The organism is Aromatoleum diolicum (assembly GCF_012910955.1).
GTDB classification, from domain to species: Bacteria; Pseudomonadota; Gammaproteobacteria; order Burkholderiales; family Rhodocyclaceae; genus Aromatoleum; species Aromatoleum diolicum.
In genome coordinates, this window is the sequence record NZ_WTVQ01000041.1 from 1 (window position 1) to 44,061 (window position 44,061).

At 61.6% G+C, this 44,061-nt stretch carries 38 protein-coding genes; 16 read left to right on the forward strand and 22 right to left on the reverse strand.

Translation table 11 applies throughout. The annotated features are described in order from the left end of the window. From dnaG to rpsU, 3 genes are all read right to left on the reverse strand, one after another. A partial coding sequence (gene dnaG, locus GPA25_RS18770; RefSeq protein WP_169261934.1) for a DNA primase occupies window positions 1-1,364 on the reverse strand: 1,364 nt, incomplete at its 3' end. A 37-nt stretch (window positions 1,365-1,401) separates the two neighbouring features. Further along, window positions 1,402-1,848: a GatB/YqeY domain-containing protein gene (locus tag GPA25_RS18775; protein WP_169261935.1), complete on the reverse strand. Its 447-nt coding sequence runs from the start codon at window positions 1,846-1,848 to the stop codon at window positions 1,402-1,404. 95 nt (window positions 1,849-1,943) lie between these two features. Continuing rightward, complete coding sequence (gene rpsU, locus GPA25_RS18780; protein ID WP_011238288.1) at window positions 1,944-2,156, reverse strand: 30S ribosomal protein S21; 213 nt, start codon at window positions 2,154-2,156, stop codon at window positions 1,944-1,946. Window positions 2,157-2,303: 147 nt separating this feature from the next. Here rpsU and tsaD point away from each other — a divergent pair, with 147 nt between their 5' ends. After that, window positions 2,304-3,344 carry a tRNA (adenosine(37)-N6)-threonylcarbamoyltransferase complex transferase subunit TsaD gene (tsaD, locus tag GPA25_RS18785; RefSeq protein ID WP_169261936.1) on the forward strand — a complete coding sequence of 347 codons (1,041 nt, stop codon included), beginning with the start codon at window positions 2,304-2,306 and terminating at the stop codon, window positions 3,342-3,344. A gap of 101 nt (window positions 3,345-3,445) precedes the next feature. On the opposite strand, the gene plsY is transcribed toward tsaD, so the two are convergent. After that, a complete protein-coding gene (plsY, locus tag GPA25_RS18790) occupies window positions 3,446-4,039 on the reverse strand; it encodes a glycerol-3-phosphate 1-O-acyltransferase PlsY (RefSeq protein ID WP_169261937.1) in 594 nt (197 codons plus the stop codon). 41 nt (window positions 4,040-4,080) lie between these two features. Here plsY and GPA25_RS18795 point away from each other — a divergent pair, with 41 nt between their 5' ends. After that, the gene (locus GPA25_RS18795; protein WP_169261938.1) at window positions 4,081-4,458 is read left to right on the forward strand and encodes a dihydroneopterin aldolase; all 378 of its coding nucleotides are present in this window, start codon (window positions 4,081-4,083) and stop codon (window positions 4,456-4,458) included. 46 nt (window positions 4,459-4,504) lie between these two features. Here GPA25_RS18795 and GPA25_RS18800 read toward each other — a convergent pair whose 3' ends face one another. The 10 genes from GPA25_RS18800 to GPA25_RS18845 form a co-directional block, all read right to left on the reverse strand. Then, window positions 4,505-4,873, reverse strand: a complete 369-nt coding sequence (locus tag GPA25_RS18800) for an H-NS histone family protein (RefSeq protein ID WP_169261939.1) — start codon at window positions 4,871-4,873, stop codon at window positions 4,505-4,507. Between the two features lie 174 nt (window positions 4,874-5,047). Then, window positions 5,048-5,536, reverse strand: a complete 489-nt coding sequence (gene ybaK, locus GPA25_RS18805; RefSeq protein WP_169261940.1) for a Cys-tRNA(Pro) deacylase — start codon at window positions 5,534-5,536, stop codon at window positions 5,048-5,050. A gap of 54 nt (window positions 5,537-5,590) precedes the next feature. Continuing rightward, complete coding sequence (gene xerD, locus GPA25_RS18810; RefSeq protein ID WP_169261941.1) at window positions 5,591-6,508, reverse strand: site-specific tyrosine recombinase XerD; 918 nt, start codon at window positions 6,506-6,508, stop codon at window positions 5,591-5,593. Further along, complete coding sequence (locus GPA25_RS18815) at window positions 6,505-6,999, reverse strand: methylated-DNA--[protein]-cysteine S-methyltransferase (RefSeq protein ID WP_169261942.1); 495 nt, start codon at window positions 6,997-6,999, stop codon at window positions 6,505-6,507. Before GPA25_RS18815 ends, xerD begins: the two co-directional genes overlap by 4 nt. Before the next feature lie 76 nt (window positions 7,000-7,075). Then, window positions 7,076-7,720: a chalcone isomerase family protein gene (locus tag GPA25_RS18820; protein WP_343035005.1), complete on the reverse strand. Its 645-nt coding sequence runs from the start codon at window positions 7,718-7,720 to the stop codon at window positions 7,076-7,078. A gap of 70 nt (window positions 7,721-7,790) precedes the next feature. Further along, a complete protein-coding gene (locus GPA25_RS18825) occupies window positions 7,791-9,068 on the reverse strand; it encodes a glutamate-5-semialdehyde dehydrogenase (RefSeq protein WP_169261943.1) in 1,278 nt (425 codons plus the stop codon). A 117-nt stretch (window positions 9,069-9,185) separates the two neighbouring features. Beyond that, window positions 9,186-10,193 (reverse strand): DNA polymerase III subunit delta, encoded by a 1,008-nt coding sequence (gene holA, locus GPA25_RS18830; RefSeq protein ID WP_169261944.1) that lies wholly within the window; start codon window positions 10,191-10,193, stop codon window positions 9,186-9,188. Next, window positions 10,190-10,699, reverse strand: a complete 510-nt coding sequence (locus tag GPA25_RS18835; protein WP_169261945.1) for an LPS-assembly lipoprotein LptE — start codon at window positions 10,697-10,699, stop codon at window positions 10,190-10,192. The genes holA and GPA25_RS18835 overlap by 4 nt, the downstream gene beginning before the upstream one ends. Window positions 10,700-10,711: 12 nt before the next feature. Then, complete coding sequence (gene leuS, locus GPA25_RS18840) at window positions 10,712-13,333, reverse strand: leucine--tRNA ligase (RefSeq protein WP_169261946.1); 2,622 nt, start codon at window positions 13,331-13,333, stop codon at window positions 10,712-10,714. 202 nt (window positions 13,334-13,535) lie between these two features. Continuing rightward, entirely contained in the window at window positions 13,536-13,862 is a 327-nt protein-coding gene (locus GPA25_RS18845) for a hypothetical protein (protein ID WP_169261947.1), read from the reverse strand. Window positions 13,863-14,200: 338 nt separating this feature from the next. Between GPA25_RS18845 and GPA25_RS18850 the strand changes: the two genes are divergently transcribed. Further along, complete coding sequence (locus GPA25_RS18850; protein WP_169261948.1) at window positions 14,201-16,420, forward strand: UvrD-helicase domain-containing protein; 2,220 nt, start codon at window positions 14,201-14,203, stop codon at window positions 16,418-16,420. A gap of 27 nt (window positions 16,421-16,447) precedes the next feature. Here GPA25_RS18850 and GPA25_RS18855 read toward each other — a convergent pair whose 3' ends face one another. After that, window positions 16,448-17,227: a ParA family protein gene (locus tag GPA25_RS18855; RefSeq protein ID WP_169261949.1), complete on the reverse strand. Its 780-nt coding sequence runs from the start codon at window positions 17,225-17,227 to the stop codon at window positions 16,448-16,450. A 386-nt stretch (window positions 17,228-17,613) separates the two neighbouring features. Here GPA25_RS18855 and GPA25_RS18860 point away from each other — a divergent pair, with 386 nt between their 5' ends. From GPA25_RS18860 to dnaE, 5 genes are all read left to right on the forward strand, one after another. Continuing rightward, the gene (locus GPA25_RS18860) at window positions 17,614-19,917 is read left to right on the forward strand and encodes an NADP-dependent malic enzyme (protein WP_169261950.1); all 2,304 of its coding nucleotides are present in this window, start codon (window positions 17,614-17,616) and stop codon (window positions 19,915-19,917) included. Between the two features lie 8 nt (window positions 19,918-19,925). Then, window positions 19,926-20,057, forward strand: a complete 132-nt coding sequence (locus GPA25_RS24230) for a hypothetical protein (protein WP_281357736.1) — start codon at window positions 19,926-19,928, stop codon at window positions 20,055-20,057. 85 nt (window positions 20,058-20,142) lie between these two features. Then, window positions 20,143-21,117 (forward strand): quinone oxidoreductase family protein, encoded by a 975-nt coding sequence (locus GPA25_RS18865; RefSeq protein WP_169261951.1) that lies wholly within the window; start codon window positions 20,143-20,145, stop codon window positions 21,115-21,117. Between the two features lie 34 nt (window positions 21,118-21,151). Next, window positions 21,152-21,532 (forward strand): hypothetical protein, encoded by a 381-nt coding sequence (locus GPA25_RS18870; protein WP_246265860.1) that lies wholly within the window; start codon window positions 21,152-21,154, stop codon window positions 21,530-21,532. A 54-nt stretch (window positions 21,533-21,586) separates the two neighbouring features. Continuing rightward, complete coding sequence (dnaE, locus tag GPA25_RS18875; protein ID WP_169261952.1) at window positions 21,587-25,081, forward strand: DNA polymerase III subunit alpha; 3,495 nt, start codon at window positions 21,587-21,589, stop codon at window positions 25,079-25,081. A 55-nt stretch (window positions 25,082-25,136) separates the two neighbouring features. Here the strand turns inward: dnaE and GPA25_RS18880 are convergent, their stop codons facing one another. Then, entirely contained in the window at window positions 25,137-25,736 is a 600-nt protein-coding gene (locus GPA25_RS18880) for a peroxiredoxin (protein ID WP_169261953.1), read from the reverse strand. Window positions 25,737-26,000: 264 nt separating this feature from the next. On the opposite strand from GPA25_RS18880, the gene GPA25_RS18885 reads away from it, so the two are divergent. From GPA25_RS18885 to GPA25_RS18900, 4 genes are all read left to right on the forward strand, one after another. Continuing rightward, a complete protein-coding gene (locus tag GPA25_RS18885) occupies window positions 26,001-27,629 on the forward strand; it encodes a methyl-accepting chemotaxis protein (protein WP_169261954.1) in 1,629 nt (542 codons plus the stop codon). 132 nt (window positions 27,630-27,761) lie between these two features. After that, window positions 27,762-28,091 carry a c-type cytochrome gene (locus tag GPA25_RS18890; RefSeq protein WP_169261955.1) on the forward strand — a complete coding sequence of 110 codons (330 nt, stop codon included), beginning with the start codon at window positions 27,762-27,764 and terminating at the stop codon, window positions 28,089-28,091. 198 nt (window positions 28,092-28,289) lie between these two features. Continuing rightward, window positions 28,290-29,255, forward strand: coding sequence for a DmsE family decaheme c-type cytochrome (locus GPA25_RS18895; RefSeq protein ID WP_169261956.1), 966 nt, complete (start codon window positions 28,290-28,292; stop codon window positions 29,253-29,255). Between the two features lie 19 nt (window positions 29,256-29,274). Continuing rightward, the gene (locus GPA25_RS18900; protein WP_169261957.1) at window positions 29,275-31,425 is read left to right on the forward strand and encodes an MtrB/PioB family decaheme-associated outer membrane protein; all 2,151 of its coding nucleotides are present in this window, start codon (window positions 29,275-29,277) and stop codon (window positions 31,423-31,425) included. A gap of 204 nt (window positions 31,426-31,629) precedes the next feature. Here GPA25_RS18900 and GPA25_RS18905 read toward each other — a convergent pair whose 3' ends face one another. The 4 genes from GPA25_RS18905 to GPA25_RS18920 form a co-directional block, all read right to left on the reverse strand. Next, complete coding sequence (locus GPA25_RS18905) at window positions 31,630-31,908, reverse strand: acylphosphatase (protein ID WP_246265862.1); 279 nt, start codon at window positions 31,906-31,908, stop codon at window positions 31,630-31,632. Between the two features lie 4 nt (window positions 31,909-31,912). Continuing rightward, on the reverse strand, window positions 31,913-33,601 hold the full coding sequence (locus GPA25_RS18910) for a SulP family inorganic anion transporter (protein WP_169261959.1): 1,689 nt from the start codon (window positions 33,599-33,601) through the stop codon (window positions 31,913-31,915). 135 nt (window positions 33,602-33,736) lie between these two features. Further along, window positions 33,737-35,878: a methionine--tRNA ligase gene (gene metG / locus GPA25_RS18915; RefSeq protein ID WP_169261960.1), complete on the reverse strand. Its 2,142-nt coding sequence runs from the start codon at window positions 35,876-35,878 to the stop codon at window positions 33,737-33,739. 79 nt (window positions 35,879-35,957) lie between these two features. Then, a complete protein-coding gene (locus GPA25_RS18920; protein ID WP_169261961.1) occupies window positions 35,958-36,527 on the reverse strand; it encodes an OmpA family protein in 570 nt (189 codons plus the stop codon). Between the two features lie 182 nt (window positions 36,528-36,709). Between GPA25_RS18920 and apbC the strand changes: the two genes are divergently transcribed. The 3 genes from apbC to GPA25_RS18935 all read left to right on the forward strand — a co-directional run bounded on the left by apbC (window position 36,710) and on the right by GPA25_RS18935 (window position 40,872). Then, a complete protein-coding gene (gene apbC / locus GPA25_RS18925; protein ID WP_169261962.1) occupies window positions 36,710-37,801 on the forward strand; it encodes an iron-sulfur cluster carrier protein ApbC in 1,092 nt (363 codons plus the stop codon). A gap of 111 nt (window positions 37,802-37,912) precedes the next feature. Beyond that, window positions 37,913-38,479, forward strand: coding sequence for a dCTP deaminase (gene dcd / locus GPA25_RS18930; protein ID WP_169261963.1), 567 nt, complete (start codon window positions 37,913-37,915; stop codon window positions 38,477-38,479). A gap of 146 nt (window positions 38,480-38,625) precedes the next feature. Beyond that, window positions 38,626-40,872 carry an arginine/lysine/ornithine decarboxylase gene (locus GPA25_RS18935; RefSeq protein WP_169261964.1) on the forward strand — a complete coding sequence of 749 codons (2,247 nt, stop codon included), beginning with the start codon at window positions 38,626-38,628 and terminating at the stop codon, window positions 40,870-40,872. An 84-nt stretch (window positions 40,873-40,956) separates the two neighbouring features. Here the strand turns inward: GPA25_RS18935 and GPA25_RS18940 are convergent, their stop codons facing one another. Together GPA25_RS18940 and GPA25_RS18945 are read right to left on the reverse strand one after the other, a co-directional pair. Continuing rightward, window positions 40,957-41,460: a dihydrofolate reductase gene (locus GPA25_RS18940; protein ID WP_169261965.1), complete on the reverse strand. Its 504-nt coding sequence runs from the start codon at window positions 41,458-41,460 to the stop codon at window positions 40,957-40,959. Beyond that, window positions 41,457-42,251, reverse strand: a complete 795-nt coding sequence (locus GPA25_RS18945; protein WP_169261966.1) for a thymidylate synthase — start codon at window positions 42,249-42,251, stop codon at window positions 41,457-41,459. The genes GPA25_RS18940 and GPA25_RS18945 overlap by 4 nt, the downstream gene beginning before the upstream one ends. Window positions 42,252-42,419: 168 nt before the next feature. On the opposite strand from GPA25_RS18945, the gene GPA25_RS18950 reads away from it, so the two are divergent. Then, window positions 42,420-43,859: a hypothetical protein gene (locus tag GPA25_RS18950; RefSeq protein ID WP_169261967.1), complete on the forward strand. Its 1,440-nt coding sequence runs from the start codon at window positions 42,420-42,422 to the stop codon at window positions 43,857-43,859. Window positions 43,860-44,061: the final 202 nt, after the last annotated feature.

The window sequence follows — 44,061 nt, forward strand, 5'->3', positions numbered from 1 at the left end:
GTGTTGCTGCGGGGGGCGTTGGGGGAACTCGAGGCTGACCGGAAGTTCGCCTCGGTGTCGCGTTGTGGCCAGGTGCGCGCCGCAGGTTTCAGTCCGAAGGCGGATTCGACCTCGGATTGACTGAATTCGGCTGCTTCGGCGATGGCCTTGACGATTTGCAGTCGCAGCATCGGCGCGGCGATGCGCGTCACCAGTGGTTTGGCTTCATGTACTAGGCGGGCTCGTCCTTCCGCAGTGTCCGGCGGGCAGCTTGCGCGCAGTTCGTTGAGCAGAAAACTTGCAAGTGGCGTCGCCGTCGCGGCAGCTTGGCTGAATGCGGCGGCGCCGTGGGCGCGGACGAAGGAGTCCGGATCGTGTTGTTCGGGCAGGAACAGGAAGGCTAGGGTGACGTCGTCACGCAGAGCTTCCAGTGCCGATTCGAGAGCCCGACGGGCGGCCTTGCGCCCGGCGTTGTCTCCGTCGAAACAGAATACGATGCGTTGTGATTGGCGTAGTAGCGTATTGATGTGGTGCGGCGTGGTGGCGGTGCCGAGCGTGGCTACCGCGTTGCCGACGCCGAACTGGGCGAGCGCGACGACGTCCATGTAGCCTTCCACCACGATCGCGTAGCCGGCGTCGCGGATGGCCTTCTGTGCCTGGGGTAGGCCGTAAAGCTCGCGTCCTTTCTCGAAGAGGGGCGTTTCCGGTGAGTTCAGGTACTTGGGTTCGCCGCCATCGAGCACGCGTCCGCCAAATGCGATGATGCGCCCGCGCCGGTCCTGGATCGGAAACATGATGCGGTTGCGGAAGCGGTCATAGCGTCGTCCGGTGTCGTTCTCGATGACCAGTCCGGCTTCGAGCAGGGCTTTCGCGTCGTAACTCGGAAAAGTGTTGCGCAGCGCCTGCCAGTCTTCCGGCGCGTAACCTATGCCGAAGCGAGCGGCGATTTCGCCGCTTAATCCGCGCCGCTTTAGGTAGTCAATCGCGTCCGGGGAGCCCTTGAGCTGTTCGCGGTAGAAGCGCGCGGCCGTGGTCATGGCGTCGACGAGTGCGTCGTTTGCCGGGGCGGTGTCGCTGCGGAAGCTGGGGTTTGATTCCTGTGGTACCTGCAGGCCGGCGTGCCCGGCCAGTTCTTTGACTGCCTCGACAAACGGCAGTCCGCTGTATTCCATCAGGAAACTGATGGCGCTGCCATGGGCGCCGCAGCCGAAGCAATGGTAGAACTGTTTGGTCGGGCTGACCGAGAACGACGCGGACTTCTCTCCGTGGAAGGGACAGCAGGCGAAATAATTCGCTCCGCCCTTTTTCAGGGGCAGGTGGCGCTCAATGACGTCGACGATGTCGACTCGGGCGAGAAGGTCCTGGATGAACGACTGCGGAATCATGACCCGGTCGCTGCCTGCCCCTGAGGGCGACAGGCCATCAGCTGGAAAGCTTTGTGCGCACTCGGCGCGAGGCTTCGGCCATATCGGCGCGCCCGGCCAACCGGGCTTTCAGCAGAGTCATCACGCGGCCCATGTCGGCAGCGCCGGTTGCCCCGCACTCGCCGATCGCCGCGTTAATTTCAGCATTCAGTTCGTCGTCGGACAGTTGCGCAGGAAGATAGGCAGACAGTACTTCGATCTCGAAGCGCTCACCGGCGGCAAGTTCCGGGCGGTTGGCTGCGTCGTACTGGGTCGCAGCGTCGCGACGCTGCTTGACCAGTTTTTCGACGGTAGCCATGACCCCCGCGTCATCCAGCTCAATTCGATCATCGATCTCACGCTGCTTAATTGCCGCGACAAGCAGGCGCACGGCAGACAGTCGTGCGCTGTCCCTGGCACGCAGCGCGGCCTTCATGTCGTCCTGGATGCGTTGCTTGAGGGACATGGCTGACTCCGAATCGAAAATGCAAAAGCCACGCCGGGCGCGAATCGTTTGATTCGCGCCCGGCGTGGTGGCCGACTGGCTGAATCCCCGAGGGGTCAGTACAGCTTTGGCGGCAGGGTCTGGCTGCGCAGGCGCTTGTGGTTGCGCTTGACGGCCGCAGCCGACTTGCGCTTACGTTCCGCGGTAGGCTTTTCGTAGAATTCGCGGGCGCGAAGCTCGGTCAGCAAACCGGTTTTTTCGATGGTGCGCTTGAAGCGGCGGATGGCAACTTCAAACGGCTCGTTTTCCTTGACGCGAATACCCGGCATTGCGAACTTCCTTGTGTGTCTTGTGGGCGGAAAAACGCGAATTATAACGACTCAATTCCGACAAGCCAAGTACAAACTTAGCTTCCTGCGATGCGGGTCGTTAGAATGTGGGCTTGTTCGATGGGTCGAGGCCATGGATTACGAATCATGAAAGTGCTGGGAATCGAGACGTCCTGCGACGAAACGGGTGTGGCGGTGTTCGACACCGATGCGGGGCTGCTCGGCCATTGCGTGCATTCGCAGATCGACCTGCATGCCGCGTATGGCGGCGTGGTGCCGGAGTTGGCGTCGCGCGATCACATCCGGCGCCTGCCGGTTCTGGTGAAACAGACGCTTGCCGCGGCATCCTGTGAGCTGTCGCAAGTCGATGCGGTCGCCTATACGGCCGGGCCTGGTCTTGCCGGTGCCCTGCTTGTCGGCGCGAGCTACGCGGAGTCTCTCGGCTTGGCGCTTGGCGTGCCGGTGTTGCCCATCCATCATCTGGAGGGGCATCTGTTATCGCCGCTGCTGGCGGCGGATCCTCCCGCGTTTCCGTTTGTCGCGCTGCTCGTTTCGGGTGGGCATACGCAGCTTATGCAGGTGACGGGCGTTGGCGAATATGCCTTGCTTGGCGAGTCGCTCGACGATGCGGCCGGTGAAGCTTTCGACAAGACGGCAAAGTTGATCGGGCTGGGTTATCCGGGCGGCCCGCAACTCGCGAAACTCGCCGAGGCGGGGCGTGGCGGGCGCTTCCGTTTGCCGCGCCCGATGTTGCGTTCGGGTGATCTTGATTTCAGCTTTAGCGGGCTCAAGACAGCGGTGCTGAATGTCGTCTCTGGGCCGGACTGGCGTCCCGAGGATACAGCCGATCTGGCGGCGGATTTTCAGGATGCGGTGGTGGACGTGTTGTGCGCGAAGGCGTTGAAGGCGCTTGAGCAGACCGGGCTGTCACGGCTGGTTGTGGCCGGCGGGGTGGGGGCTAACCACCACCTACGCGAACGCCTAAACTCGGCTGCGCGGCACAAGGGTTGGCGAGTGTACTACCCGGAGCCCGAGCTATGCACGGATAACGGAGCGATGATCGCCTTCGCGGGGGCTCGGCGTCTGGCGGCGGGGCAGATTGCCACCGAAGGGCATGCGGTGCGGGTGTACCCCCGCTGGCCGCTGGCGGGTTTGAGAGCACCCGGTGATGCAATCAATGAGGCGTAGCGAGATTCGGGGTAGGGGGCGACGGAGTGCCTCGTGCCCTTCGTTTCGCAGCGCCTCATTGCAGCGTCATTCGAACTGCGAGACCGGCGCCATCGTGGCGATCAGGCCTTGCTTCCGCCGATCTTGCCTTCCGTGCCATTCAGCAGCTTGCGAATATTCGAGGCGTGACGCCAGATTAGGAGCGCTGCAATTAGCGCAAGGACCGCAACGGCGGGTTGTGCCCCGAGCAGAAGAAATCCGGCGGCCGGTGTGACGATTGCAGCACTGAGTGCGGCAGCGGAGGAGTAGCGGGTCGTGAAGGCGACGGCGAGCCACACGAGCAATGCGCTGAGCGCGACCCAGCCATTGATGCCGGCAAGCACGCCAAGGGCGGTGGCAACACCTTTGCCGCCATTGAAGCGCAGAAAGATGCTGAAGACGTGGCCGAGGAATGCCGCCAATCCGGCAAGCGCCGCGTCGGTCGCGTCGAAGCCGAGTCGCGCAGAGGCCCACACCGCGAGCCAGCCTTTGGCGCAATCGCCGATCAGAGTCAGCAGGGCGGCGGCCTTATTGCCGCTGCGCAGGACATTGGTTGCACCAGGGTTGCCGGAGCCGTACTTGCGCGGGTCGGCGAGGCCGAACAGGCGGCTGGAGACAATTGCGAAGGGGATCGAACCAAGCAGGTAGGCGGCAAGCAATAAAGGCAGAAGAGTCATGTTTTCACCTAGAATTGCCGCGATTCTAATCGGGAACCGCCATGGATTTCATTTTCATCGAGGAATTGCGGGTGCAGGCTTGGATCGGCATCTATCCGCGCGAAAAAGCCGCGCCTCAGACGGTTGAGCTGAACCTGACCTTTGGCGTGCCGGATTCCGCCGCGGAGCATGACGACATCGCGGACACCATCAACTACGCGGAAGTGATCGAACGGATTCGCAAGGAATTGGCGGAACGCCATTTCAATCTGATCGAGACGCTCGGCGAATTCGTGGTGCATCTGTTGTTCGACGAATTCGGCGCTCCGTGGGTGAAGATCCGAATTGCCAAGATCGGCGTAATGAAAGGCGTGCGCCGGGTAGGGGTGTACATCCAGCGCGGCAGGGAGGGGGTTTCCCTTCCCCCGACCTCGATCTGATTTTCCGATGCATTCCGGGCGCATCGCGCCCGGAACCGGATTCAGATCATTTGCCGGCGCTGACTTCGAGTTCCACGAGAGGCTTGTTCTGTGCAAGCCAGTCGACCACCCACTGGGGTTTTCTGCCGCGTCCGCTCCAGCCGATGGCCGGATTTTCCGGGTGACGATATTTCACCGGAACCGGACCGGTTTTCTTGCCGGCGGCTTTGCTCTTCCGTTTGGCCGGGGCGCTTTTCTCTTCGGCGACAGCGGCGCTCGGCAACAGGTCGCTCAGCGACATGCCTTGGTCGGCGGCCATTTTCTGCATTTTCTTCAACAGGTCGCGACGGGTGGTGTCGCTTCGGCGGCGGATTTCTGTTTCAACTTTGGATTGCAGGCGGCGCAATTCGGTCAGCGATAGCTTGGCCAGTTCCATTTTATTCTCCAGTTATCGATTGTCTTATTGTGTGGTGCGGGTCAATCACGGATGGCGTCGCGATTCAAACGCTTGAGATCAAAAGTGATTGGCTGCGGGCATTCTGCCAGCAAATTCCGATAATTAGAATCCCGTGGAGAATTAAAATGGAAATTCAGAAACTGTTTCGAAACGCTAGAGCGCCGCGTTGACGAGCTGCGGCTGCAATATCCGGATAATGTCGTGAGGATGCAATCCGAGTAGGAATCCGCGGCGTCCGCCATTGATATAGACGAGCGGCAGGTCAAGAATTGTCTTTTCCATGTATACCGGGAGCTGTTTGCGCAGGCCGAATGGCGAAGTGCCGCCAACCAGGTAGCCGGAATGGCGGTTTGCCACTTCCGGCGTGCAGGCCTCGATGCGTTTTCGCCCGATCTGGCGCGCGAGTTCCTTTGTGGATACCTTGCGATCTCCGTGCATGAGCACGATCAATGGATCGGCATTCTCGTCTTCCATGACCAGTGTTTTGACCACCGCGTGTTCCGCGACATTCAATTCGCGCGACGATACCTTGGTGCCACCATGCGGTTCATATTCATATAGATGGGTCGAATAGGCGACATGGTGCTGCTTTAGGAAACGCGTTGCTGGCGTTTCAGGCGCGTGGTGCTCTGGCTTGCTCATGCTTATGCTCCGGAATAGCTGTGTTGCGTGGACCGATCATGTCGCAGCGCCTGCTCAACCGCGCGGGTGGTGTTTTGCGTGCAGGGTCTTGAGTCGTTCGCGGGCGACGTGAGTATAGATTTGGGTGGTGGATATATCCGCATGACCCAGCAGCATTTGCACAACGCGCAGGTCGGCGCCATGGTTGAGCAGGTGCGTGGCAAATGCGTGGCGCAGGGTATGGGGCGAAATGCGTTCGCGGGGAATGCCTGCGGTCGTGGCATATTGTTTGACGATGCGCCAGAACATCTGGCGCGTCATGCCTGCGCCACGTTGGCTGACAAATATGTCGTCGCAGGTTTTCCCGGCCAGCAGCTGCGCGCGCGATTCGCGAAGATAACGCTGCAGCCAATGAATGGCTTCCTCGCCGAGCGGGACGAGTCTCTCTTTGCTGCCCTTGCCCATGACGCGTACCAGACCGTCGATCAGGCTGGTGGAAAAAACCTTCAATCCTACAAGCTCCGATACGCGCAGTCCGGTGGCGTACAGCACTTCGAGCATGCTGCGATCGCGCAGCCCGAGGGGCGTATCGGCATCGGGCGCCACAAGCAGGGCTTCGACCTGAGTCTCGGAGAGGGTCTTGGGGAAGCGTTCAGCACGCATGGGCGGGTCGAGCAGGGCAGTCGGGTCCTCTGCGATGCCGCCGCGCGCCAGCAGGTGACGGTAATAACGGCGCCACGCCGACAGCAGGCGGCGTTGGCTGGCTGGCTTCGCGTTCCGGCTGAATTCCGCGAGATAGGCTGCGAGGTCGGCGCCGCTAGCCTGACTCAGGTGTCCGCCGCGTTTGCACGCCCAGTGCGCAAACAGCGCGAGATCGCTGCGGTACGCGGCAAGGGTATTGCGCGACAGTCCATGTTCGAGCCACATCGCATCGTTGAAAGCGTCGAGTTCCGCAAGCGTATCGGCGCTGAGTTGTGCTGCGATTGCGCTCACCGGCGGGCCTCGAAGTCGAGCAGCCAGCGTTTCGCGTCGAGCAGATAGCCGCCGGTCGCGCCGGCGAAGCCGCCGAGACCGCTTTTGGCAACGACTCGATGGCAAGGAACGATGAGCGGAAACGGATTGGCGCCGCAGGCTTGCCCGACGGCGCGCGCAGCACTGTTCAGTTCGTCAGCAAGACTGCCGTAGCGTCGCCACTCGCCGCGCGGGATATTGGTGATGGCGGCCCAGACGCGGCGCTGGTAGGGCGTGCCGCGTTCGGCGAGGGGCAGGTCGAAGGGGCGATCGGGGTCGTCGAGCCAGCTCGTGATCTGGGCGACTGCGTGCTCTGCGAGCTTACTGTCCGGGGGGCGAGTGGGCATGCCGGGAGGCAGAAAGACCAGCTCACGGATCTGGGTGTCATCGGCGCGGATGCCAAAGCCGCCAAACGGAGCCGCCAGGATCGCGGAAAATGCGCCGGGGGATTTTGCGATGTCGCGGGCGGGCATGGAGTCGGTCAGCACAAGGTGCAGGGCCGAATGGCGAGCCTGCGGCGAGTCGGGGGGAGGGGACTGTGCTGCGGTGTCACGTGGCACTTCCCAGAAGGCGTTTTTTGAGATCGTTGTCGGCGGGCTGCTCGCCCAACCAGATGCGCAGCAGGGCCGCATAGAAGCGTTCATCGGGGATGTCGTCGCCGCGGCGTGTTCCACCGACCGTCAGGCGGGTGCCGCCGCCGGGGATCCAGTCGATCAGGACTTCGGTGCCCTTCGGAGCCTCCTTGAGTGTGAGCATGGCGTTGCGGAAGGCATCGATCGACGGCTGGATGGACGCCAAGGCCTCCGGTGGATGATTTTTCTTCAGGCCTTCGATCAGGGCGTCAATGAACTGGTCGGTGCCGAGGTCGCGCAGTGTGACGATGCGAATGCGTTTGCTTCCGGGCAGGTTCTGGATCGCAGTAGGCGTGTCCGTCCGCTGCGGTAGGTACAGACCCATCGCATACACTTTGAACATGATCCTGGTGCGTACCCCCGCGCCGTTAAGAGTGAGCGACTGCGCAGCAACGTTGCTGCTGTCCTCAAAGGAGACACCGGCAACGTCAACGGCGGCAGTGGCAATGCTTGCGGTCGCGGCGAGGGTCAGCATGGCGCCGGCAAGCAGCGATCGACGGGGCATGAAAGTTGTCTCCTCTTTGATTTCCAGTTTGACAAAGGCGAACGCCCGTGATGGCACGGGCGTTTTCAGTGTTTCATGCGCGCTGGTGGCAAACCATCGGTCGGAACGCGCGATGTGTCGTCGGTGCCTAGCGGCGGGTTTCGCCGTTGCCGAACACGATCCATTTCTGGCTGGTGAGGCCTTCGAGCCCGACGGGGCCGCGGGCGTGGATCTTGTCCGTAGAGATGCCGATCTCGGCTCCCAGACCGTACTCAAAACCGTCCGCAAAGCGCGTCGAGGCATTGACCATGACCGACGCGGAATCCACCTCGCGCAGGAAACGCATTGCACGCGTGTAGTTCTCTGTAACGATTGCTTCGGTATGCCCCGAGCTGTACATGTTGATGTGCGCAATCGCTTCGTCAAGGTCTGCGATCACCTTCACTGCAATGATTGGGGCCAGGTACTCTTCGTGCCAGTCCTGCTCGGTTGCGGCCGCGAGTTGGGCATCGGCGATGGCGGCCTCGCGCAGGATTGCCAGCGATTCGGTACAGCCTCGCATCTCCACACCCTTTCCGGCGAGCATGCGTCCGATCTCGGGCAGGAAGCGGGCAGCGACTGCACGGTCGATGAGCAGGGATTCGGCGGTATTGCAGGTGCCGTAACGCTGCGTTTTCGAGTTTTCGACGATCGGCACGACCTTGGCCGGGTCCGCGTCGGTATCGATATAGACGTGGCAATTGCCGTCGAGGTGCTTGATGACCGGTACCCGTGCTTCGCGCGAGATGCGTTCGATCAGGCCCTTCCCGCCACGCGGAACGATCACGTCGACGAACTCCGGCATCGTGATGAGCTCACCGACGGCGGCGCGGTCGGTCGTTTCCACTACCTGGACTGCCGCTTCAGGCAGGCCAGCAACTGTCAGCCCCGCGCGCACGCACGCGGCGATCGCCTGGTTGCAGTGCAGGGCTTCCCTGCCGCCCCGCAGGATCGCCGCATTGCCGGATTTCAGGCACAGCGCAGCGGCATCTGCGGTGACGTTCGGACGGGCTTCGTAGATGATCCCGATGACGCCCAGCGGTACCCGCATCTTGCCGACCTGGATGCCCGAGGGGCGGCGCTTGACGTCGGTGATCTCGCCGACCGGGTCGGGCAGGGCCGCAACCTGCTCCAGTCCTTCGGCCATCGCTTCGATGCCCTTTGCGTTGAGCGTCAGCCGGTCGATCATCGCCGCGTCCAGCCCGGCGGCACGGGCTTCCTCAAGGTCGCGTCCATTTGCAGCGAGAAGCTCCTCGCGGCGATCGCGGACTGCGGCGGCCATCGCCAGAAGTGCTGCGTTCTTGTCGGCGGTCGAGGCCGCGGCAAGCTGACGAGAGGCGGCACGTGCCTGGCGGCCCAGAGTCTGCATATATTCGTGAATGTCCATCGGGATCTCGGTGTTGCCGTGCAAAAAACAATTAAAACACCGATTGGCCCCGTGCGGCCAGTATCGTGCCTGCCGGCGACGAATCGTCGGCCGCCCAGAGGGGCAGCCCGGCTGTGTTCAGCGACGGACGAGGCGCAATACGAGTTGCAGGAACTCGTCCCAGACGTCCCCAGGTGCGAGGCCCTTGATGATGCGATCGATTTTCGCCGCATGCAGCAGTGCTGCACGGAGAGCAGCAGCCTGCAGGCGTGGCAGCGCGCGCTGGATCGCTTGACGGCGACGTTCGTCGAATACTCGCTCAGCCTTCAGCAGGCCGGCGAGTTGCTGGCCCGAGGCGAGACCCGTGCTCAGTGCCGCCAGGGTACGGATTTCGTTCGCGAGAGCCCAGAGGACCAGCGGTGCGGCGGCACCTTCGTCCTGCAGGCCTTCGAGCAGGCGCGTGCAGCGCACAGGGTCGCCTTCGAGCAGCGCCTGACGCAACTTGTCGATGTCGTAGCGGGCGACATTGAGGACGGCGTCCTGGACGTTTTCGAGACTCAGCCTGCCCTCGCCGTGGAGCAGGCCGAGCTTGAGGATTTCCTGATGGGCGGCGAGGAGGTTGCCCTCTACGTGATCTGCGATGAAGCTCAGGGCTTCCGGTACGGCCGATTGCTGCTGTCGTGCCAGGCGGCCGGCGATCCAGTCCGGCAGGCGCTCGCGTTCGGGGGCGTTCAGTTCGACGGCGATGCCGGCCTCGCTCAGGGCGGTGAGCCATGCCGTCTTGCGCGTAGCCCAGTCGAGTTCAGGCAGGGTGATCAGCGTAACGATGCCATTACCGATATTGCGCGCATGCCGTTGCAGTGCATCGCCGCCCTCGCGTCCGGGCTTGCCATTGGGGATGCGCAGATCGATCAGCTTCGAGCCGCCGAACAGCGAAAAATTGCCCGCCGCGGCGTTCAGGCTGTCCCAGCGGAAGCCTTGTCCGACGACCAGCGTTTCCCGTTCCTCAAAACCTTGGCGGCGCGCGGCGGCGCGCACCAGATCGGCCGCTTCGAGCACCAGCAGGGGTTCGTTGCCGTGCAGGAGGTAGAGCGGGGCGAGCGGTTTTTCGAGGAGGGCGGGTAGCTGGTCGGGTCGCAGATTCACGGTTTGACGGCGGCCAGGCGGCGCATCAGCTGTTCCACCAGATCGCCCTGCATGTCGCGATACAGCAGGGCTTCTTCCTGTTCTTTCGCCAACACCAGGGAGTCGTCGTAGGTGTATTCGCGTTTCGCAGAGATGCTGGTGGGTCGAATGCGCTCAGTGCCTGCGCGGTCGATCAGCCGGAAAGTAATGACGTGCCGCAACTCGTACTCGCGCACCTTGCCGGCGCCGGTCAGGGTGAGAATTTCGCGCTCCGGCTGGTTGCGCAGGATTTCGAGTCGTACCTCGGCCTTGGCTGCGTCATCGACGATCTCGGTGGTGCCGCTGGTACGCACGCGGCGGCGCAATGCAGCGCCGAGTTCGGTCTGCGCGCCGATGCCGATGAAGATGCTTGAAAACGCAAGCGGACGCGGACCTCGCAGCTTGAACCCGCAACCGGCCAGCGGCCCGGCCGCTGCCAAGGCACCGAGGGCGAGAACCAGGCTGCGGCGGGATCGTGAAGGAGTCATCCGCTTGTGTCCTCAGACCACGATATTGACGAGTCGGCCCGGCACCACGACAACCTTGCGCGGCGGTTTGCCTTCCATGAACCTCTGAGCGGCTTCGGATGCCAGCGCGAGGGCTTCGATGTTCGACGTACTTGCCCCCGCAGCGACCTTCACGCTGCCGCGCAGCTTGCCGTTGACCTGCAGCACGAGATCGATTTCGTCCTGTTTGAGCGCAGCCTCGGACGGCTCCGGCCAACTCGCCTGGAGTAGATCTCCGGCAAAGCCGCAGTCCTGCCAAAGGGCCTGGGCGATGTGCGGTGTGATCGGTGCGAGCAGACGCAGCAGGATCGAAAAGCCTTCCTCGGCGAGTTCGGCGTGCGCGGCGGCATTGTCGCGCGGCGCCTTTTCGAGTGCATTCAGCGTCTTCATCGCGGCCGAGACAACCGTGTTGAACTGGTGCTTGCCGAAATCGTAATTCGCCTGCTTGAGGCAGTTATGAATCTCGCGCCGCACGGCGGCGAGTGCTTCCGGCAATTGACCGGACGCCAGCTGACGCTTGGCCGGCAGCTGCGGACGAAATTCGGTCGCAAAGTTGTGGCCGAAGCCCCACACCCGGCGCAGGAAACGGTACGCCCCTTCGACGCCGGAATCCGACCATTCGAGTTGCTGGTCGGGCGGCGCGGCGAAGATGATGAACAGGCGTGCCGTGTCGGCGCCGTACTGGTCGACCAGCGCCTGCGGGTCGACGCCGTTGTTCTTCGACTTGGCCATCTTCTCGATGCCGCCGATCACCACTGGCGCGCCGTCGGCGGTGAGTTTCGCCGACACGATACGGCCTTTCTCGTCGCGCTCGACCTGAACCTCGGCCGGGTTGATCCACTGCTTCTTGCCGCCTGCGATCTCCCGGTAATACGTCTCGGCGACGACCATGCCTTGCGTCAGCAGGTTCGTAAATGGCTCGGACACGTTCACCAGCCCCTCGTCGCGCATGGCGCGGGTGAAGAAGCGTGAATACAGCAGGTGCAGGATCGCGTGTTCGATGCCGCCAATGTACTGGTCGACCGGCGCCCAATAGTTGACGCGCGCATCCACCATTGCCTGGTTGTTGTCGGTGGAGGCGTAGCGCAGGAAGTACCACGACGACTCGACGAAGGTGTCCATTGTGTCGGTTTCGCGCCGGGCCGGTTTGCCGCAATTGGGGCAGCTGCACTGGTAGAAATCCGGCATCTTCGCCAAGGGCGAGCCGCGACCGGTGACTTCGACGTTCTCAGGCAGGACCACGGGCAACTGCTCGTCCGGCACCGGCACGTCGCCACAGTCGTCGCAGTGGATCATCGGGATCGGGCAGCCCCAGTAGCGTTGGCGCGAGATGCCCCAGTCGCGCAGACGGTACTGCGTGCGCTTGGCGCCCAGACCCTTCGCGACGAGGTCGCTGGCGATTGCATCGACGGCATCCTGGAAATGCAGCCCGTCGTATCTTCCGGAATTGACCAGTCGGCCCTGCTCGGCATAGGCGTCCTGCCACGGCGCAACGGTGTCGACGTAAGCGTCGCGCGTCGAGCGCACCACCATCTGGATCGGCAGGTGATATTTCGTTGCAAAGGCAAAGTCGCGCTCGTCGTGGGCCGGTACCGCCATCACGGCACCTTCCCCGTAGCCCATCAGCACGTAGTTGGCGACCCACACGGCGAGGTATTCACCTGTGATCGGATGGACGACACGCAGGCCGGTCGGCATGCCCTTCTTTTCCATCGTCGCCAGATCGGCTTCGGCAACGCCGCCGTGGCGGCACTCCTCGACGAATGCAGCGAGTTCAGGGTTGTTTGCGGCCGCCTGGAGCGCCAGCGGGTGTTCGGCGGCGACGGCTACGTAGGTTGCACCCATCAGCGTGTCGGCGCGGGTCGTAAACACTTTCAGCACACCGGAACTGCCGATCGTCGACAGGTCGTAGGGGAAGTGCACCTCGACACCTTCGGAGCGGCCGATCCAGTTCTTCTGCATCAGCTTGACCTGTTCGGGCCAGCCCGGCAGCTTGTCGAGCGCTTCGAGAAGCTCATCCGCGTAGGCGGTGATCTTCATGTAGTACATCGGGATTTCACGCTTTTCCACCAGCGCGCCACTGCGCCAGCCGCGGCCGTCGATGACCTGCTCGTTGGCGAGCACCGTCTCATCGATCGGATCCCAGTTCACCGTGCCGAGTTTCTTGTAGATCAGCCCCTTCTGATACAGCCGGGTAAATAGCCATTGCTCCCAACGGTAGTAGTCGGGCTTGCAGGTGGCCAGTTCGCGCGACCAGTCGATGGCGAAACCCAGCCGCTTCAGCTGGCCCTTCATGTATTCGATGTTGGCGTAGGTCCACTTCGCCGGCGGCACGTTGTTCTGGATCGCGGCATTTTCCGCCGGCATGCCGAAGGCATCCCACCCCATCGGCTGCAGGACGTTGAAGCCGCGCATGCGGTGGTAGCGTGCGAGCACGTCGCCGATGGTGTAGTTGCGCACGTGACCCATGTGCAGCTTGCCCGAGGGGTACGGGAACATGCTCAGGCAGTAGTACTTGGGCTTGCTGGCGTCTTCGGTGACATGAAACGCCTGGGTGCTCTCCCAGTGCTGCTGGGCGGCGGCTTCAACCGTGGCGGGGGTGTATTTGTCCTGCATGGGCGGGGGCTGGAATCAAGGCGTGGAAAACACGCAAGTATATCGCGAAGCCCGGTGACCTCGTGCGGAGGCATAGTTTGCGCGGAGCAATGATGCTTTGTGAGCAAAAAAAAAGCACCCGGACGGCGCCGGATGCTGAATCTCCATGAAGGAGAGGGAGGAAGAGGGTGTCGCGATCGCTGCCGCGTGGAATTCAGTGCGCTCAGGCGACCCGGCGTGGCGTTCCAGAATGGCGTTGCCAGTTGGCGGAAAAGGCGGAGAACACGTCTTCCATCGCCGTCAGCGGGAGGCGCCAGATGCGGTTCTGCGTACGCACAAACGGCGTGACGCGCGGCGAGCAGAAGCTGTCGCGCTCATCACCGAGCAGGCGCAGGAAACTGTTCATGGCTTCGCCCCAGTATTCGGCATTGCCCACCCAGCCGGTTTGAGCGGTCGCCTCGCGAACAGCCTTGTGCCACAGCACGGTGGCGCGTTCAATGGATACGCCGGCCTTGCGGGCATACCAGGGCAGCAGCTTGGGGGTCTTCATGATCTGGTTCTCCTGTTGGCCACGGTTGGCCTTTGCTTGCGCCGCGGTGGCCTCATGAGCCCGCCGTGCTTAAGGCGCGATTAATGCAGTGCAGCAAGTCATAAAACGCTAAGTTTCATGGATTTCAAGGAGAGTTTCCTTGATTTTCCTCAAACGAATGCTGCTTTGCACAATTCCAAAATAGTCTACTCGTCAGACAACTTCAAGCGTCATGTTGCGGCGCCGCAACATCTGTTGCGCAGGGTGGCATTGCGAGTCGTTACGCATGGCGCTGGTGTTCGCAATGCGGGAGTTCCGGTCCCGCCCGGTTAAAATTGCCCCCTAACCAGGAAAAACGCATGTCCGATTTGCTTGCCAATCTCAACCCGGAACAACTCCAGGCCGTCACCCTGCCGCCGCAGCACGCACTGATTCTGGCCGGCGCCGGCTCGGGCAAGACCCGTGTCCTGACTACCCGCATCGCCTGGCTGGTGCAGACCGGCCAAGTCGATCCGCAGGGCGTGCTTGCCGTCACTTTCACCAACAAGGCTGCGAAGGAGCTGCTCGCGCGCCTTTCGGGGATGTTGCCGTTAAGCTTCAATCAATCGTCGCGCGGCATGTGGATCGGTACTTTCCACGGCCTGTGCAACCGGCTGCTGCGTGCCCACCATCGCGATGCCGGGCTGCCGCAGCTGTTCCAGATCCTCGATTCCGCGGATCAACTCGCCGCCATCAAACGTCTGCTGAAGGCGCTCAACGTCGATGATGAAAAGTTTCCTCCGCGCGAGCTGCAGCACTTCATCAATGCACAGAAGGAAGCCGGTCTGCGCCCGCACGCGGTCGAGGCCTGGGACGATTACACCCGTCGCAGGGTCGAACTTTTCACGGAGTATGAGACACAGTGCCAGCGCGAGTCTGTTGTGGATTTTGCGGAGTTGCTTTTACGCACCTATGAGTTGCTTGAGCGCAACGAGCCGATCCGGCGCCATTACCAGCGGCGCTTCCGGCACATCCTGGTGGACGAATTCCAGGATACCAACCGCCTGCAATACCGCTGGCTGAAGCTGCTTGCCGACGGTGGGCAGGAAGGGGGCGCGTGCCTGTTCTGCGTCGGTGACGACGATCAGTCGATCTACCGTTTCCGCGGTGCCGAGGTCGGCAATATGCGCGACTTCGAACGTGAGTTCCGCGTCGCGAATGTGATCCGGCTTGAACAGAACTACCGTTCGCACGGCAACATCCTCGACGCCGCCAATGCGATCATCCGCCACAACACCGGCCGTCTCGGCAAGAATTTGTGGACCGAACGTGGTGCCGGCGAACCGATCCGGGTGTTCGAGGCCTTTGCGGACATTGATGAGGCCCGCTGGATTGTCGAGGAGATCCAGTCGCTGGTGCGCGACGGCATGAGTCGTTCGGATGTCGCGCTGCTGTACCGTTCCAACGCGCAGTCGCGCGTGCTCGAACACCAGCTTTTTTCGGCCGGTATCGCATATCGCGTGTATGGCGGTCTGCGCTTTTTCGAGCGTCAGGAGATCAAGCACGCGCTCGCGTATTTGCGCCTGATCGCCAATGCCGACGACGATACCGCGTTCAGTCGTGTGGTGAATTTCCCGACGCGCGGCATCGGTGCGCGGTCTCTGGAGGCTCTGCAGGACGCTGCACGTACCTGGAATACCAGCCTGTACGCGACGGTGCCGCACTTGGCCGGCAAGCCCGGCACGGTCCTGGCGCAGTTCGTGCGCCTGGTCGAGGATCTGCGACGCGATACCACGCGCTTGCCGCTGCCCGAGTTGGTCGACCACGTGCTCGACGCCAGTGGTCTGCGCGATTTCTATCGCAGCGAGAAGGAAGGTCAGGAGCGGCTCGAGAACCTCGACGAGATTATCAACGCCGCGGCGAATTTTCTCGGTGAAGCGGGAGCGGATGCCGAAGCGCTCGCGCAGCCGCACTCGCTGCTTGCGGACTTCCTTGCCCATGCCTCGCTGGAAGCGGGCGAGCATCAGGCCGATGCCGGCAGCGACGCGGTGCAGCTAATGACCGTGCACGCGTCGAAAGGGCTTGAGTTCGATGTGGTGTTCCTGTCCGGGCTGGAGGAGGGGCTATTTCCGCACGAAAACAGCGCGCTTGAAACCGAGGGGCTGGAGGAGGAGCGGCGCCTGATGTATGTCGCGGTCACGCGTGCGCGTCAGCGGCTTTATCTGAGCTTTGCCCAGAGCCGGATGCTGCACGGTCAGACCCGCTACAACTTGCGATCGCGCTTTCTCGAGGAAATCCCGCAGGGGCTTACGAAATGGCTGTCGCCGCCCAGCCCCCGCGGGATGGGCGCACGCAGCGGTTTTGGGCAGCGGATGGAGCCGCCGCGTAGCGGTTTTGCCGCGAAAGCGCCGCAGCCCTCATCGCGCAGCCAGGATTTCGGCGGTTTGCGGGTGGGGCAGTTGGTAAAGCATGCGAAGTTCGGGCAGGGGGTGATCGTATCGGCTGAGGGGAATGGGGCCGATGCGCGCGTCCAGATCAATTTCGGCGTGGCCGGGGTGAAGTGGTTGATGCTGGCAATCGCCAAGCTTGATCCGGCTTGAATTCAGGGGCACCTTGCCCGGGCGTGCTCAGGCGCCGTAGGCGCGCGCGAGCGTGTCGTGCAGTGCGACGAATTCCAGCGCGAGCTTGTGCTTCGGGTCCAGGTGGATCATCGGTTTCGATTGTTCGTGCGATTCCTTGATCTTGATCGAGGCTGACAGGTAGGGCGCGAGCACCGGCAGGCCTTCGTTGATGAGCTCCTGTACCACTTTTTGCGGCAGGCCCGCGCGGGCCTGGAACTGGTTGACGACGATGCCTTCCACCCTCAGTTCGCGGTTGTGATCCGCCTGGATTTCCTGCACGTTTTCCATCAACGAATACAGCGCGCGACGCGAGAATTCGTCGCAGTCGAACGGAATCAGGCAGCTGTCTGCGGCGATCAGCGCGGAGCGGGTATAGAAGTTGAGTGCCGGGGGAGTGTCGATATAAACCACATCGTAGTCGTCGGCCAGTTCATTGAGCGCGTCGCGCAGCTTGTAGATCTTGTAACGGGATTCGAGCTTGCTTTGCAGGTCTTCCAGCGCCGGGTGCGAGGGCATCACGTCCAGCCCGTCAAACGGGCTGGCGACGACAAATTCGCCGGTTTTCTTCGGATTGAGCTTGAAATTGAGCGTCTGGTCGAAAAAGTCCGCCAGCGTGGTGTCGAACGCTTCGCCCGCCTGTCCCAGCAGGTATTGCGTCGAATTGCCTTGCGGGTCGAGGTCCACCACCAGCGTTCGTTTGCCCTGGTGAGCGCTGATCGCCGCCAGGTTGCACGTAATCGTTGACTTGCCGACACCGCCCTTCTGATTGAACACCACGCGTCGCATCTTTGCTTTCCTCTATAGAGTGCGGTGAGATTGTGCCAAAAATTGTCGACAAGCACGCATCAGCGAGACGCTGTGCTAGCAATTTGGTCCTCCGTCTGCTTGCACTGGGGTTTACCCTGATTTGCCTCTGCCCAACGCTGGTCGCCTGCGCTAAACTTGCCCCTCGTCAAAGGTGACGCAAGCGGCTCATCTCCCGAAGCCGCAGTCATTCGGGTCCTGCGACCCGAGATCCGCAGCGCAGCGCCCGTTGTGTCGGGTTCCGGCAGGGATATGCCGAGCGGCTGCGGTTGTTCGCAATTGGCGAGACGCTGGTGCGGGCGTAGAGTCCTTCTTCGCACAACTCAGACAACCTCGGACAACAATCACCCACCCGGAGAGGGAGAACAATGGATCAGGATTTCATCAAGGCGGCGCTTGACTATCACCGTTCGCCGACGCGCGGCAAAATTTCGGTCGTTCCGACCAAGAGTCTGACGAATCAACGCGATCTTGCCCTGGCGTATTCGCCCGGTGTTGCCGCCGCCTGCGACGCGATCGTCGCAGACCCTGCTACCGCGCGGGAATACACGTCGCGCGGCAATCTCGTCGCGGTCGTCACGAACGGAACGGCGGTGCTAGGCCTGGGTAACATCGGCCCGCTCGCATCCAAGCCGGTCATGGAAGGCAAGGGTTGCCTGTTCAAGAAATTCGCCAATATCGACGTGTTCGACATCGAACTGGCGGAGAACGACCCCGACAAGCTGATCGACATCATCGCCGCGATGGAGCCCACGCTCGGTGGTATCAATCTCGAGGACATCAAGGCGCCCGAATGCTTCTACATCGAGAAGAAGCTGCGCGAGCGCATGAAGATCCCGGTCTTCCATGACGACCAGCATGGCACTGCGATCATTTCGTCCGCTGGTCTGATCAACGGCCTCAAGGTGGTCGGCAAGGACATCGGCAAGGTGAAGCTGGTGTGTTCCGGCGCCGGTGCGGCGGCGATCGCCTGCCTCGACCTGATGGTCGGCCTCGGCCTGAATCGCGAGAACGTGTTCGTCTGCGATTCCAAGGGTGTGATCTACGTTGGCCGCGAGGACAACATGGAGGCCAACAAGGCGCGCTACGCGCAGAAGACGGATGCGCGCACGTTGGCCGAAGTGATGGAAGGTGCCGATGTGTTCCTTGGCCTGTCGACCGCGGGTGTGCTCAAGCCCGAGATGGTCGCGAAGATGGCCGACAAGCCGCTGATCTTTGCGCTGGCCAATCCGAATCCGGAAATCCTGCCGGAGGACGCCAAGCGGGTGCGTCCGGACTGCATCATCGCCACCGGCCGTTCGGATTACGCCAACCAGGTGAATAACGTCCTGTGCTTCCCGTTCATTTTCCGTGGCGCACTCGATGCCGGCGCGACGACGATCAACGAGGAGATGAAGCTCGCCTGCGTGAAGGCGATTGCGGAACTGGCCCAGGCCGAACAGAGCGACGTCGTTGCGTCGGCCTACGGCGGCGCAGACCTGCGCTTTGGCCCCGAATACATCATCCCCAAGCCTTTCGATCCGCGCCTGATTGTCCGGATCGCCCCGGCAGTCGCGAAAGCTGCGATGGAGTCCGGTGTGGCGACCACCCCGATCGCGGATCTGGTCGCATACGCCGCAAGTCTGTCGGATTTCGTGTACCAGTCCGGTATCGTCATGAAGCCGGTGTTCTCGGCCGCCAAGCGCGTGCCGGCTGAAGCCAAGCGCGTGCTGTATGCCGAAGGTGAGGACGAGCGCGTGCTGCACGCGGCACGAGTGGTCATCGACGAGAATCTGGCACGCCCGATCCTCATCGGTCGTCCCAGCGTGATCGAGATGCGCATCCAGAAGATCGGCCTGAATCTGGTGCCGGGCCGCGACTTCGATATCGTGAACCCCGAGTCTGATCCGCGTTATCGCGAGCTGTGGCAGGAATACCATCGCATGATGTGTCGCGACGGCGTGACCCCGGACATCGCCAAGGCCAAGATGCGTCGCGACACCACGCTCATCGGCTGCATGCTGTTGCGCCGTGGCGATGCCGATGCGCTGGTGTGCGGCACCTTCGGCACCTACGATTACCATTTCGATCAGGTCGAGAAGGTCATCGGGCTGAAGAAGGGCGCCAAGCTGTTTGCCGCGATGAGCTTGTTGTTGCTACCCAAGCGCACCTTGGCGATCACCGATCCGTACGTGAATGAAAACCCCAACGCCGAGGAAGTGGCGGAAATCGCCCGCATGGCCTCCGAGGAGCTGCGTCGTTTCGGTATCGAACCGCGCGTCGCGTTGCTGTCGCATTCGAACTTCGGCAGCTCGCGCTCCGCCTCTGCGCGCAAGATGCGCGAAGCGGCCGGGATCCTGCGCAGCATCGCGCCGGGGCTCGAGTGCGATGGTGAAATGCATGGTGACTCGGCGTTGTCGCCGGAAATCCGTGCCAAGGTCAATCCCGAATCGACCTTGATCGGGGAGGCCAATCTGATGGTGATGCCGAACCTCGATGCGGCAAACATCTCGTTCAACATGATGAAGATGGCAAACAGCGACGGGGTCTCGATCGGACCAATGCTGCTTGGCGCAAGCTTGCCGGTGCATATCCTGACACCGTCGGCGACCGTGCGCCGTCTGGTGAATATTACCGCGGTATCGGTGGTGGATGCCTACGAGCAGCGTATGCAGACGGCGGCGGGCGCCTGAGTCGCCTGATGCGGGCCGCCGATTCCATTGCGCGGGTCGGCGGCTCGTGCGTTCTCCGGATCGTCGTTGATGGTGTAATCATGCCGCGCGTGCTGATCGTGCTCGGTGTCGCACTTCTTGCCGTCGGCCTGCCGCTATAGGGGTTGATGAGTCTGCCGATCTGGCTCTTCCGGCGTTAACAAGGATTACAATCGGTCGGAAAAGGTCTTCCATCAGGAGCTAAACATGCCCCAGGCGATTCGCTTTCATCAGACCGGCAGCCCCGACGTACTGCAATGGGAATCGGTTGAGCTTGCCGCGCCGGGAGTTGGAGACGCTCAGGTTCGTCATCACGCGGTCGGCCTTAATTACATCGATACATACCACCGCAGTGGCCTTTACCCGGTGCCGCTGCCGTCGGGTCTCGGTCTTGAGGGCGCCGGGGTGGTGGTCGCGGTGGGTGAGGGCGTTACGAATGTGGCACCCGGCGATCGCGTAGCGTACGCCGGTGGGCCGCTCGGCGCGTACGCCGAGGTGCGCAACATCCCGGCGCATCGCCTGGTGACGCTGCCCGAGGCGATCTCGTTCGAGCAGGGGGCGGCGATGATGCTGCAGGGTCTGACCGCACAGTACCTGCTGCGGCGGACCTATCGTGTGCAGGCAGGCGACACCATCCTGATTCATGCTGCCGCCGGCGGAGTTGGTCTGATTGCTTGCCAGTGGGCCAAGGCGCTTGGTGCGACGGTGATCGGAACGGTCGGCTCGGATGAAAAGGCCGCACTCGCGCGCGTTCACGGTTGCGATCATCCGATCGTGTATACGCGGGAAAATTTTGTCGAAAGGGTCAAGCAGATTACCGCCGGCGAGGGTGTCCCGGTGGTGTACGATTCCATCGGCAAGGACACCTTCATGAATTCGCTGGACTGCCTGCGACCGCTCGGCATGATGGTGTTGTTCGGCGCGGCGTCCGGGCCGGTGCCGCCTTTCGATCTCGGGCTGCTTGCGGCGAAGGGGTCGCTGTACGTAACCCGTCCGGGGATCGCGACCTACATCGCGAAACGCGAGGATCTCGTGGCGATGGCAGCTGAACTCTTCGATATCGTCGGATCGGGCAAGGTAAAGATCGAGATCAATCAGCGTTACGCGCTCAAGGATGCGGCACAGGCGCATCGTGATCTGGAAGCGCGCCGCACGACCGGGTCGACGATTCTGTTGCCCTGACGAGCAAGGATTGGGGCGAAAAATGGGGCAAAGGATGACTGTGTTGCGACGTGCGCTGATCCTGCTGGTGTGGTTGTTGGCGATTCCGCCGGCACCCCCGGTTATTGCGCAGACGGCTGCTCAGCCCTCGATGAACCCCGCCCAGGCCGCTTTTGTCGCGGCGGCAAGTCGGCGCATCGAGGATCATTTCGTGTCGGAGGTGGCGCGCATCACCGGTACGAGCCCCGCCCGCGTGCGCAAGGCGATGCCGGACGAACGCCGCATCACTTCCGCCGCGTCCCGTCTTATTTCCGCGCTGGAGGTCGATCTCGGCGCACCGTTGTCGGCAGAGCAGCAGGCTGCGATTCTCGATGCCGATCAGGCGCGCAAGCTGTCGCTGGCGAAGGCGCGCGAGGCCGCCGCAGCGCAACACTGACGAGAATCCGAAAACGCGGTTTGGCAGGGCGGGCCATCGGGTAAAATTCGGCCCATGACTGCTCCACACGAACCCCGCTTCATCCACCTCCGCCTGCATTCCGAATACTCGATCTCCGACGGCATCGTCCAGGTCGATCAGGCGATCGCCCGTGCAGCCGCCGACGGCATGCCGGCGCTTGGCATTTCCGACCTGGCCAACCTGTTCGGGATGGTCAAGTTCTACAAGGGCGCGCGCGGCAAGGGCATCAAACCCGTTGTTGGCGTGGATGCGTGGATCACCAACGACACCGACCGCGACAAGCCGTTTCGTGTCCTTTTGATCTGCAAGAATCGTAAGGGCTACGGCCAGCTGTGCGAACTGCTGACCCGTGCGTATCTGGAAAACAAGTTTCGCAGCCGTGCAGAAATGCGTCAGCAGTGGTTCTCCGACGGCGCCGCGTCGGATCTGTTGTGCCTGTCCGGGGCGATGCGCGGAGATGTCGGCCAGGCATTGATCAATGGCAATTCCGACCAGGCCGAGCGTCTGGCGACGGAATGGGCGACATTGTTCCCCGGGAGCTTTTACATCGAGTTGCAGCGCGCTGGTCACGCGGGCACCGAGGCCTACATCCGCCAGGCGGTGCTGCTTGCCGGCAAACTGGGTCTGCCTGTTGTCGCCACCCATCCGGTGCAGTTCCTCAAGCCGGAGGATTTCAAGGCCCATGAGGCGCGCGTGTGCATCGCCCAAGGCTATGTGCTGGCGGACAAGCGTCGTCCCCAGGATTTCACCGCGGAGCAGTATCTCAAGAGCCAGGACGAGATGTGCGCGCTGTTCGCCGACATTCCGGAAGCGCTAGAGAACTCGGTCGAAATTGCGCGCCGCTGTTCTCTGACGGTGCAACTGGGCAAGAACTTCCTGCCGCAGTTTCCGACGCCGGAAGGCATGACGCTCGATGATTTCCTGGTTGCCGAAGCAAAGTCCGGACTCGAGCTGCGCCTGAAGGAGCTCTATCCCGACGAAGCCGAGCGGGAGCGCCAACGTCCGACCTACGAGACGCGGCTGAAGTTCGAGACCGACACCATCATCCAGATGGGTTTCCCCGGCTATTTCCTGATCGTGGCCGACTTCATCAACTGGGCCAAGCACAATGGTGTGCCGGTCGGCCCCGGGCGCGGCTCTGGTGCGGGTTCGCTGGTGGCCTACAGCCTGCGCATCACCGACCTCGATCCGCTCGCCTATGCGCTGCTATTCGAGCGCTTCCTGAACCCCGAGCGGGTGTCGATGCCCGACTTCGATATCGACTTCTGCCAGGACAACCGTTATCGCGTTATCGAATACGTGCGCGAGCGTTACGGCAAGGAGGCCGTCTCGCAGATCGCCACTTTCGGCACGATGGCGTCGAAGGCCGTCGTGCGCGACGTCGGTCGCGTGCTCGATCTGCCCTACGGTCTGTGCGATCGTCTCTCCAAGCTGATCCCGATCGAGGGCGCGAAGCCGGTGTCGCTCGCCAAAGCCTACGAGATGGAGGCACAGATCGGCGAGATGATGAAGGACGGCAATGACGGTGAGTCCATCCAGGAGCTCTGGGGGCTGGCCGAACCGCTCGAAGGCCTCTCGCGCAACGTCGGCATGCACGCAGGGGGCGTGCTGATCGCGCCGGGCAAGCTCACGGATTTTTGCCCGTTGTACATCGCCGACGGCGAGGATGCGACGCCGGTTTCGCAGTTCGACAAAGACGACGTCGAGGCGGTCGGCCTGGTGAAGTTCGACTTCCTCGGTCTGCGCAACCTGACGATCATCGAGCTCGCGGTCGAGTACGTTGAACGCCTTACCGGCGTAAAGCCCGATCTCGCCGCGCTGCCCTTCACCGATCCCGCCGCCTACCAGATACTCAAGGATGCGAACACCACCGCGATCTTCCAGGTCGAATCGGAGGGGATGAAGAAGCTGCTGAAAAAGCTCGCCCCCGACCGCTTCGAGGACATCATCGCGGTGCTCGCGCTGTATCGCCCCGGTCCGCTCGGCTCGGGGATGGTGGACGACTTCATCCTGCGCAAGAAGGGACAGCAGGAAATCGACTATTTCCATCCGGACCTGAAGCCCTGCCTCGAGCCGACCTATGGCGTGATCGTGTATCAGGAGCAGGTGATGCAGATCTCGCAGATCATCGGCGGCTATACGCTCGGTGGCGCCGACATGCTGCGTCGTGCGATGGGCAAGAAGAAAGCCGAGGAAATGGCGCTGCACCGCGAGACGATCGCCGCCGGTGCCAAACAGAAGGGTTACGACCCCGCGCTCGCCGAACAGCTCTTCGACCTGATGACGAAGTTTGCGGAGTACGGCTTCAACAAGTCGCACACCGCGGCCTATGCAGTCGTCACGTACCACACCGCGTGGCTGAAGGCTCACCACTGCGCGGCCTTCATGGCCGCGACGATGTCGGCGGATCTGGACAACACCGATACGATCAAGATTTTCTTCGAGGACACGCTCGCCAACGGGCTGACAGTTCTGCCGCCGGACGTCAATGCGTCCGACTTCCGCTTCGTGCCGACGGATCGCAAGACGATCCGTTACGGCCTCGGTGCGGTGAAGGGCGCTGGCGAGCCCGCGGTACGTGCAATTCTCGCCGCGCGCGAGTCGGGTGGACCGTTCAAGGACTTATTCGACTTCTGCGCGCGCGTCGACCGCCGCATGGTCAATCGCCGTGTTATCGAGGCGCTGATCCGCGCAGGCGCCTTTGATCTGATCGAGCCAAGTGGGACGGCGGATCGTGCGCGCCTGCTTGCCACGGTGAGCCTCGCGATAGAAGCTGCCGAGCAGGCGGCGGCGAATGCAATGCAGGGTGGGCTCTTCGATCTCGTGCCGGAAGCTGCCGGCGCTGCGCCCGAGTACGTCGCTGCTCGGCCGTGGACCGAGCGTGAGCGTCTCAAGGAGGAAAAGCTTGCAATCGGTTTCTTCCTCTCCGGCCATCCGTTCAACAGTTTCCGTAGGGAGGTGCGGCGCTTTGTCCGACGCCCCCTTGCGGAACTTGAACCGTCGCGCGATCTGCTGATGTTGGCCGGCGTCGTGATGGACGTGCGCACCAAGATGACCGGGCGCGGCAAGATGGCTTTTGTCGTGCTCGATGACGGCAGCCAGGTGCGCGAAGTTTCGGTGTTCTCGGAGCTTTTCGATTCGCAACGCGGCAAGATCGTCACCGACGAGGTGCTGGTGGTCGAAGGCAAAGTCAGCAACGACGACTTCACCGGTGGCCTGCGCATCGTCGCCGACAAGCTGATGACCCTCGGCGAGGCGCGTTCGCGCTTTGCCCGCGCGCTGCAACTTACCGTCAATGGTGAGGTAAAGCGGGCCGGCGGTGCAGTAGCTGCCGCCGACAAGCTCCAGACGCTGCTTGCTCCCTTCCGTGATGGCGTGTGTCCGATCCGGATGCGTTACCGCAATGAACGGGCCGAGGCCGATCTGCCCTTCGGCGAAGGTTGGCGCGTCCGTCTCGACGATGCGCTGCTCGATAGTCTGCGCGAGTGGCTGCCGCCCGAGGCGGTCGAAGTACTTTATCCGAACTGACGAAAAAAAGGCCGCGCCCGGGAGGATGCGGCCTTCCTACTGCGATGGATGCTGATCAGAGCGCTTCTGCGTGCTCGGCCAGGTATTCGGCGACGCCGTTGGTGCTGGCCTTCATGCCGGCCTTGCCCTTGTTCCAGCCAGCCGGGCAAACCTCGCCGTGCTCTTCGGTGAATTGCAGCGCGTCGACCATGCGGATCATCTCGTCGATGTTGCGGCCCAGCGGCAGGTCGTTCACCACCTGGTGACGCACCACGCCGTTCTTGTCGATCAGGAAGGAGCCGCGGAAAGCCACCCCGCCTTCGGCTTCAACGTCGTACGCACGGCAGATTTCGTGCTTGATGTCGGCGACCAGTGTGTACTGAACTTGACCGATGCCGCCCTTGTTGACCGGGGTGTTTTTCCATGCCAGATGGCTGAACTGGCTGTCGATCGAAACACCTAGCACCTCGACGTTGCGCTTCTTGAACTCTTCCAGACGATGATCGAAGGCGATCAGTTCGGACGGGCAGACAAAGGTGAAATCCAGCGGATAGAAGAACACCACGGCGTACTTGCCCTTGGTGGCGTCCGAGAAAGTGATGTCCTTGATTTCGTTGTTGCCGAGGACTGCGGTCGCGGTGAAATCGGGGGCCTTCTTGCCGACGAGAACTGCCATGTTCGAAATCTCCTGAGTGGGTTGAATGACACGATGATTATGTTGCCGCCCACCATAAACCGCAAATTGCCTTTTCAATATTGCGAGATAGTAATTTGCTATCGTTCCGGGATCCGGAATTGACGCCCTTTTCTACGCGATTTCCCCGCTTGCTAAACTTTCCGCCTCGGTTACCGTTATCTACATACAAAGTCATATAAGGCCGCATTGTGAGCCGGCCCCGTGGCCGACCGGCGGCAGAAGAAACAACAGGATCTCGTAGCCATGATGCAACGACTGAAAAACTCCCCGATCTGGGTTCGCCTGATTCTCGCCATCGGCAGCGTGTTGATTGGCGTGGGGAGCAGCCTGGTGGTGTGGGTATCCGCCGAACAGGAAAAGATGGCGATCAGCCAGTCGCATGATTTTGCCGAGACCATCAACCAGATGACGATGGCGACGCTGGTGTTCATGAAGAGCACCAAGACCATCAAGAAGCGGGCGATCTATCTGGATCAGGTGAAAAAATCTTCCGGCCTCACCGACATGCGTGTGGTGCGTGCCGAACCGGTCATTCACCAGTTTGGCGATGGTGACGAAGATGAAATGAACGTCGGGCCGGACGAGAAGTTTGCGATCGACAGCGGCAAGCCGTTCTTCGAACTCCGCACCGATCCCGCTAAGGGCAAGATCCTCAAGGCGGTGTTCCCCGCCATCAACCAGACGAACTACCTCGGCAAGGACTGCACGGAATGTCACGACGAATCCCCCGTCGGGACGGTGCTCGGGGCCGTGACGATGGAGGTGTCGCTCAACCGCATGGATGCTGCCGTCAACGCCTCGCGCACCAAGCTGATCGGCGGCGCTCTCGCCGCGCTGGGCTTGCTGATGGTGCTGATCTTCGTGTTTCTGCAGGCCGTGGTGGCCAGGCCGTTGGCCGAACTGTCGACTCGCCTGCGTGATATTGCTGACGGCGAAGGTGACTTGACGCAACGGCTTCCGGTGCGGGCTCAGGACGAGGTTGGCCAGGCGGCGACCTACTTCAATCGCATGATGGAAAAGTTGCAAGGAGTGATCCGAAATATCTCGGTCTCTGCCGAACAGGTTTCCGGCGCGGCCTCCGACTTGCAGCGCGGGGCTGTGCAAATTCGCGCCGGCGCCGGCGAGCAGTCTGAAAAATCCGCGTCGGCCGCCTCTGCGGTTGAGCAGATGGCCGCGAGCATCATGTCGGTCGCGCAGGCGAGTGGTGAAGTGCTTGACCTGGCGCGCAGTAGTCTGTCGCGTGCGGAGGCCGGAAATGCGGACGTCAGCGAACTCACCGGACGCCTGTCGGACGTCGAGACCGCCGTCACCAAGATGACGCAGACCGTCAATGACTTCATCCAGAATACCGACGCGATCTCCAGCCTGACCGCGCGGGTCAAGGAAATTGCCGATCAGACCAACCTGCTTGCACTCAATGCCGCTATCGAGGCTGCCCGGGCCGGTGAGCACGGACGGGGTTTTGCCGTTGTCGCCGACGAGGTGCGCAAGCTCGCCGAAAAATCGACGCGCTCGGCCAGTGACATCGACAATGTCACCCACAGTCTCAACACGGGCTCCGAGGGGGTTCGCGCGGCCATTACCCAGGGTTCCGAAGCCCTGGTGCTGATCCGCGAGTCGATGCAGCGGGTTTCCGATGCGCTGCGCAGCAACATGGATTCCGCCAGCGGCGTGGCCGACGGCATGAACAACATTGCCACCGCCACCGAAGAGCAGATGCAGGCCAGTGGCCTGGCGGCAAGCAGTGTCGAGATGATTGCCGGACTCGCCCAGCAGACGAGCGCCTCGCTCGACGGCGTTGCAAACTCAACGCAAAGCCTCGAACACCTTGCGTCCGAATTGCGCGACGAGATTCGGCGCTTCCGTGTCTAGACTGGTCCGGTGTGTGTCAAATGTCGTTTCGGCGCCACAGGCGCGACTTGCTGGCGACTAGGCCAAAAGGTATAAGAAACATTCTGCTACAAATGGGGGTTTCGCGGTCTGATCCCTCGCCAAGGAGTTGAAATGAAGCGCTTTTGTCTTATTGCGGCAACGCTCGTTGCCAGCGCCGTCAGCCTTCCGGCGGCGGCAGTCGACGCCGCCGCGGCTGACGCATTGGTTCGCAAGAGCAAGTGCCTGACCTGCCATGCGGTCGAAAAGAAAAAAGATGGTCCCCCCTTCAAGGAAACAGCCGGCAAATACAAGGGCAAGCCGGACGCAATCGAAAAACTGACCAAGCACGTCACCGTGCCCAGCAAGGTCAAGGTCGAGGGCAAGGAAGAAGATCACGAGACTCTCAAGACCGAAGATCCGGCGGCGGTCAAGAACGTGGTTGAGTGGATTTTGTCGCTCTGATCAAGACCACGAAGTCAGACGCCAGCAAAAAAACACAAGGGAGGCGAGAACATGGGTCCGACCTGCGAACGACGCAGGGACAGGACGTAGTTCCGCGGGCTGGCGTCTGCCTGGCACGCATCGGCAATGAGATTTTGTGAGCGCGGCGGCGAGAATCTTGCCGCTCGCCCACACGCGGTAATAAAAGGGGAGAAGTAAATGAGGAAAAAACCAAGCGGCATCCGGAAGTGGATGTTGGCCGCGCTCGCCGGGGCAGCATTGCTCGGCGGCGCACAAGCATGGGCAGCGACTGAAAGTGGGGAGGCGTCCAAGCGCAAGGACGTCGTTCAGGTGGGCGACGCGGTATGTACCCGCTGCCATGACGAGGGCGAAGCCAAACCGATCCTGTCGATCGGCAAGACGCCGCACGGCACGATGGCGGACAAGAAGGCCGGCACCTGTACCAGCTGTCACGGGGCGAGCCCGACGCACATCAACAAGCCGTCCGACGTGACGGAGCGCCCGGAGCCCGGCATCAATTTCGGCAAGAGTTCCTCCACGCCGATTGCCGAGCGCAATCAGGCCTGTCTGAACTGCCACCAGGGTGGCGCACGCATGCACTGGCAGTCCGGGCCGCACGCCGCGGCGGACATGGAATGTGCGTCCTGTCACCGGATCCATTCCCAAGAGGATCCCGTGCGCGATCGCGCGACGCAGCCGGAAGTCTGCTTCAGCTGCCACAAGGAGCAGCGGGCCCTCGTCAATCGCCAGTCGCACCACCCCATCAAGGAAGGGACCGTCATCTGCGCCGACTGCCACAATCCGCACGGCTCGGCAGGTCCGAAGCTGATGGCGCGCGATAGCGTGGTGCAGACCTGCTACACCTGCCACATGGAGAAGCGTGGCCCGTTCATCCGCACCCACCAACCTGTTACCGAAGACTGCACGATCTGTCACAACCCGCACGGCTCGAACATCGACAACTTGCTCAAGTCGCGTCCGCCCTTCCTGTGCCAGCAGTGTCACGAACCGAGTACACATCAGGGCAATATCGCGTCCACGACGTTCCCGGCTAATACGACGAACAACAATACCTTGGCGCGCGGCTGTCTGAACTGTCATACGCAGATTCACGGCACGAACAATCCGCTCAATGTGGGCAACGAACGCACGTTCCGCCGTTGATCAGGGATAGGGGAAAATCATGAAGATGCGTGCAGATAAGACGGCATTCCGGATTGCCGCCCTCGCAGCGGCAGTTTCCGCGGCGTTTTCGTCAAACGTGATGGCGGAAGAAGCCGACGAGATGACCCGGCTGATCAAGCCCGAAAGCAGCGTCCGCTTGGGTATCGGCTCGGTGGACAAGGGCAATGCCCGGTTCGGTCAGTACCTCGGGCTGCAGGACAGCGGTGTGTACGGCCTGGCAGATATTGACGTGGTGCGGCGTGACGACGCGACAGGCACCTGGTTCAAGCTGCGCGGCCGCAATCTGGGGCTGGACAGGCGCGAACTGGGCTTGGTCTACGGTCCTCAGGGTGACTGGAAGCTGTCGCTCGATTACCGCGAGATTCCGCGTTACAGCCAGTACACGATCAACACGGGATTGCAGGGGATTGGTTCGGAGAACCTGCGTGTTCAGTCGGCGAACAAGCGCGACAAGGTTCTCGAAACCAAGCGCGAGAAGGTCTCGCTCGGCTTTCAGAAATCCATCGGTGACAACTGGAGCGCGCGCTTCCGTTTCACGAACGAGGAAAAGGATGGCACGCGCCTGTTCGCAAGGGGAACGAGCAGCGGCGTGGGTAATGCCAACCGCTGGTTCAATTTCCTTGCCGAACCGATCGACAGCACGATCACACAGTGGGAGGCGCTCATTTCCTACGCTGATCCGCGCTTCCAGTTGCAGGGTGGGTACTATGGCTCGCACTACTCGAATCACAACACCAGCCTGAACATCACGGGCGGCGGTGTCGGATTCAACGGTGCGGGTGCAAACACGCTCTCGCCGATCGCGCTCGCGCCGAGCAACGAGGCTCACCAGTTCTTCGTCGATGGCGGTTACAACTTCACGCCAACGACCCGCGCGTCGTTCAAGGTTGCCTACACCAATGCGACGCAGACCGATGCGTTCGTCGCCAATCCTCCCGGGGTCCTGAACACTGCGACGACCGGAAACATCTCGGGTCGGACGAACCTCGGCGGGCGCGTGGAGACCACACTGGCCTACCTTGGGCTCAGTTCCCGACCGCTGCCGAAGTTGTCCCTGCTGGGGAGCCTGCGCTATGAGGACCGCGACGACAAGACGCCGGTTGTGAGGTACATCAGCACGACGCCTACAGGTAACCATGACGGCACGAACGAAACCCGTTCCTTCCGTACGTCACAGGGCAAGTTCGAAGCGAACTACCTGGTTGCGAATGGCTATCGGCTGGTTGCCGGTCTGGATCACGACGTCAAGGACCGCGACACCTCCGACGTGCGTGTCGTCAGTCATCGCGACACGACCGAGGAGACAGCGTGGAAGATCGAACTGCGCCGCGCGATGTCCGAAACGGCCAATGGCTCGATTGCTTATGTCAGCAGTGAGCGCACGGGGTCCGATTTCAAGGTCAATTACCGCTTCAACGGCACGCCGGGGCGAAATGTCATTGCACCGATCCATCTTGCCGACCGCGATCGCGAGAAAATCCGCCTGAGCGCCGACTGGACGCCGATCGAGTCGCTGAGCCTGCAGGCCAACATCGAGGATTCGCGCGACAGCTATTCGTCCCGTGCCGACCTCGGTCTGGGCGCCCGCCGCGGCTCCTCGAAGCTGTACTCGCTGGACGCGACCTACAATGCGTCGAGCGCGCTGAGCTTCAATGCCTGGGCAACGCACTCCGACACGCAGTCCAAGCAGGCGACAGCATTCAATGCGCCCGAGGTGGTGACGCTGACGGCCGCGCAGATTTCCGCGCTCAACATCTGGTCCGCAGGGTTGATCAACAAGACCGACGCGGTGGGCCTGGGGGCCGACCTGAAACTGAGCGAGAAACTCGACGTCGGGGCGGATTTCGAGTTTTCGGAGGATCGCGCCGAGTACCGTCTGCGGCCCGAACGTGGCGTGACGGGGGCAGCGAGCCTGCCGGACATCAAGTACCGCACCGCAACCTTCCGCCTCTTCGGACGCTATGCGCTGCGCAAGAACGCCGGGATTCAACTTGACCTCGTGCATGATCGCCGCGTGATCGATGACTGGACTTGGAGCACCTGGGTGTATAACTCGCCGACCGCCGCCGGCGATGGTACGACCGTCGGCCAGGATCGTACGCAGACGACGACCTTCGTAGGACTCTCGGGCTACTACAAGTGGTGGTAAGCGCCCGGCGGGCTTGATCCCCGTCCGTCTGGCATGTAAGGCCGTCCAGTTTCGACTGGGCGGCCTTTTTGTTGCTGGCTTTCGGGTAGCCTCGTCGCGGCAACTGACCGGCTCGGATGATCCGGGACTTGTGCAATCGACAAGATCCGTGCAGTCGATAGCGCGTCGAGCGAATTGGGGCGGATGAGGGGTGGATCGTAGGGTCTATAGCGTTGCTTGCACGGTGAACGTTGGTGACTCCGGCACATCCGTGACGGTGATTTCAATTGCCGCGACCTGAGCATGGGTCGGGCCGCGATGCGCCCAGGCGACGAATTGCTCGACGGCCGTCTCCGGCCCGGCGATCAAGGCTTCGACGGAACCATCGCCGCGATTGCGCACCCAACCGCTCAGCCCCAGCCGTTCCGCTTCGAACTGCGCACTCGCCCGGTAACCCACGCCCTGCACCCGGCCGCGGATCATCAGGCGCCGCGCGATGATCATTCGCCTATACATACGAAACCTCCGGTTCGTGCCCCCGCGTCCGCTGGGCGCGAAAAAGCGCGTCGGTGATGTTGCCCGCAATATTCCGTCCCCCCAGTCTTTCCTGAAAGCCCGAACGCTCGACGATCGATGCCGGCTGGGCATTGAGGTCGCACAGCATCAGGTCCGCTCCGCGCTTTTGCAGAGTCCGGTGCAAGGTCTGCAACATGTCGAGGCCGGTGGTATCGATGTTGATAACCTTTTCCATGTCCAGGATCACGACGTCCGGGTGGCCGTCCTGCATCATCACCAGGTTTTCGAGTTTGTTGGCTGCGCCGAAGAACAGACTGCCGAACACGCGGTAGGCGAGGACTCGAGGCGTGCCGTCGGGGCGCGACAATGCTTCGACACCATAGTGTTCCTCGAGTGCGATCCGTTCGATGCGCGTCAGGTCGGACATGCGATAGATGAAGAACAGGCTCGCCAGCACCATCCCGAGTTCGACGGCCAGGGTCAGATCGAATACCACGGTGACGAAGAAGGTCCCCAGCAGGATCGCGCGGTACTGGTTCGAATAACGGGTCAGCTCCTTCCACGCAAAGGCATGCCATTCGCCCATGTTGATCGAGACGACAACGACGATGGCAGAGAGTGTCGCAAGCGGGATGTGTGCGGCCAGCGGGGCGAGCACCAACACGACCGCGAGCAGCACGACCGCGTGAATCATGCCCGCCACCGGGGATTGCCCACCGGCGCGGATATTGGTAGCGGTGCGGGCGATCGCGCCGGTGGCTGCGAACCCACCGAACAGCGGTGCCGCGATGTTGGCGATTCCCTGGGCCATCAATTCCTGGTTGGGGTCGTGGCGGTCGTCGATCTGGTTGTCGGCGACACGTGCGGACAGCAGCGATTCGATCGCGCCCAGCAAGGCGATCGTGAGCGCAGGCGCGATCAGCTTGCCCAGCGTGCCGAGCGACAGAGCGGGAAGACCAAAGCCGGGTAGTTCCTGCGGAATGCCGCCGAAGCGGCTGCCGATCGTGTCGATGGGCAAACCGATCACGGCATTGACGGCCGTGGCCATCAGCAATACGGCAAGCGGTCCCGGTACGCGGCGCATCCATGCCGCACGGTTTGCGATCCGGTTCCACGACAGCAGCACCACGAGTGAGGCTGCGGCGACAACAATGGTAGGGAGGTGGACCGTGTGCAAGGCGCCGAGCAGCGCCTCCATCTTTCCGAAGAACTCGCCTGGCATTTTTTCGATTGCCAGCCCGAGGAAATCCTTGATCTGCGAGATGAAGATCACCACGGCGATGCCATTGGTAAAACCGATCACCACCGACACCGGAATGAAGCGGATCATGTTGCCGAGCCGGAACGCGCCCATGGCAAACAGCATCACGCCCGACATCATTGTCGCGATCAGCAGGTTCTGGATACCGTAGTCGACGACGATGGCATAAACGATCGGAATGAAAGCGCCAGTGGGGCCACCGATCTGGACTTTCGAGCCGCCGAGCGCGGAGATCAGGAAACCCGCGACGATCGCGGTCCAGATGCCCGCGGTCGGGCTCATCCCTGACGCAATGGCAAAGGCCATCGCCAGCGGCAAGGCGAGAACGCCCACCGTGATGCCGGCGGATATGTCATGGGTCAATGCAGTCCTGCCGTAGCCGGGCAGGGTGTCAAACAGCTTGGGGCGAAAATTTATCACTGAGCCTCCTCATTTCCTCGTTGTGTTGGTGCGTGCCCGGGGTGATGGCGTAAAACCAGCATCCCGGTGCGATGCGTTGCCGCACGATCCAGCGTTTCGAGGGTGTGAGGGGCATCGCCGCTCGGGGCTTCCGGATTATTTGACGCGCATCCCGGCGGTCGCCCCCGCGTCGGGCGAGAGGATATACAGCCCGCTGGACGTGCCGTCCGGGTCGGATGCAGCGAGCACCATGCCTTCGCTCATGCCGAATTTCATCTTGCGCGGGGCAAGATTGGCCACCATTACGGTGAAGCGTCCGACCAGCGCTCCCGGGTCGTAGGCGGACTTGATTCCGGCAAACACTTGTCGTGGCTTGTCCTCGCCGATATCGAGTTGCAGGCGGATCAGTTTGTCGGCGCCCTCGACGTGCTCGGCGCTGACGATTTTCGCGATGCGCAGATCGACCTTGGCAAAATCGTCGATCGAAATATGCGGCGATGCCGTTTCGGCGGTCTGCGCGGCGTGTTGCTGCTTCTCGGCATGGCGCTGCTGCGACGAGGCGGCTTTGGCTTCGGTCATGGCGGGCGCGAGCGACTCTCGATTGGCGTCGAGCAATGCGTCGATCTGCTTGCGTTCGACACGCGTCATCAGATGAGCGTAGACGCTGATGGCGTGGCCTGTGGGCAGCACCTGCCACTCACCTTTCCATGCCAGCGGCGTGATCGCGAGGAAGGCCTCGACCTTTTCCGCGAGCGACGGTAGCACTGGCTTCAAGTACAGCGTGAGATCACGGAACAGCGTCAGCGCGGTGCTGCACACGGCATGGAGCTGCACTTCCTTGTCTTCCTGCTTTGCCAACTCCCACGGTTTGTGGTCGTTGACGTACTGGTTGGCGAGATCCGCCAGATGCATGATTTCGCGTAGCGCGCGGCCGTAGTCGCGCTCCTCGTACGCCTGGGCGATCACGCCGGATTCGAAGGCCGCCTTGAATGCCGCGGTCGCCTGCGAGTCGCTGGCGCCGAGCTTGCCGTCGAAACGTTTCGCGATGAAGCCGGCACAACGGCTCGCAATATTCACGTACTTTCCGACCAGATCGGAATTGACCTTGGCGATCATGTCGTCGAGATTGAGGTCGACGTCTTCCATCGTGCCGTTGGACTTGGTCGCAAAGTAGTAGCGCAGCCATTCCGGGTTCAGGTTCTGGGCGGTGTACGAGCGGGCCGTGATGAACGTGCCGCGGCTCTTGCTCATCTTCGCGCCGTCAACGGTCAGGAAGCCATTGACGCACAATTGCGAGGGTGTGCGCAGGCCGGCAAATTGCAGCATCGCGGGCCAGAACAGGGCATGGAAGTAGAGGATGTCCTTGCCGATGAAGTGCACCATCTCGGTGCCGGCCGCCTCGGCTCCGGCGGCATCGACGAAATCGTCGACGACGATGTCGCCGCGCTTGTCGGCAAGATTGCGAAAGCTTGCCAGATAGCCGATTGGCGCATCGAGCCAGACGTAAAAATACTTGCCCGGTGCGCCGGGGATCTCGAAGCCGAAGTAGGGCGCATCGCGGGAGATGTCCCAGTCGGACAGCGTGTTCTCGCCGTCACTCGTGCTGTCGTCGCCGAGCCATTCCTTCATCTTGTTGGCCGCTTCGGCCTGCAGCCGGCGCGTACCTGCGGCGTTCGTGCCGCGCGTCCAGTCGCGCAGGAATGCGACCGCGCGCGGATCGGAGAGGCGGAAGAAGTAGTGCTCCGACGTCTTCAACACCGGTTTCGCGCCCGATACGGCCGAGTACGGGTTTTTGAGCTCGGTCGGCGCATAGGCCGCACCGCACACTTCGCAGTTGTCCCCGTACTGGTCGGCTGCCCCACACTTCGGGCACTCGCCCTTGATGAAGCGGTCTGGCAGGAACATCTCCTTGACCGGGTCGTAGAACTGCTCGATTGCGCGCGTGTCGATCAGTTTGGCTGCCTGCAGTCGCGCGTAAACGTCTTCCGCGTAGGCACGGTTTTCCGGGCTGTGAGTGCTGTGATAGTTATCGAACGCGACACCGAAGTCGGTGAAGTCTCGCAGGTGTTCGCCATGCACGCGGCCGATCAGCGCCTCGGGAGTGATGCCTTCCTTCTCCGCGCGCAGCATGACCGGCGTACCGTGCGTGTCGTCGGCACACACGTAATGCACCGTGTTTCCCCGCATACGCTGATAGCGTACCCAGATGTCGCCCTGGATGTAGCCGACCAGATGGCCGAGGTGGATGTCGCCGTTGGCGTAGGGCAGGGCGTTGGTAACGAGGATCTTGCGAGACATGGTCGGCCAGTTGAATCGAAAACGGAAGTTTAACAAACGCGTCGCTGCTTATCCTGCGACGCGGGGTGGACGCATCGGCTTACCGGATGAATGGGCGGACAATGACCTCCACGCGGCGGTTCTTCGCGCGTCCGGCCTCGGTGCCATTGTCGGCGACCGGCTCGGCCTCGCCGCGCCCATCCGCGTGCAGCCGGGTCAGCGCAAGGCCGCGTCCGCGCAGATATTCAGTAACGGCCTCGGCACGACGAATCGAGAGTTGTAGATTATGCAGCTCGCTGCCCATGCCATCGGTATGGCCAAGAACCAAAATCTCGGTTTCCGCTTTTTCCGCCAGTGCCGCAGCGACTTTGTCGAGCGTCGTACGCAGTCCCGGTTTCAGATCGGTACCGTCGCGCGCGAAGGCCTCCGCGCCGGGTATCACCAGTTGCAGCGTGCCATCCTGCCGGGTGACGACAGCAATGTCGCTTGATCCGCCCAGCGCGCGGGCAATACGGGCACGCTCTGCTGGCCAGTCAATCTTGGGGGGGGGCACGTTACTGCTGCGACTGGGGGGCGGCGCCTCGGGCGCTCGCGTGCTTTCCGTGGGGGTCGCGCAGGCGGACAGCAGCACGAGGAGCGCGGGTAACGCCAATGCCGGGAGTCGGGTCATGCCGGACAGTATCCTGAAATGATGGGTAAAATCGTCAAGGGCCGGGATTTTACCGCGAGGAGTCGCAGCAATGGGACTAATGACCCTGTTGGTTCCGAGGATGAGCACAGGCGCCGGCTTAGGTATGATGCGATTTCTTGTCGCCCCGTCCGCGGGCCTATGATTGTCGAGGATCGTTCGTCATGAGTCTGACCCCAGAGTCTGTTACCGAAGCCCTGAAAACCGTTATCGACCCGAATACCGGGAAGGATCTGGTGTCGACACGCTGTGTCAGGAATGTGAGCGTGAGCGGCGGCGACATCAGCTTCGACGTCGAACTCGGCTATCCCGCCAAGAGTCAGCATGGCGTCATTCGCGAACTGCTGACGGCCGCGTTGAGTGGGTTGCCGGGCGTCGGGCGGGTGACTATCCAGGTCGCCAGCAAGATCGTCGCGCATGCAGTGCAGCAGGGCGTCAAACTGCTGCCCGGGGTAAAGAACATCATTGCGGTTGCTTCCGGCAAAGGCGGCGTCGGCAAGAGCACGACCGCCGCCAACCTGGCCTTGGCGCTGGTGGCCGAAGGCGCCCGCGTGGGCGTGCTCGATGCGGACATCTATGGCCCGTCTCAGCCGCAGATGCTCGGCATCGGCGAACACAAGCCGCATTCGCTCGACGGCAAGACCATGGAGCCGCTCGAAGCGCACGGCCTGCAGGCGATGTCGATTGGCTTCCTCGTGGATATCGAGACTCCGATGGTGTGGCGTGGTCCCATGGCCACCCAGGCGCTTAATCAACTGCTCAAGGAAACCAACTGGAAGGATCTCGACTACCTGATCATCGACATGCCTCCGGGCACTGGCGACATTCAGCTCACCCTGTCGCAAAGTGTGCCGCTGACCGGGGCGGTCATCGTCACGACGCCGCAGGACATTGCGCTCCTCGATGCACGCAAAGGGCTCAAGATGTTCGAAAAGGTCGGCGTGCCGATCATCGGGGTGGTCGAAAACATGAGCATTCACATCTGCTCGAACTGCGGTCACGAAGAACCGATCTTCGGCACCGGGGGCGGTGCCAAGCTTTGCTCCGATTACAACATTCCGTTTCTCGGGGCGCTGCCGCTCGACCTTCAGATCCGCCTGGAGGCCGATTCGGGCGCACCAACGGTGGTTGCCGATCCCGATGGACGGATCGCCGGCATTTACAAGGAAATCGCCCGCAAGGTTGCGGTGCACGTGGCTGAGAAGGCCAAGGACATGACTCACAAATTCCCCAACATCGTCATCAAGAACACCTGAACCGAGTGTGCCGCCTGATTTGTGCTTTAGATCCGGCGGCGCTTGCCCTACACTACGCGGATTTTTCGCGTCTGGCCGGTGCCGGACAGGCCGTAGAGGAAACCGCGCCCCATGTCCATCAAGTCTGACAAGTGGATCCGCCGCATGGCGGAGCAGCAAGGGATGATCGAGCCGTTCGCGCCCGAGCTGGTGCGCCATAACGAAAGCGGCAAGATCGTTTCGTATGGCACGTCCAGCTACGGCTACGACGTGCGTTGTGCCAACGAATTCAAGATCTTCACCAACATCAACTCGACAATCGTCGACCCGAAGGATTTCGATGCACGCAACTTTGTCGACTTCGTCGGCGACGTTTGCATCATTCCGCCGAATTCTTTCGCGCTGGCGCGTACCGTCGAATACTTCCGCATCCCGCGTAGCGTCCTGACGGTGTGCCTGGGCAAGTCGACCTACGCGCGCTGCGGCATCATCGTGAACGTGACGCCGCTCGAGCCGGAGTGGGAAGGTCATGTGACCCTTGAATTTTCCAACACCACACCCTTGCCCGCCAAGATCTATGCGAACGAAGGCATCGCCCAGATGCTGTTCTTCGAGTCGGATGAAGTATGCGAGACCTCGTACCGGGATCGTGGTGGCAAGTACCTCGGTCAAACGGGTGTGACGCTGCCGAAAATCTGATTTACTGCTTCGAGCCGCAAGGCACCGAACGAACTATCGACAGGGGCCGGCTGACGGCCCTTTGTGCTTTCCGGTAACACGGGAAGCAACCTTCACACGGGTATGATTCCCGTTTGCCGCAGGGCGAGCAGCTGGAGAACACTGGGATGCGCTTTCATTTTCCGATCATCATCATCGACGAGGATTTCCGCTCCGAGAATACGAGCGGCCTCGGCATCCGCGCGCTGGCCAAGGCCATTGAAGACGAGGGCATGGAAGTGCTGGGCGTCACCAGTTACGGCGATCTGACCTCGTTCGCGCAGCAGCAGAGCCGCGGTTCGGCCTTCATCCTATCGATCGACGACGAGGAGTTCTCGTCGCCCGAGGCCTCCGACAAGGCTATTGCCGACCTGCGCGCCTTCGTCGAGGAGATCCGCTTCCGCAATGCCGATATTCCGATCTTCCTGCACGGTGAAACGCGCACCAGTCGCCACATTCCCAACGACGTGTTGCGCGAGATGCACGGCTTCATCCACATGTTCGAGGATACCCCGGAGTTCGTCGCCCGCTACATCATGCGCGAGGCCAAGAACTACCTCGAAAGCCTGCCTCCGCCTTTTTTCCGCGCGCTCACGCACTACGCGGCCGACGGATCGTACTCATGGCATTGCCCCGGCCACTCCGGCGGCGTCGCTTTCCTGAAAAGCCCGGTTGGCCAAATGTTCCATCAATTCTTCGGTGAGAACATGCTGCGCGCGGACGTCTGCAATGCGGTCGAGGAACTCGGTCAGTTGCTCGATCACACCGGCCCGGTGGCGGCCTCCGAACGCAACGCGGCGCGCATCTTCAACTGCGATCACCTGTATTTCGTTACCAACGGCACATCGACGTCGAACAAGATGGTGTGGCATACGACCGTTGCGCCGGGCGACATCGTCGTCGTCGACCGTAACTGCCACAAGTCGATTCTTCATTCGATCATCATGACCGGGGCGGTGCCGGTGTTCCTCACGCCGACGCGGAACCACTACGGCATCATCGGTCCGATTCCGCTGGAAGAGTTCACGATGGAGACCATCCAGCGCAAGATCGAAGCCAATCCGTTTGCGCGCGAAGCCGCGTGCAAGAAACCGCGGATCCTGACGATCACGCAGTCGACCTATGATGGCGTGGTGTACAACGTCGAGACCATCAAAGACATGCTCGACGGCGAGATCGACACCCTGCATTTTGACGAAGCATGGTTGCCGCACGCGGCGTTCCACGATTTCTACGGCGACTATCACGCGATTGGCGCTGATCGTCCACGTTGCGAACAATCGATGATCTTCTCGACCCAGTCCACGCACAAACTGTTGGCTGGTCTGTCGCAAGCGTCGCAGATCCTCGTGCAGGACTCGCAGACGCGCAAGCTTGATCGCGACATCTTCAATGAAGCCTACCTGATGCACACGTCGACCTCGCCGCAGTACGCGATCATTGCCTCGTGCGACGTCGCGGCGGCGATGATGGAGCCGCCGGGTGGGCCGGCGTTGGTCGAGGAGTCACTATCCGAAGCGGTGGAATTCCGTCGCGCCATGCGCAAGGTCGAAGCCGAATTCGGCAGTGCCGACTGGTGGTTCAAGGTGTGGGGCCCCGAGTATCTCCCCGAGGAGGGCATCGGCGAGCGCGAAGACTGGATGCTCAAGACTGGTGAGCGCTGGCATGGCTTCGGCAATCTCGCACCCGGCTTCAACATGCTCGACCCGATCAAGGCGACCGTGATCACTCCGGGCCTCGACGTCGATGGTGATTTCGCCGATTCGGGTATCCCCGCCGGTATCCTGACGCGCTATCTCGCCGAGCACGGCATCATTGTTGAGAAGACCGGGCTGTACTCCTTCTTCATCATGTTTACCATCGGCATCACCAAGGGCCGCTGGAACACGCTGGTGACCGAGTTGCAGCAGTTCAAGGACGACTACGACCGCAATCAACCCCTGTGGCGCGTGATGCCGGACTTCATCGCCAAACACCCGCGCTACGAAAAGGTCGGCTTGAAGGATCTCTGTACCCAGATTCACTATTTCTACAAGGCTCATGATATCGCCCGCCTCACCACCGAGATGTATCTCTCGGACATGATTCCGGCGATGAAACCCGCTGATGCTTTCGCCAAGATGGCGCACCGCGAGATCGAGCGCGTCGCCATCGATGAACTGGAAGGGCGCGTCACCGCGATGCTCGTTACCCCTTATCCGCCGGGTATCCCGCTGCTGATTCCGGGCGAACGCTTCAACTCGACCATCGTTCGTTACCTGAAGTTCGCGCGTGATTTCAACGCCGCGTTCCCTGGCTTTGAAACCGACATTCACGGACTGGTGCGCGCGCAGGCGAATGGCACGAACGAGTACTACGTCGACTGTGTGAAGTAGGGTCGAAGAAACGAGCGGGAGCGATGTGACGCGCTCCCGCCGGTCTGCATCTGATCTGCCGACAGTCAGATAGGGAGAAAGCGCTTAGCCGACGCGGCGCCGGTACTCGACGAAATCGAACGGAAACTCGTTATATGCATCTGCACAATGCGCTTCACGCCGAATTTCCACGAAGCGCGTACGGCTGAAATCCGGAAAGGCGGCGTCGCCCGCAACGTCCGCGTGGACCTCGGTCAGGATCAAGGCGTCTGCACGGTCGAGTAGCTGCCGATAAATTTCAGCGCCACCGATCACGAATACCTTGCCGGACCCTGCAGCCTGCAGCGCAGCCTCCGGGCTGTTAAACACTTCCGCTCCGGGCGCCGCGTAACCCGGATCACGGGTGACAATCAGGTTGCGTCGTCCTGGCAGAGGGCGCCCGAGCGATTCCCAGGTTTTACGACCCATCAGCACTGGATGGCCGCTCGTTGTTGCCTTGAAATGCGCCAGATCAGCCTTCAATCGCCAGGGCAGTGTGTTTTCCCGCCCAATCACGCCGTTGGTCGCTACCGCGGCAATCAGGATGACCTCCGCTCCGCGGCTAGTCATACGGCGACGTCCGCCTTGATGTGCGGATGCGGGTCGTAGCCCGACAACATGAAGTCCTCGAATCGGAAGCTGAAAATATCCGAGACAGTGGGGTTCAGTGTCATCGTCGGCAACGCGCGCAGTTCACGCGTCAATTGCAGTCTTGCCTGATCAAGGTGATTCACATACAAGTGGCAATCACCTCCGGTCCACACGAAATCCCCCGGCCGCAGGCCGCAGACCTGCGCCACCATCATCGTCAGCAACGCATACGACGCAATATTGAACGGCACGCCGAGGAAAATGTCCGCGCTACGTTGATACAGCTGGCAAGACAAGCGGTCGCCCGCGACATAGAACTGGAACAGCGCATGACAAGGCGGCAGTGCCATGCCATCCACTTCTCCGGGATTCCATGCCGAGACTAGATGACGCCGTGAATCCGGATTGCGTTTCAATCCTTCGATAAGTTGGGTGAGCTGATCGACCGTCCGGCCATCCGCCGTCTCCCAACGCCGCCACTGTTTGCCATATACCGGCCCGAGGTCGCCAGTCTCGTCGGCCCAATCGTCCCAGATCGATACACCGTTTTCCTTCAGATAGCGGATGTTGGTATCGCCCCGCAAAAACCACAGCAACTCGTGGATGATCGAACGTGTATGCAGCTTCTTGGTGGTCAGGAGCGGAAAGCCTTCGTCGAGATTGAAACGCATCTGCCAACCGAACACCGAAAGCGTGCCGGTGCCGGTGCGGTCAGACTTGCGATGACCGTGCTCCAGGACATGCCGCATCAGATCAAGATACTGTTTCATGTAGATATCCGTTGCTCAGGAGATCGCGATTCTACATCCTTGACTCCGTGTCTCAGGGCACACGACCTGATACATCATCGTGTGCTAATCTTTTTGCGACAAGGGCTCATAACGGGTGGCACATTCCGGCGGTCGACCGCAATTACCCTGCGCCAGGTGGGAGCATGCATGTCGGTAGATGACGAGGTGGTTTCGGCAGCGCGTCAATGTTCGGAGACCGCGCAAGCAGGAGGCGGCGATCTCCTGCATGAACTCGAGGCGTGCACTGCGAGAGTGCATCACCTCATGCGTGCGGACGGATTGTCGGTCGATACCCGCTTTGAAGCGCTTGCACGACTCGACGATGAAGCTCGTGCCGGTATTAGCCGACTCCGCGGTTCACATGCCGCCCAAATCCTCTCTACCGTATCCGCGGTTGCTGCAGGGCGTGACATGTTCGGTGCCATCCTGGATGCCTATCAAGGCTGTATTTACGCGTACGAAGATGAGGCCAGCCACCCCGCGCGCCGCGGGCTCCTCGAGGACTGCCGAGTCCGGCTTGTCCGTGCGGGTGCAGAGCGCGTCCTCTGGGAGCGCTTTAGCGGTGGTCCTGCACATGAGCACCTGTGGCGTTGGCTCGGCGCAGCATTCCGGGAAGTCACGTCCCCCGACGGCGGCCATTACTCAGCCGGCCCCGGGGTGCCGGAAGACTGCACGGTCTCCGTCAAACGCGAATACCTCAGGGCAGTCGCCGCACAAAGTGCCTCGTTCGACCTGCTGCAACCGCAGTTGATCCATGTCGTCGATCGTCTGCTTGATTTCGCACTGCCAATGTTCCAATTTCAGGCGGCACCCTTCGCTGGCGCAACTTACTATGTTGATCCGGACTGGTCCGTCGGACCGCGCAGAATGGTAAGACTCCCCGAGTCGATAAACGGAACGTGGTTCTTCGCGCCACGCATGGCAGCCGAGGCCCTGCAGGAAGTTGCCGAGCAACTTGCGGTGGGTAATTTGCCAAAGGGTCTCACGTTGGGACAGGAGAGCGACGATTCGCTCAAGGCCGGGCTCGAGCACGTGCTGCGACACTGGTCAGATATGCCGCCGGTCAGACGCTATCGGCGCCACCTTCTCGGCGGGACCCTGTCCGCCGTGCGTGGCATCAAGGATCTTCAGCGCCTGTTTTCGGGGCAAAACGTCACCGAGCAGGCGGAATGGTCGCTTCGCGATGTGAGTCGCGGCGGACTCGGCGTCTACGCCCCAATGCTTACGGATGGATCTGTTCGCGTCGGTGAGCTCGTGGGTATTTGCCCTATTGAAGGGGCCACCTGGCAACTTGCCATAGTGCGACGCACTTGGGCCAATCCCGGCGGTTGCCCCTTTGTAGGGCTCGAAACCTTGACGCAACGCCCTGTGCTGACAAGTGTCGATGACGGTCGAGCCAGCGCCGATGTCGTTATGTGTGATCCCCTTATGCGTGGAGAAGCGGTTCGCATCGCTGCGCCGGCGAATGTTCTTAATGCGGGGGTGCCGCTATTTGTAACGAGTAATGGAAGCATTCAAAAGCTCAAACCGCTCGAATCATCCATGACCGGTGACGGATTTGAGTTGCGCGTTTATCAAGTGCTTTAAGGGTGGCTCATTAGGCCGCATAGCGCATCCGCGGCGCGCGAAGCTAGTTTTTTCACCATTACTAGAATTTTTTTGTTTTGGGAGCTTGACAGTATATTTTGGGTGTCTATAATTCGCCCCTCTTCGCGGCACTGGCGGTGGTTAGGCGGGTGAAGCGGGGGGTCGGGAAGAGGGGAAAAGGTTTTGCCGGTATTTGAAACGA

Excerpts from the sequence above, each read along its gene's own strand:
- dcd (WP_169261963.1), top strand. The coding sequence starts at position 37,913 with ATGTCCATCAAGTCTGACAAGTGGATCCGCCGCATGGCGGAGCAGCAA.
- GPA25_RS18870 (WP_246265860.1), top strand. The coding sequence starts at position 21,152 with ATGACTGTGTTGCGACGTGCGCTGATCCTGCTGGTGTGGTTGTTGGCG.
- GPA25_RS18860 (WP_169261950.1), top strand. The coding sequence starts at position 17,614 with ATGGATCAGGATTTCATCAAGGCGGCGCTTGACTATCACCGTTCGCCG.
- GPA25_RS18795 (WP_169261938.1), top strand. The coding sequence starts at position 4,081 with ATGGATTTCATTTTCATCGAGGAATTGCGGGTGCAGGCTTGGATCGGC.
- tsaD (WP_169261936.1), top strand. The coding sequence starts at position 2,304 with ATGAAAGTGCTGGGAATCGAGACGTCCTGCGACGAAACGGGTGTGGCG.
- GPA25_RS18850 (WP_169261948.1), top strand. The coding sequence starts at position 14,201 with ATGTCCGATTTGCTTGCCAATCTCAACCCGGAACAACTCCAGGCCGTC.
- GPA25_RS24230 (WP_281357736.1), top strand. The coding sequence starts at position 19,926 with ATGCGGGCCGCCGATTCCATTGCGCGGGTCGGCGGCTCGTGCGTTCTC.
- GPA25_RS18945 (WP_169261966.1), bottom strand. The coding sequence starts at position 42,251 with ATGAAACAGTATCTTGATCTGATGCGGCATGTCCTGGAGCACGGTCAT.
- GPA25_RS18900 (WP_169261957.1), top strand. The coding sequence starts at position 29,275 with ATGAAGATGCGTGCAGATAAGACGGCATTCCGGATTGCCGCCCTCGCA.
- ybaK (WP_169261940.1), bottom strand. The coding sequence starts at position 5,536 with ATGAGCAAGCCAGAGCACCACGCGCCTGAAACGCCAGCAACGCGTTTC.
- GPA25_RS18935 (WP_169261964.1), top strand. The coding sequence starts at position 38,626 with ATGCGCTTTCATTTTCCGATCATCATCATCGACGAGGATTTCCGCTCC.
- GPA25_RS18835 (WP_169261945.1), bottom strand. The coding sequence starts at position 10,699 with ATGACTCCTTCACGATCCCGCCGCAGCCTGGTTCTCGCCCTCGGTGCC.
- GPA25_RS18940 (WP_169261965.1), bottom strand. The coding sequence starts at position 41,460 with ATGACTAGCCGCGGAGCGGAGGTCATCCTGATTGCCGCGGTAGCGACC.
- GPA25_RS18890 (WP_169261955.1), top strand. The coding sequence starts at position 27,762 with ATGAAGCGCTTTTGTCTTATTGCGGCAACGCTCGTTGCCAGCGCCGTC.
- dnaE (WP_169261952.1), top strand. The coding sequence starts at position 21,587 with ATGACTGCTCCACACGAACCCCGCTTCATCCACCTCCGCCTGCATTCC.
- GPA25_RS18845 (WP_169261947.1), bottom strand. The coding sequence starts at position 13,862 with ATGAAGACCCCCAAGCTGCTGCCCTGGTATGCCCGCAAGGCCGGCGTA.
- GPA25_RS18905 (WP_246265862.1), bottom strand. The coding sequence starts at position 31,908 with ATGATCATCGCGCGGCGCCTGATGATCCGCGGCCGGGTGCAGGGCGTG.
- plsY (WP_169261937.1), bottom strand. The coding sequence starts at position 4,039 with ATGACTCTTCTGCCTTTATTGCTTGCCGCCTACCTGCTTGGTTCGATC.
- GPA25_RS18895 (WP_169261956.1), top strand. The coding sequence starts at position 28,290 with ATGAGGAAAAAACCAAGCGGCATCCGGAAGTGGATGTTGGCCGCGCTC.
- apbC (WP_169261962.1), top strand. The coding sequence starts at position 36,710 with ATGAGTCTGACCCCAGAGTCTGTTACCGAAGCCCTGAAAACCGTTATC.
- GPA25_RS18815 (WP_169261942.1), bottom strand. The coding sequence starts at position 6,999 with ATGCCCGCCCGCGACATCGCAAAATCCCCCGGCGCATTTTCCGCGATC.
- GPA25_RS18880 (WP_169261953.1), bottom strand. The coding sequence starts at position 25,736 with ATGGCAGTTCTCGTCGGCAAGAAGGCCCCCGATTTCACCGCGACCGCA.
- GPA25_RS18855 (WP_169261949.1), bottom strand. The coding sequence starts at position 17,227 with ATGCGACGCGTGGTGTTCAATCAGAAGGGCGGTGTCGGCAAGTCAACG.
- metG (WP_169261960.1), bottom strand. The coding sequence starts at position 35,878 with ATGTCTCGCAAGATCCTCGTTACCAACGCCCTGCCCTACGCCAACGGC.
- GPA25_RS18775 (WP_169261935.1), bottom strand. The coding sequence starts at position 1,848 with ATGTCCCTCAAGCAACGCATCCAGGACGACATGAAGGCCGCGCTGCGT.
- GPA25_RS18825 (WP_169261943.1), bottom strand. The coding sequence starts at position 9,068 with ATGGACATTCACGAATATATGCAGACTCTGGGCCGCCAGGCACGTGCC.
- GPA25_RS18885 (WP_169261954.1), top strand. The coding sequence starts at position 26,001 with ATGATGCAACGACTGAAAAACTCCCCGATCTGGGTTCGCCTGATTCTC.
- GPA25_RS18950 (WP_169261967.1), top strand. The coding sequence starts at position 42,420 with ATGTCGGTAGATGACGAGGTGGTTTCGGCAGCGCGTCAATGTTCGGAG.
- GPA25_RS18800 (WP_169261939.1), bottom strand. The coding sequence starts at position 4,873 with ATGGAACTGGCCAAGCTATCGCTGACCGAATTGCGCCGCCTGCAATCC.
- GPA25_RS18920 (WP_169261961.1), bottom strand. The coding sequence starts at position 36,527 with ATGACCCGACTCCCGGCATTGGCGTTACCCGCGCTCCTCGTGCTGCTG.
- leuS (WP_169261946.1), bottom strand. The coding sequence starts at position 13,333 with ATGCAGGACAAATACACCCCCGCCACGGTTGAAGCCGCCGCCCAGCAG.
- GPA25_RS18865 (WP_169261951.1), top strand. The coding sequence starts at position 20,143 with ATGCCCCAGGCGATTCGCTTTCATCAGACCGGCAGCCCCGACGTACTG.
- rpsU (WP_011238288.1), bottom strand. The coding sequence starts at position 2,156 with ATGCCGGGTATTCGCGTCAAGGAAAACGAGCCGTTTGAAGTTGCCATC.